The sequence below is a fragment of the Micromonospora sp. KC723 genome (assembly GCF_004348595.1).
GTDB lineage: Bacteria > Actinomycetota > Actinomycetes > Mycobacteriales > Micromonosporaceae > Micromonospora.
The window spans coordinates 1-43,860 of the sequence record NZ_SMKD01000037.1; the positions used below are offsets into that span (position 1 = coordinate 1).

The following is a 43,860-nucleotide window of genomic DNA, read 5'->3' on the forward strand; positions in this document are numbered from 1 at the left end:
GGTCACCGCCTCCCCGGTCACCCCGCCCACCGGCACACCGGTCCCCCGGGTGGCGGTGAGTGCCACACCGGGCGGCGGCGGCACCACGCCGTCGGCCACCGCCCCCCCGACAACCACTCCCGATGCCTCGGCCTCCGACGCCGTCCCGCCCGCCGTGGACCCGGCGGGCTGCCGGTCGCCCGAGTGAACGTCGGCTGAGATCCCGAGGACAGATTCGTGACCGCAGCGGCCACACCGGCAGCCTCGCCCGCCACGACGGGCGAGCAGCCCGGCGTACGCCTGGCCCGGTCCCGCCGCAACTCCGAGCTGTCCCTGCTGCTGCTGGCCATGGTGCTGGTGGCGGCGTACGGGGCGATCGTCGAGGCGAACATGCTCGACACGGTCACCCCCGACTTCTGGATGCCGGCCGCGGTGCTGACCGTGCTCTTCCTCGGCATGCACCTGGTTGTCCGCTTCCTCGCGCCGTTCGCCGACCCGGTGCTGCTGCCGGCGGTGGCGCTGCTCAACGGTCTCGGTGTGGGCTTCCTGCGCCGGCTCGACCTGGCCAAGGCGGCCCCGGCCGAACGGGAGACCCTGGCCATCTTTGCCGGCACCGGCGGTCGTCAGCTCGCCTGGACGCTCGCCTCGGTGGTGCTGGCCGCCGGGCTGCTCGCCCTGGTGCGCGACCACCGAGCCGTCTCCCGGTACGCGTACACCCTGGGCCTGGCCGGCATCGTGCTGGTGATGATCCCGGCGGTGCTGCCCGGCCGGTTCTCCGAACAGAACGGTGCCAAGCTGTGGATCAAGTTCGGCGACAGTTTCTCGATCCAGCCCGGTGAGTTCGCGAAGCTGGCGCTGCTGACCTTCTTCGCCTACTACCTGGTCCGCAAGCGCGAGGTGCTCTCGCTGGCCAGCCGCCGGATCCTCGGCATTGACTTCCCGCGTGGCCGGGATCTCGGCCCGGTGGTCGTGGTCTGGCTGATCAGCCTCCTGGTGCTGGTCTTCGAGAAGGACCTGGGCACCTCGCTGCTGTACTTCGGCATGTTCGTGGTGACCCTGTACATCGCCACCGAGCGGGTCAGTTGGCTGCTGATCGGTCTGGTCCTCTTCTTCGGCGGGGCCTACCTCGCCTACGTGCTCGGCAGCACGATCGGTGGACCGTTCGCGAACTTCTACGACCGGGCCGAGATCTGGCTGGACCCGTTCGCCGAGCCGCACGACCGGGGCTACCAGCTCGTGCAGGGGCTGCTCGCGCTCGGCACCGGGGGCCTGTTCGGCGCCGGGCCGGGCGACGGCCAGCCCGGCCTGCTGCCCGAGGTGTCGAACGACTTCATCTTCGCGGGCATCGGCGAGGAGATCGGGCTCTTCGGCCTCTCCGCGCTACTGGTGATCTACCTGCTGATCGTCGAGCGGGGGCTGCGGGCGGCCCTGGCGGTCCGGGACTCGTTCGGCAAGCTGCTGGCCGGCGGTCTCGCCTTCACCCTCGGGCTCCAGGTCTTCGTGATCGTCGGCGGGATCAGCAAGCTCATCCCGCTGACCGGGCAGACCACGCCGTTCCTCTCCGCCGGTGGCTCGTCGCTGATGGCCAACTGGCTGCTCATCGCCGTGCTGCTCCGGGTCTCCGACGCCGCGCGCCGCCCGGTGACGCAGGCCCGAGGCCCCGCGGCCCGCCCCGGCGGCGGCCCACCGGAGCAGCTGCACGGCGCCCCCACGGAGGTGATCCGCCCGTGAACGCGCCCCTGCGTCGCGTCGGCGTCGTCGTCATGGTCCTGTTCGGCCTGCTCTTCGCCAACCTGAACTGGATCCAGGCCTACAAGGCCGACGAGTACCGCAACAGCGACTACAACGGTCGCGTCCAGGTGGCCGAGTACGAGCGCCGGCGCGGCAACATCGAGGCCGGGGGCACCGCCTTCGCCACCAGCAAGGAGACCAGCGGCGAGCTGAAGTACCAGCGCACCTACCCCGGTGGGGCGAAGTACGCGCACGTGCTCGGCTACAAGCCGGTCAACCTCGCCGACACCGGCATCGAACGGATCGAGAACGACTTCCTCGCCGGCACCAGCGACGCGTTGATCGCCAACCGGATCAAGGACATGTTCACCGGGGACGAGACGGGTGGCGGCAACGTGCTGCTCACCCTCTCCAAGCGCGCCCAGGACACCGCGTACGACCAACTGCGGAACAACGAGCTCGGGGCGAAGAAGGGCGCGGCGATCGCCATCGACCCGCGTACCGGAGCGGTGCAGGCGCTCGTCTCGATGCCCAGCTTCGACCCGAACCCGTTGGCGAGCCACGACACCGGGGCGGCCAGCGCCGCGTACAACAAGCTGGAGGCCGACCCGGAACGGCCGCTGGCGAACCGGGCACTGGCGGAGACCCTGCCGCCCGGCTCCACCTTCAAGATCGTGGTGGCGGCGGCGGCCCTGGAGAACGGGATCACCAAGGACACGCAGATCCCGGCCGGCTCGAGCTGGACGCCACCGACCTCCGGCACCCCGATCCGCAACGCCGCCGCGTCGATCTGCCCCGAGTCCCAGGTCACTCTGATGGACGCGGTCACCGAGTCGTGCAACACCGGCTTCGCCCAGCTCGGCGTCCGGCTCGGCGCCGACAAGCTCAAGGAGAAGGCCCGCCAGTTCGGCTTCGAGCAGGAGGACCTGACCGTCGGCCAGCTCGGCGAGGACGGCCTGACCGTGGCGCCCAGCCGCACCGGCGCCATGCAGGCACCGGGCGGTGAGACGGACCCGGCGGCGCTGGCCCAGTCCTCGATCGGGCAGCGGGACGTCAAGATGACCCCGGTGGAGGGCGCGCTGATCGCCGCGACCGTTGCCAACGACGGTACGCAGATGCGTCCGTACCTGGTCAAGCAGCTCCTCGGCCCGGACCGCACCACCAGCTACTACAACGCCGATCCTCAGGAGCTGCGCCGGCCGGTCAGCGGCCAGGTCGCGTCGGACCTGCGGGACATGATGGTCTCCGTGGTGGAGAACGGCACCGGCCGGAAAGCGAAGTTCAACGGCTACACCGTCGGCGGCAAGACCGGCACCGCCCAGTCGGGGCCGAACACCCCCGACCACGGCTGGTTCATCGGCTTCGCGCTCGACCGCAACGGCACCCCAATCTCCGCGGTCTGCGTGATGCTGGAGGAGGCGGGCAGCGGCGGCAGCGCCGAGGCCGCCCGGATCGCCGGTCGGATCATGCAGGCCGCCGCCGCCGACTCCGGGAGCCGCTGACATGCTCTCTCCCGGCGTCCAGCTCGGCAACCGCTACCGTCTCGACGAGCGGATCGCCAGCGGTGGCATGGGTGACGTCTGGCGCGGCACCGACCAGGTGCTCGGCCGGACGGTGGCGGTGAAGAGCCTGCTCCCGGCGCTGCTGGACGAGCCGGGCTTCGCCGAGCGGTTCCGCGGCGAGGCGCGGACCATGGCCACCATCAACCACCCGGGAGTCGTCGACGTCTACGACTTCGGCAACGACCAGCACATCGCCTTCCTGGTGATGGAGTACGTCGAGGGCGATCCCCTCTCGGCGACGCTGAGCCGGCACGGCCGGCTCACCCCGGCCCGGACCATGGCCCTGGTCGCCCAGGCCGCCGACGCGCTGCACGCGGCCCACGAGAAGGGCATCGTGCACCGCGACGTGAAGCCCGGCAACCTGCTCGTCCGGCCGAACGGGACGCTGGTGCTGACCGACTTCGGCATCGCCCGCTCCGACCTTGTCGGCCAGCTCACCGCCGCCGGCTCGGTGCTCGGCACCGCCTCGTACATCTCGCCGGAGCAGGCCAGCGGCGCGGTGGCCACGCCCGCCTCCGACGTGTACGCCCTCGGCGTCGTCGCGTACCAGTGCCTGGCCGGTCGGCGCCCCTTCGAGGGGGACAACCCCCTGGAGATCGCCATGAAGCACGTCCGGGACACTCCCCGGCCGCTGCCCGGCGACATCCCACCCCAGGTGAAGGCGATCGTCGAGCGGGCGCTGGCGAAGGATCCGGCGCACCGCTGGCCGAGCGCCGCCGCGCTGGCCTCGGTGGCCCGGCAGGCGAAGGCCGCCCTCTCCCAGCAGGGGCGCAACGGCGGGTCCGCCCGTCCGGTCTCGGCCGTGCCGGCCTCTCCCGCCGGCCCGGTGGCGCGTGCCCAGGTGCCGGCCGCTTCCCGGCAGCAGGGGCAGCGTCCGCCCGCGCTGGCCCAGCAGCATGGCCCGCCGCCGGCCGGCCAGGCCCGCCCGGTGGTCACCGCCCGGCAGCCGCAGCCGCCCGCGGTGGCGCAGCGTCCGTCGGCCCCGGCCGGGTCGCCGATGGCCCCGCGCGGCGCCGCGGCGGTGCCGTCGGCCCCGATCCGCTCCGACCGTCCCGTCGGGTACGCCCGGCAGCCGGTCCCCAGCCCCGTTCCGGTACGCCGCTCCAGGTCCGGCACGGTGACCGTCGCCATTCTGCTGGCCGTACTGGTTCTGGTCTGCTCCGGCGTGGTTACCTACAGGGCGCGGATGGGCCTGCCGCTCGGTCAACCCGGCACGCCCGGCGTGACATCCGGCGCGCTGAGTGCCGACGGACGCGACGATGTGGCTGAGACGTCGTACCGTCGGATGGTATGGCTTCCACCGGGTGGCGGCGAGACGACGACGAGCGAAGGACGACGAACGCGATGACAGCCCAGGCCCGCCTGCTCGGTGGCAGGTACCAGGTCGGCGAGCTGCTCGGCTACGGCGGCATGGCGGAGGTGCACCGCGGACGTGACCTCCGGCTGGGCCGGGACGTCGCGATCAAGATGCTCCGGGCCGACCTGGCGCGAGACGCCACCTTCCAGATGCGGTTCCGCCGGGAGGCGCAGAACGCCGCGTCACTGAACCATCCGGCGATCGTCGCCGTCTACGACACGGGCGAGGAGACCGCGCCGACCGGCGAGACCCTCCCGTTCATCGTCATGGAGTTCGTCAACGGCCGGACGCTGAAGGAGGTCCTCGGCGTCGAGGGTCGGCTCCAGCCGCGTCGGGCGTTGGAGATCTGCGCCGACATGTGCGCGGCGCTGGAGTTCAGCCACCGGCACGGAATCATCCACCGGGACATCAAGCCCGGCAACGTGATGCTCACCCAGACCGGCCAGGTCAAGGTGATGGACTTCGGCATCGCCCGGGCCCTGGCCAGCGGCGCCACCACGATGACCCAGACCAGCGCGGTCATCGGCACCGCCCAGTACCTCTCCCCGGAGCAGGCGCGCGGTGAGTCCGTCGACGCCCGTTCCGACGTGTACGCCGCCGGCTGTGTGCTCTTCGAGTTGCTCTGCGGGCACCCGCCGTTCGTCGGTGACAGCCCGGTCAGCGTCGCGTACCAGCATGTGCGGGAGGCCCCGCCGACGCCGAGCGACATCAACCCGGACGTCAACCCGGCGGTCGACGCCATCGTGTTGAAGGCGCTGTCGAAGAACCCGTTGAACCGTTACCAGAGCGCCGGCGAGATGCGGGCGGACCTGCTCCGGGCCGCCGCCGGCCGTCCGGTGCTGGCCACCCCGGTACTGCCGCAGGACGAGACGGCGCAGCTGGCGCAGGCCGGCGCCGGGTACCCGACCCAGGTGGTCGGTGCCCCACCCACCCGGCAGATCCCGGCCCGGGTCGGTGACCCGCAGCGCCGGCGCCGCTCCTCGTGGGCGATCGCGGCGTTCGCGGCGCTGGGTGTGCTGGCGGTGATCGCGTTGGTGGCGGCCCTGCTGATGCAGCCCGACGACCCGAAGCGGGTCTCGGTGCCGGACCTCGCCGGCAAGGACCAGGCGACGGCCTTCGCGGAGATCCAGAAGGCCGGCCTGGTGCCGGTGGCCGGCGAGCAGGTGTTCAACTCCACCTGCAAGAAGGGCACCGTAGCCGACCAGAACCCGAAGCCGGGCGGTGCGATCGAGCCCAACAGCCAGGTGACGGTCAACGTCTGCGGCGGCAAGCCCGAGGTGACCATCCCGGACGGGCTGGAGGGCAGCAAGGTCGACAGCGCCGAGGCCCGGCTGAAGGCGGAGAAGTTCGACGTCAAGATCGTCGAGAAGGACAGCGACGAGCCTGAGGAGATCGTCATCGACGTCTCCCCGGCCGAGGGTCAGCGGGTGCCGGAGGGCACCCAGGTGACCCTGACCGTCTCCAGGGGCAACGTCCGCGAGGTGCCGAACGTCGTCGGCCTCAGCCAGGCGGAGGCGACCCGGACGTTGCAGAACGCCGGCTTCAAGGTGGCCGTCGACCTCGGTGACGAGGTGCCGGCGGCCGAGGCCGGGAAGGTTCTCAGCCAGGATCCGAGGGCCGGCAACAAGCGCACCCGGAACAGTACGGTCACGATCGTGGTGAGCGTTCCCGAGCCCACGCCGGATCCCTCCTCGCAGTCGCCGACCCCGACACCGACGTCTTCCCCGACTCCGGGCGAGGGCGGTGGCGGCGGGGTGCTCTTCCCCCCCGACTCTTCGGTCCGCCGCACCGGCGGCTGACCCATTCGGTCCAGTACGTGGCGACGAGGTCGGCGGCGGTGACGCGACTTGACGTGGGGGCGTCCCTCGATCGACGAATTGAGGCGCAGCCCGGACGGGACCACCGACCCTGCCCGCCTCGACAGGCCGCAGAGCCAGGATCCACCGACTACCGCACTTGAGTACACAAATGGATCACGCCCGAGACCACATCGAGCGACTCGTCTACGTACCCAAGAGCCGAAGCGAACCCACCAACCCCGGTCGGGCGGCATGTGGGCGGATGTCGGCCTCGACGTGGTCGCAGGCGTGCCCGTCGCCCCGGCGGTGCTCGTCACCGGGGGTGACGGGTGTCAGATGGCGGCGAAGGCGGCCCGCCGGCGGGCGTCCACCTCGGCAGCGAGCTCCGGGGCGCGTTCCAGCGCCTCCGGGTGACCGCACGTCGCCAGCCAGTTCGCCAGCATCAGGTGGCCGCCCTCGGTGAGCACCGACTCCGGGTGGAACTGCACGCCCTCGATCCGCAGCGTCCGGTGCCGCATCGCCATCACCACGCCCGAACCCGTCCAGCCGGTGACCTCCAGCTCGGCGGGGAGCGTCTCCGGAAGTACGGCGAGCGAGTGGTAGCGGGTCGCGGTGAACGGGTCGGGCAGGCCGGCGAGCACCCCGACGTCGTGGTGGCGGACCTCCGAGGTCTTGCCGTGCAGCAACTCGGGAGCTCGTGCCACGGTCGCCCCGAACGCCTCCCCGATGGCCTGGTGGCCGAGGCAGACGCCGAAGATCGGCAGCTCGCCGGCGTACCGCCGGATCACGTCCAGGCAGATGCCGGCCCGGTCCGGGCTGCCCGGTCCGGGGGAGAGCAGGATCCCGGCCACGTCGAGGTGGCCGACGTCGGCGACGTCGATCTCGTCGTTCCGGCGGACCTCGCAGTCGACCCCGAGTTGGCCGAGGTACTGCACGAGGTTGAACACGAACGAGTCGTAGTTGTCGATGACCAGGACACGCATGGGCTCACTCGTTCGGAGAGGGGGGTGGGGTGTTGTTCCGTTCCGTGTCGTACGGCAGCTCGTGCTCGTCGCCGGGGTTCTCCTCGCCGGCCGGGTTGGGTCCGCGGTCACTGCCGGGCACGCCCTGGTCGTTCTGGGTGACCTGGACGTCGTCGAAGGGCGTGACCAGCGGCTCCGCCCAGGGGAAGACGACGTACCAGAGCAGGGCGACCGTGGCGGCGGCGATCAGCAGCGAGCCGATGAGCTTGCCGGCCAGGCCGAAGGGCAACTTGCGCCAGATCCAGGCGTACACGGCCGTCAGCCCCCCAGCACCTTCGGCCGGCCCTTGGACTTGGCCATGGTCTCCGCCAGCTCGGCGTGCACGATCAGACGCTGGTAGTTGTCGAACTTCGGGTTGCAGGTGGTCAGGGTGAGCAGCCGCTTCGGCTTGCCGCCGTTGAGCGGCAACGGCTGCGCGGACACCACCTCGACCTGGTCCGGCCGGACGATGCGGCTCTCGACCACCTTGTAGACGTACCAGTTGCTCTTGGTCTCGACCACGATCTCGTCGCCGTCGGTCAGCTCGTCCAGCCGCCAGAAGGTGGCCCGGTTGCGGTGCCCGGCGACGGAGAAGTTGCCCACCTCGCCCGGCATGGCACTCTTCGGGTAGTGGCCCGGGGCGTACCGGATGTCCTTCTGGCTGACGCCCTCGACCACGACCCAGTTCTTGTCGAGTTTCGGGATGTAGAGCCCGGCCAGCGGTTTGCCCTCGACCGGCGGCTTCGGCTTGGGCGTCGGCCCACCGGTCGGCGGGGCCACCGTCGGGTCGCCGCCGGGCCCCCACTCCTGGGCGAGTTGGCTGCTCAGGTCGCCCTGGTGGGCGTCGACGATGGCCGACTTGCCCCAGATCTCGTACCCGGCGAAGAGGAGCACAACCAGGCCGAACGTGATCAGCAACTCGCCGGTGATCCTGGCCCCGGTGCGCAGCCGGGAGCCGAAGGAGGGCCGGGTCAGCTCGGAGTACACGCTGCGGTAGCCCTCGCCGGTCTGCTCCGGGCGGAGCCGCACCACCCGCTCGCCCCGGCGCGGTTGCGGCGGCTCGGCGGGGGTGTCGCCAGGTGTGCCCTCACGCGGAGGGGCCGAGGGTACCGCGCCCATCAGCGCTGTCGAGTCCAGCGGGGGACGGCCGGTCACCGCCGGGATGATGGCGGTGGCGGCCGGGTCGGGACGGTCGTCGGCCGGGACCGGCCGGGCGTGGCGCCCGTCGTCGGGGCCGGTGGTGGGCCGCTGGGGCGCGCGGTCGCCCAGGCGGGGGAGGAACGTGGTCGGCGCCTCCGTGGCGGACTGCGGGCGTACCCCGGGCGGGGGCGGTGGCACCGCCGGACCGGAACCCGGCCAGGCGGGTGGTGCCGGCCGGGCCGTCATGCCGTGCGTGGGCGCGTCGGTGGGGTGGCTGCCGGGGATTCCGTCAATGGGCGGCGCGGTGCGCGTCGGCGGCTGGTTGGCCGGCGAACGCGCCGGAGGCACCGGGTCGGGCCACGGGCCGGCGGCGCCGGGACGGGTCGGGTTCGACGACGCAGAGGTGTCGACCTTCGGGATGAACGCCGTCGCGTCGTCACCCCGGTCGTTGCGACGCGGATCCGGACCGTCGGAGGTCATCGCGGCACCGTCGCCGACCGCAACGCGGTCGAGTCCTCGAACGCGGGCACGGTGACCGTGGAGACCGTCTCGGTGTAACCGAGCTGCCAGTGGTCGACCGCCTGCTTGAACACCTGGACTCCCTGCGAGTCGGCGAGAGCCCGTTGGAGACTGGCGGGATCACCGATTGCTACGATCTTGAACGGTGGGGAGTACACCCGGCCGTGCAGCAGCAGGGTGTTACCGACGCAGCGTACCGCGCTGGTGGAAAGCACGCGGACGTTCATGATTGACATCGCCTCCGCACCGCCGGCCCACAGCGCGTTCACGACCGCCTGGACGTCACCCTGGTGGACGACCAGGTCGTCGTTGGTGGCACCTTTGGGCAGGGTGCCGTCGGAGCGGCCCGGGGCGTCGTTGAGTTCGACGGTCACGCCGGAACCGGTGAGGGCGGTGAAACCGGCGGCCTGTTCGGAGGCCCGGGCCCGGGCCCGCTCGGCGGAGATCGGGCCGTCGGTGTCGGCCAGGGCGGCCGTCCGGTCCTCCACCTCGGCGCGCAACCGGGCGGCACGCAGCTCGCTCGACGCGACCCGTTCGCGACGGTCCTCGATGAGCTGGGTCAGCTCCGGGCGCCGGTCCTCCCGCAGGGCGGTGCCGTCGGCGGTGGTGGCGCTGGTGGTGAACAGCAGCCCGGCCGCGACGGCGATCAACGGCACCCCGATCGACCAGCCGGGCCGCCGCTGACGCGGGCGCCGTGGCAGGAACGCGGCGACGGCCCGCCGCATGGCCTTCTGCCAGGACGCCGCGCCGGATGTGTACTCCACCGAGCGTTCCCTCCGACTCGTCTGGTTTGTGCCCCGCCGCGACGCGGGTCGGCCTGCCCTTCCGGAGCAATCCCGTGCTTTTCGGTCACTCCGCGCACCGGTCCGACCCCATTCGTGGATCAGACGGCCTGTCCGGACTACGCTAGCTGTCGAACATTATTGGCCATGGACCGTCGCCCCCGCGCCCGGTTGTCAGGCCGGACGAGGTCGTCACCCCTCTGGAGAGCGTCGTGCCCAAGTCTCAGGTCCGCAAGAAGAAGGTGTACACCCCGCCGACGGACGTGCGTCCGACGGCGACGGCGACGACGCGCAAGCCTAGCCCGGTGTGGCTGCCGGTCACGGCGGTCGCGTTGATCGTGGCCGGCATCGGCTGGCTGGTGGTCTACTACCTCTCCGAGCAGGAGTACCCGGTCGCCTCCTGGGGCTACTGGAACCTGGCCGTCGGCTTCGGCGGGATGGTCGCCTCGTTGATCCTGCTCTCCCGCTGGCGCTGACGGCGGCGTCCCGCCCGGCACGACCCCCGTCACTGTCCCGCAACCCCGTCCTGCGCCGGCAGGTCGGGCAGCCTATGGTGTGCGCAGGGCGGCGTGGCCAGGTGCGAGAAGTCTCACGTTACTGCTGGGTAACCTTGCGCGTAGGCTGCACTGCATGACCGAGCGGAGCGAGGTCATCGGCCGGTCCGGTCGAGGGTGCGGCAGCGGCGTCACGCCGTTTCCGCCCTGATCCGGTCCCGGTCGCCGAAGCCGCTCGACAGGCAGCAGACCGGGAGGCCAACTCGATGGGCAGCGTCCAGATCGTCACCACGATCCTCGCGGCCGCCATCACCGCCGTGGCGGTGTGGCTTGCGGTTCGCGCGGTCATGAAGATGGTGGCAGTCATCCGCCAGGGGCAACCCGCGCCGGAGCGGTTCACCGACAGGGGCGCCCGCACCAAGGCCATGCTGGTGGAGACCGCCGGTCACACCCGCATGCTGAAGTGGAGCGTGGTGGGCGCCGCGCACTGGTTCGTGATGGTCGGCTTCATCGTGCTGTCGCTGCTGGTGCTGGAGGCGTACTTCGAGGTCGTCTCCCCGACCGGCGGCCTCCCGCTGATCGGCGGCCTGACGGTCTACGGCCTGGTCACCGAGCTGATCGCGATCCTCGGCACGGTCGGCATCCTGGTGCTGATCGCCATTCGCGTCCGCAACCGGCCCACCCGGCCGGGTGGGCGCTCCCGGTTCACCGGCTCGACCATGTGGCAGGGCTACTTCGTCGAGGGTGTCGTGCTCTCGGTGCTGATCATGGGCTTCGTGATCCGGGGCTTCAAGGTCGCCACCGACCACTTCGAGTACCCGGTCTGGGCCACCCCGGTCAGCCACGCCGTGGGCGCGCTGCTGCCGGCCTCGGAGGCCGGTGTCAGCATCGCCGCCCTCGTCAAGATCGCCATCTCGATGACCTGGCTCATCGTGATCGCCCTGAACGTCACCATGGGTGTCGCCTGGCACCGCTTCCTGGCGTTCCCCAACATCTTCTTCAAGCGGGACCCGCAGAAGCCGGCCGGCTCCGGCCTCGGCGCGCTGCGGCCGATGACCAGCCAGGGCAAGCCGCTGGACTTCGAGGAGGCCGACCCGGAGAAGGACCAGTTCGGTGTCGCCCAGGTCGAGCAGTTCACCTGGAAGGGCCTGCTCGACTTCAGCACCTGCACCGAGTGCGGCCGCTGCCAGTCCCAGTGCCCCGCCTGGAACACCGGCAAGCCGCTGTCGCCGAAGCTGCTCGTGCTCAGCCTGCGCGACCACGCGTACGCCAAGGCGCCGTACCTGCTGGCCGGTGGCGGCAAGGACCTGACCGGCGAGGAGAAGGCCACCGCGGCGCAGCTCGCCCACGTGGACGTGCTGGCCCTCGCCGAGGCCGACAAGCCGCTGGTCGGCACCGCCGAGGAAGGCGGCGTCATCGACCCGGACGTGCTCTGGTCCTGCACCACCTGCGGCGCCTGCGTCGAGCAGTGCCCCGTCGACATCGAGCACGTCGACCACATCGTCGACATGCGGCGCTACCAGGTGCTGATCGAGTCGAGCTTCCCGTCCGAGGCCGGCGTGATGCTCCGCAACCTGGAGAACAAGGGCAACCCGTGGGGCGCCCCGCAGAACACCCGCGAGGACTGGACCAAGGGCCTCGACTTCGAGGTGCCGCGGGTCGGCGAGGTCGACGACTTCGAGTACCTCTTCTGGGTCGGCTGCGCCGGCGCGTTCGAGGACCGGGCCAAGAAGACCACCCGGGCGGTCGCCACCCTGCTCAACGAGGCCGGCGTCTCCTTCGCCATCCTCGGCGAGGGCGAGACCTGCTCGGGTGACCCGGCGCGCCGGATCGGCAACGAGTTCGTCTTCCAGATGCTCGCCCAGCAGAACGTCGAGACCCTCAACGAGGCGTTCGAGGGTCGGGAGAAGGCCAAGCGCAAGATCGTGGCCACCTGCCCGCACTGCTTCAACACCCTCGGCAACGAGTACGGGCAGCTCGGTGGCGAGTTCGAGGTAGTCCACCACACCCAACTCCTGGCCCATCTGGTGGCCACCGGCAAGCTCACCCCGGTCCAGCCGGTCGACGGCGGCGTCACCTACCACGACCCCTGCTACCTGGGCCGGCACAACCGGGTCTTCGCCCCGCCACGCGAGGTGCTGGGCGCCGCCGTCTCCGGCGAGCTGACCGAGATGCCGCGCAACAGCGAGCGCTCCTTCTGCTGCGGCGCCGGCGGCGCCCGGATGTGGATGGAGGAGAAGGTCGGCAAGCGGATCAACGTGGACCGGGTCGAGGAGGCCATGTCCACCGGCGTGAAGACCGTGGCGGTCGGCTGCCCGTTCTGCTCGACGATGCTCAACGACGGGGTCAACGGCAAGGGCGCCGGTGAGCAGGTCGAGGTCGTCGACGTGGCCAACGTGCTGCTCCGCTCGGTCAAGCCGGACAGCACGGCGGGCCACAAGGAGACCGAACCGGTCGCCGGCTGAGGTCGTACCGGAGAACACCGCAACCACGACGGCGGCGGCACCCACGGAGGGTGCCGCCGCCGTACTCGTGCCGGGGGCGGGCCCGTGGAACAATCGCGCACATCGACGGCCTGCTGATGACCACGCTGCTGCCCCTGGTCGGCTTCGTGCTGCTGACCGCCGGCAACGCGTTCTTCGTCGCGGCCGAGTTCGCCCTGGTCACCGTCGACCGCGCCGAGATCGACCGACGCGCCGACGCCGGGGACGCCAGCGCCGCCACCGTACGCCGGGCGCTGCGTGAACTCTCCTTCCAGCTCTCCGGCGCGCAGCTCGGCATCACCCTCACCGCGCTGCTCACCGGCTACCTCGCCGAGCCGGCGCTGGCCCGGCTCGTCGCCCCGCTGCTCGGCCCGTTGGGCGGGGCGGAGCGGTTCAGCCCGCTGCTCGCGCTGGCGCTGGCCACCCTGATCTCGATGCTCTTCGGCGAGCTGGTGCCGAAGAATCTCGCGCTGGCCCGGCCGATGCCGGCCGCGCTGGCCACCGCCGGGCCGATGCGCGCCTTTTCCCGCGCCTTCGGCTGGCTGATCGACACGTTGAACAACTCGGCGAACCGGCTGGTCCGCCAGCTCGGCGTCGAACCGCAGGAGGAACTGGCCAGCGCCCGTTCCCCGGAGGAACTGGGGCTGCTGGCGGCCATCTCGGCCCGCGCCGGAGCGTTGCCGCCGGACACCGCGATGCTGCTGCGGCGGACCATCCGCTTCGGCGACAAGCGGGCCGCGGAGGCGATGACACCGCGGGTCGACGTGATCGCCCTGCGGGCCACCGCCACGGTCGCCGAGCTGCTCGACCTGTCCCGACAGACCGGCCGGACCCGCTTCCCGGTCTACGAGGAGACCCTGGATGTGGTCACCGGCGTCGCCGGGGTGCCGGACGCGCTGGGCGTGCCGCTGGCCCGCCGGGCGTCGACCACCGTCGCGGCGGTCGCCCGGGAACCGGTGTACGTCCCGGAGAGCCTCGACCTCGACGGGGTGCTGGCCGCGCTGAAGGACGCCGGTGCCGACCTGGCCATCGTGGTCGACGAGTACGGCGGCACCGACGGTGTGGTGACCGTGGAGGACCTGGTCGAGGAACTGGTCGGGGAGATCGCCGACGAGTTCGACCCGGCCGCCGTGGACGACGCGCACGCGACCGGCCTGACCGTGCCGGGCGGCGAACGGACCGTCCTCGTCGACGGGGTGTTGCGGGCGGACGAGCTGGTCGAGCAGACCGGCTTCCGGCTGCCCGAGGGCCCGTACGAGACCCTTGCCGGGTTCCTGATGGCCCGGCTGGGACGCATCCCGGTGCCCGGCGAGACCGTCGACGAGACCGGCTACGAGTTCACCGTGGTCGAGGTCGAGCGGCACCGGATCGAGCAGGTCCGGGTGCTGCGTCCCGAGGAGCCGGAGGGTGATGACTGAGCTGCTGGTCGCCGTGGTGCTGCTGCTCGGCAACGCGTTCTTCGTGGGCAGCGAGTTCGCGCTGATCGCGTCCCGTCGTACGGTGGTCGAGCCGCTGGCCACGACCTCCCGACGGGCCCGCTGGGCGCTGGCGGCGATGAACCAGATCCCGCTGATGATCGCCGGGGCGCAGCTCGGCATCACGGTCTGCTCGCTGGGGCTCGGCGCGATCGCCGAGCCGGCGCTGGCGCACCTGCTGGAGCCGGCTTTCCACGGGGTGGGGCTGCCCGACGGGGCGGTGCACCCGGTCTCGTTCCTGATCGCGCTGGCCGTGGTGGTGTTCCTGCACACCGTGGTCGGCGAGATGGTCCCGAAGAACATCACCCTGGCCGGGCCGGAGCCGTGCGCGCTCTGGCTGGGACCGGCCATGCTGGCGTTCTGCCTGGCCACCAAGCCGCTGCTGCTGGCCATGAAGTGGGCGGCCCGGCAGGTGTTGTGGCTGTGGCGGATCGAGGCGATTGAGGCGGTGAAGACCGTCTTCACCGCGGAGGAGCTGGCCGGGCTGGTGTCGCAGGCGCGTACCGAGGGGTTGCTGGACGCCGAGGAGCACGCCCGGATCACCGGTGCGCTGGCCCTGCATGCCCGGACGGCCGCCGACGCGCTGCAACCCTGGTCGACGGTGACCACCGTGGCCGAGGACGTGTCACCGGCCTCACTGGAGGTGTTGGCCACCCGTACCGGCCGGTCGCGCTTTCCGGTGGTGCAGCGGACCACCCGGCGGGTGCTCGGTTTCGTACACGTCAAGGACGTGCTCGGCTGCTCCGGGGCGGCCCGTCGGGCCCCGGTTCCCGCCGGCGTCTACCGGCCGCTGGCCGTGGTGCCGCCGGACCGTACCCTGGCCGACCTGCTGCTGGCGATGCGGCGCGAGCGGCGGCACATGGTGCTGGTGAGCGATGGCCGCCGCCCCCTCGGCGTGGTGACATTGGACGATGTATTGACGGCCGTAGTTGGAAAATAGTGAACTACGGGTTGTGCGCGGGCGATCGCGTAGATGTGAAATGACCGAAGGCCGCCTTGATTCCGCTGCCCGCTTTCCCTAATGTTGCACCGGCCGCTGTGGGTCGTCTGCCTCCGTCTTCCCCTCAGTGAGGCGCCCGGCGGTCGGTTGCAAAGGAGTCGGTGCCGGTGGCAACCATGCCCCTCCATCGTCACGTCCAGGGTCGGCCGCCTGCTCGTCGGGCCGGTCTGCGCCGCGCTGTCCGCCGCCTGATCACCGTGGTCGCCGCGGTGGTCGTCGGCGCCGGGATGCTCGTCGCGCCGGCGCACGCCGCGCCCTCGCCCGAGGAGATCGAGGCGGCGATCGACAAGCAGTGGGAGCAGCTCGAACCGACCATCGAGCAGTACAACAAGGTCCGGGCGCAGCTCAAGCAGGACCGCAAGAAGGCGGAGGAACTACAGAAGAAGATCGAGCCGCTGGCCCTGCAGACCGAGCTGGCTCTCAACCGGGTCGGCGACATGGCCTCCCGTTACTACATGACCGGCCCCTCGCAGGAGATCGGCGCCCTGCTGGTCAGCGCGAAGCCGGACACCCTCACCGAGCAGCTGACCTACCTGGACCGGCTCGCCGCGCAGGAGCGCAGGGATCTCCAGGTCGTCATCGACGCGCGGGCGAAGTTCGACGCCGAGAAGCAGAAGCTCGACGCGCTGATCGCCTTGGAGGTCAAGCAGGAGAAGGAACTGGCCGCCAAGAAGAACCAGATCAACGCGGAGATCAAGCGGCTCCAGGCCGCCATGCCGAAGACCACCGTGAAGGTCGACGGCTGCCCGACCATCAACGGCGTGGTGAGCAGCGCCGCACGGACCGCGATCCGGGTGGCCTGCCAGCAGGTCGGTGACCCGTACGTCTGGGGTGCCACCGGCCCGAACTCGTTCGACTGCTCCGGCCTCACCCAGTTCGCCTACAGGGCCGCCGGCATCTCCCTGACCCACTTCACCGGTGCCCAGTGGAACGAGGGCAGGGCCATCCCGCGGTCCGAGGCACGCCCCGGTGACCTGGTCTTCTTCTTCAGTGACCTGCACCACGTCGGCCTCTTCCTGGGCGGCGACCTGATGGTGCACGCGCCACGCGCAGGCAAGCCGGTCCAGGTGGCCAACATCAACCACATGCCGGTCGCCGGTTTCCGCCGGCCGGGCTGACCCGCCCCCGCGCTGTAGCGGACCCCCGGCCGGCTCCGGTCGGGGGTTCGCCGTATCCGGCTCCGGCGTGTCCGGTCACGGATGGTTGCGAGGCGATTACTGGCGTCTCTAGGGTGGCCGGGTGGCACACCATGCCCCGCGCCCGCCGTCGCCCCGGTCGACCCCGGTCACCCGGTGTACGGTCGTGCCGCGCCCACGCTGGTCCCGCTTCACCACCGTCCTCGCCGCCCTCACCGGCGTCGCCGTCGTCCTGGCCGGTGGCACCACCGCGGCCCACGCCGATCCCACGGTCGCCGATCTCGAACGGCAGATCGACCGGGACTGGAACATCCTCGAACCGCTCATCGAGCAGCACAACGCGACCCGGCAGGAGTTGGCCGCCAGACGCCGGCAGGCCGACGCGCTGGCCCGGCGGATCGCGCCGCTGCAACGCCAGGTCGACCAGGCAGTGAACCAGATCTCCGGGCTCGCCGCCCAGGCGTACAAGGGGGAGAGCTTCGCCGTGGTCAACGCCCTGCTCGGCAGCGCGTCTCCCGGCGAACTGGTGGGCCAGCTCGAACTGCTCGATCGTTTCGCCCACCGGCGGCAGCGTGAGGTGCGCGCCGTGCGGGACCTGCGTGACGACCTCGCCGCGAAGAAGGCGACGCTGGAAGAGATGGTGGCCCAACTGGGCCGTGCCGAGGCCCGGCTCGCCGCCCGGAGAAAGCAGATCGACGCCGGGATCGACCGGCTCCAGCGGCTCCGGTCGCGGGCGTACGGCCGCGGTGGCGGCGGCCCGCTGCGTCCCGCCCCCTGCCCGGCTGCCTACCCGGGCGGTCCGGCCGGGGTGGCGGTGCGGTTCGCCTGCGCCCAGATCGGCAAGCCGTACGTCTGGGGCGCCGAGGGCCCGAACGCGTACGACTGCTCCGGTCTGACGCTCGCGGCCTGGGCGAAGGCGGGGATCCGGCTGCCGCACAACGCCCGGCAGCAGCGGCGACTCACGGCCGGGGTCAGCCGGGCCGGCCTGCGCCCCGGTGATCTGGTCTTCTACCACGCCGACCTGCACCACGTGGGGATGTACGTCGGTGGCGGCTGGGTGGTGCACGCCTCCCGGGCGGGGATGCCGGTGCGGATGAAGCGGATCGACGACGGCCCGGTCCACAGCTACGGACGGCCACGCTGACGCGGGTGCCGGGCGCCCCGCTCGCGGGGCCCGGCCTCAGCGGATCGGCCAGGTACGCCAGTTCTGCCAGGACCGGCTCGGGGTCGGCCCCCGCTGGCCCTGGTAGCGCGAACCGTAGACCTCCGACCCGTACGGATGTTCGGCCGGCGACGACAGGCGGAAGATGCAGAGTTGGCCGATCTTCATGCCCGGCCAGAGGGTGATCGGCAGGTTCGCCACGTTGGACAGCTCCAGCGTGACGTGGCCGGAGAAGCCCGGGTCGATGAAGCCGGCCGTGGAGTGGGTGAGCAGACCCAGCCGGCCCAGGCTCGACTTGCCCTCCAGCCGGCCGGCGAGCTGGTCGCCCAACGAGATCACCTCGAGCGTGGAGGCGAGCACGAACTCACCCGGGTGCAGCACGAAGGGCTGGCCCTCCGGCACCTCGACCATCGAGGTGAGGTCGTCCTGCTGCTCTGCGGGGTCGATGTGGGTGTAGAGGTGGTTGTTGAAGACCCGGAACAGCTTGTCCAGGCGGACGTCGATGCTGGACGGTTGCACCAGCGCGGGCTCGAACGGCTCCAGCGCGAGCGTGCCCGACTTGATCTCGGAGACCAGGTCGCGGTCGGAGAGCAGCATCGGCACACCATATCGAGCGGGTCGGGTGACCTGCGTGTCGGACTACGTGTTCGTACACGTGTTCGATAGAATGTCGGCATGGCTTCCTGGTCCGCATTCGCCACCGACGAGCCCCGACTCGCCGACGGGATCCGCCTTCTCCTCCAGCAGTACGGGCCAGGCTTCGGCTACCTGGCCACCGTCCGCGCCGACGGCGGTCCCCGGGTGCACCCGGTCTGTCCGGTGATCACCGACGAGGGGCTCTTCTGCTTCGTGGTCGACTCGCCCAAGCGACGCGACCTCGAACGCGACGGCCGCTATGCGCTGCACTCCTTCCCACCGGAGGAGAGCGACGACGAGGCGTACCTCGCCGGCCGGGCGCGTCCCGTCTCCGACCCGGCCCAGGTGGCCCGGATCGCCCGCGTGGGCCGGGCTGCCCCGCAGGTGGACTGGCGGCTCTTCGAGTTCGACGTCGACGTGGCGATGCTGACCCGGCGCGGGCCGGGCGGGCTCGTCCAGCCCGGCGAGGGCGCGGGGCGGCCGGCCGTGCAGGTCTGGCTCGACGCCCGGCCCGCCCACGGCGGCGACGCCGCAGGCGTACCGGACCAGCGGCCGGCCCGGCGCGGCGGCCGGCACGGCTTCGACACCCGGCGCACCGCGGCCTGACCGGAAACGCCGGTGCCGGCCCCGTCACGAGACGGAGCCGGCACCGGCCACTGCGGGGGTCAGGCCGCGCGGTACGCGTTCCACGCGGTCAGCATGCGGCTGGCCTGCCCAGCGGTGAACTGGTACATGCACGAGTCGTAGCTGTAGTCCATGAAGTTGGTGATCGGGTCGAGGCCCTCGGCCGGGCAGGTGTCCTGACCGGCCGGGCAGCCCTGCGCCGGGTCGCGCTCCGCCGGGGTGTCGGCGACGCCGTCGTTCGTGGTGGAGCAACCACCCTGGAAGGTGTGGTAGAGGTTCATCCAGTGACCCACCTCGTGGGTGCCGGTGTCGCCCAGGTTGTAGTTGGTGGCCGAACCACCCGGCAGCGACTCGTTCAGCACCACGACGCCGTCCATCGGGTCGAGGCTGCGCTTCGGGAAGGTGGCCCAGCCGAGCAGGTCGTTGCTCAGCTCGGCCAGGTAGATGTTGAGGGTGTTCTTGCCGCCGGTGCGCAGCTGGGTCTTCATCTGCCGCTCGGCGGAGGAACCCTGGATGATCGGGTACCACGCCGGCCGGGTCACCCGGTTGATCTTCTGAAGGGTGAAGCTGAAGGCGGTGGCCGCGCCGCCGGTGGTGCCGCTGAAGCTCTCGTTGAGCACCTTGATCTGAGAGTTGATCATCGAGTCCGGGATGTTGCCACCGGCCCGGGTGCTGTTCTCCTGGATGACGTGCACGACGACCGGGACGTTCACGGCGGCGAGCGTGGAGGCCTGGCTGGCGGACTGCGGGCCGAGCCGGAACCGGGCCCGCTCGCGCAGCGCGGTGGCGAGGTCGGCCTCGCGCTCCCGTACCTGGACGGCGGTCAGTTCGTTGGGCTCGTGCTTCGCAATGCCACCGGGCTTGAGCCGCGCGTCGGAGTGCGTGTCGGTCGGTTCCTCGCAGACGACGTCGGCGGCGGGGGCGGCGGAGAAGGCCGAAGCAGCGGGGACGACACCCACGGTGGCGGCGCTCAGCAGCAACGCGAGGGTCGTCGATGCGACACCGGTGGTACGCCGGGTCAGCAGGGCGGGACGGAGTCCCATGGGCCCACCTCTTTCTCGCGACGTGACAGGGGGTATGTCACGTCGTGGTCGAAACGTGAGGGGGACGTTACAACCGATTGAAAGGTTTGAGAATGGCCGCCTTGTTACCGCTGAGAAACTTTTACACATCTGCATACGTTCGGTGCTTGCGTCATCACGATGGGGTCCGATGGACGCGCCGGGGCACCTGGATGCACGACACCGGTGACCTCAGGTACAGTGGTGCCGCCTGCGGGTGTAGTTCAATGGCAGAACATCAGCTTCCCAAGCTGACAGTGCGGGTTCGATTCCCGTCACCCGCTCCAACGCGAAGGCCCCAGCTCAGGGCAGATTTCCTGGCTGGGGCCTTGATCGTTGCTACCGCTTCTTGCGCCGGGCGCTTGAGGGAGGTCGCAGGTCCCTCCCGTCTCTGCTCATGTGCTCGAAGGAACTAGCTACCTTGCTGCAGGAGCGGTACCCGAAGGAACCGGAGGCCGTCTCGTACCTGGACGAGGTGCGGGCCCTCGGCGCGAGCTGACTCCCTCGGCACTCTCGTCCGAGCCAGCGCGACTCGGGCGGCCACCGACACCAGGGCGAGGCCCGCTCTCATGCCAGGACACGACACGGTTCGGGCGTCACACGTGGGTGCGGCCGACCGTCGCATCCGGCTCTGCGTCTGGCCCCGCTTATAGCCCCGCATGCGGGTCGAGGCCGGCTACGGAGCTAGAGCCACCTGGTCAGGTTGAGCCTGTTGCCGTCGGGGTCGAGCACGTGCGCGACCCGCTGGCCCCACGGCATGTCGTTGGGCTGTCCCGGCACGGTGCCGCCGGCCGACTCGACGGTGGGCAGCAGTGCGTCGACGTCTGGGACGTCGGCGCTGAGGATGATTCGGACCGGTGCGTCGATCTGGGTGTCATCCACCTGCACGAGGCCGAGCACGGTCTCGCCGATCCGCAGCTCGACATAGAATTCCGGGCCCTCGTCGGGTACGCGGAGGGCCTGGGTCGCGCCGAGCACCGTCTCGTAGAAGGTGCGCAGGCGGGGCAGGTCGGGCGTGCAAACGATGGGTTGAATCGAGATCATCAGAAGTCTCCTGAGCGGTCGTCGGTCACGAGGTAAGACCAACGAGTGGCTTGGCCTGTAGCGAGCGGCAGGCCGCAGCCATCGTCAACGCATGGGACCAGGTAATCACAACGTCGCCCGACGAGGAGGACCCCAGTATGGACGGGATCGATGACCCGGAATGACGGGTGGCCCGCCAGGGACGTGCGGTCCGCATCTGGTCCGCGAGAGGCCAGGGACAGCGGGGGAGTGGGAGGGGTGCCGAGAGGTGATTCCGCTGCTAGGAGGCCATTGGGGCACCCCTCGTCGGGTCGCCCATCTTGATCTCGTAAGTGACCGGTCAGGCCCTAGCATCCACCTATGCACGACGACCCGAGCGGCCACATCTGGCGGGAGCAGGCAGCGGAAAGAACTCCCCTCGCCGCCGACGCGGCAACTCTCGGCCGCCTGATCGAGCAGGATCACGACCTCGCCGAGGTCTCGTACTACGAAGCCATGGCGGACCCAGAGGCGCAGGCGCTTGATGACGCCCAACGCTCATATGCCGGGCAGTACCGGCGTCGGGTACGACGGTTGCACGAACGTGAGAAGCACCGCCGGTCGGAACCACCTGCCGGGCCATCCACTGGCCATGAAGCTGTGTGACGCAGGGCCAAACCGGGCCAGTGAGGCCCTGCCAACGGTGCTCAGCGCAGTGCCCCCGGCCCGATCTGGTGCGGTCCCAAGCTGAGTGCGGGTTCGGTTCCCGTCACCCGCTCCACGATCGAGGCCCTGGACAGGACAGGCAGTCCCAGCAAGGGCCTTCGTCGGTCGACATCTCGGTGGGCCCGACGCAGGAGCCGTCGACCGCGTCATGATGCCAGAGGCGCCTTGCCCCGTGCAGGGCGCTGCGGCGTCGGTGGAACTGGTGGAAGACCTCCGGCGTGGTCGACGCACTCCCCCGGATAGCCTTCGATCATGTCCCTTCTGACCGTGCGGTCAGCGACCGCAGCAGACATCCCCGCCGTCCTTGCCTTCTGGCAGGTCGCCGCCGAGAACGCCCAACGGCCCTCCGACGACCGGTCGGCCGTCGCGGCGCTCATCGCCCGTGATTCCGATGCCCTGCTCCTGGCCGAGGAGGGGCCGGTGCTGGTCGGCAGTGTCATCGCCGGGTGGGATGGGTGGCGCTGCCACCTCTACCGGCTCGCCGTCGCGCCGTCACACCGACGCAAGGGCATCGGTCGTACGTTGATCGACGCGGCCGAGGAACGGTTCCGGCGGTTGGGTGGCGGCCGGGCCGACGCCATGGTGCTGGACGACAACGAGCCGGCGCACCGTGCCTGGCGGGCCTGTGGGTACGAACGGCAGGCCGAATGGTCGCGCTGGGTCAAGCCGCTGCACGGGTGAGATCACGGAACCGCACGCCGACACCGTGGGGACGTGCGCCACGGTTCCCGGCCACGGCACGTCGGACGGTCCTGACAGGATGCCCCGGTGCTGAGTGAGATCCGGGCGTTGGTCGAGTCGATCGCGCCGTCGGACGACGCGATCTGCGCGAAGTCACTTTGGTCGCCTACAGCAGCCGGCGGCGAGGGTGGGCACCGGGTCGGCGTCGGGTCGGGGCAGCAGGGCCAGGGCGAGACCGACCACCGCACTGACCGCGCCGACCAGGAAGAACAGCGAGTAGACCGGGTCGCCCAGCCACTCCCAGAACGGGTGCCACTGGGCGTGCCGCTCGTGGCGATGGTGGGCGGCCATCAGCGGAAGGGCAAGCAGGATGGGCGCCGACCAGAGGAAGAGTGTCACCCCGGTGAGGGTCTTCACCGGTGCGGCGGCCGGTTGGGCGATCGGCGGGTGGCGGATCAGGTGGTACGCGGACGGAGTGCGCGCAGTCGGGTCTCGGCGGCGTTGACGAGCTGATGCATCCGGGCGGCTTCGGTGGTCAGCGCGTGGTGCCCGGCGGTGGTCAGCCGGTAGTAGCGCCGGCGCCGCCCGTCCACTGTCTCCTCCCGGTCGGGCTCGACCAGCCCTTCGGCGGTGAGCCGGTCCAGCGCCGTGTAGAGGGTGCCGGGCCGCAGCGTGACCCGTTGCTCGGAGAGGGCGGCGACGTCTCGCACGATGCCGTAGCCGTGCCGGGGGCCACCGGCGAGCACGGTCAGGATGAGGAACGTCGGTTCGCGCATCGCGGCCACGCCGTCATATACAGATGATCGATGCATAGGGGACCGGGTACGCGCCGGAACCGTGCCGGCCATACCCTGGCGGCCATGCGGATTGGCATCGTGATCCTGCCCGACCAGCGCTGGACGGAGGCGCAGCGCCGGTGGCGGCAGGTGGAGCAGTGGGGCTTCGACCACGCCTGGACGTACGACCACCTCGGCTGGCGCGACCTGGTCGACGGCCCCTGGTTCGACTCCATGGCCACGCTGACCGCCGCCGCGACGGTGACCGCACGGATCCGGCTCGGCACCCTGGTCGCCTCACCCAACTTCCGGCACCCGGCCGCGTTCGCCCGGCAGATCACCACCCTCGACGACATCTCCGCCGGCCGGGTGCTGCTCGGGCTCGGCGCGGGCGGCATCGGGTTCGACTCCGCCGTGCTGGGCGGCGAGACCCTGCCGCCCCGGCAGCGGGTGGACCGCTTCGGCGAGTTCACCGAACTGCTCGACCTGATCCTGCGCGAGGACGGCACCACCTGGCGGGGCGACTGGTTCAGCGCGGTGGACGCCCGCAACAACCCCGGCTGCGTGCAGCAGCCCCGGGTGCCGTTCGTGGTGGCCGCGAACGGGCCGCGCTCGATGCGGCTGGCCGCCCGCTTCGGCCAGGGCTGGGTCACCACCGGCACCGGCGGGGACGACCTGACGAGCTGGTGGGACGGCGTCGGCGGACTCTGCGCCCGCCTCGACAGCATTCTGGTGGCGGCCGGTCGGGACCCGGCCACCCTCGACCGGTACCTCTCCCTGGACTCGGCGCCGGTCTTCTCACTGAGCAGCGCCGACCTCTTTGCCGAGCAGGTCGCCCGAGCGGCGGCCCTCGGCTTCACCGACGTGATCACCCACTGGCCCCGGGCCAGCAGTTGGTACGCCGGGGACGAGACGGTGCTGGCCGACGTCGCGACCCGACTGCTGCCGGAGCTGCGGGCGGCCTGAGCGGGGGCACGGCGGCTCAGGTGCCGAGGTCTCCGGTGGTGATGCCGCCATCGCCGGCGGAGACCAGCCGGAACCGCAGACAGACGACCGCGGTGTCGTCGGCGACGGGGGTGCCGATGCGCGCCCAGTAGGCGGCGTGCCCCTCCCGCCACTCCCCGATCGAGCGGTCGCCCTCTCCTTCGGCCCGGGCGAACTCCCATCCGACGTCGGCGAAGCCGACGATCTCGATTCCGGTGACCTCTACGACCCCGACCAGCCGGTCGTGGTCGTCGACCAGGGCCAGCCGCTCGCCGACGTGCTCCAGTTCCTCGCGCTCCTCGGCGTACTCGGTGAGCAGACCGGCGGTGGCCGTCTTCACCCCGGCCAGCACCAGCGTGTTGAGTCTGGCGCGCAACTCACCCGGAGTGCCGAGGGCGAGGGCGCGGAGTCCACCGATCCGAGGCCACATCCTGCCGAGATTACCGAACGGGCGGCATCGGGTCGTCGCTCCTCCGACGGCAGGTGCTCAGGTCAGGTGACCGGAGTCGAGCAGGCCGTGCAGGCCCAGCTCGTGGGCCACCTCGGGTGAGCAGTCCACGACGATCGCGGCGGCACCCACCCAGTGGGCACCCCGGCTGGCGCAGATCTGCCGTACGGCGTGCGCCTGCGCGCCGGTGGCCACCCAGTCGTCCACCATGAGCACCCGGTCGTCCGGGTTGATCAGGTGGTCCCGGACCATCAGGTCGACGCGACGGCCCCGGAAGTCCGGCGGACTCCGCGCCCAGGTGAGCGGCCCGCTCGGCAACCGGCCGTCACCCGGTTTGTGTACCGGGACGAAGCCGACGTCGAGCGCGCTGGCCGCGAGTGGACCGAGCATGAGTCCGGTGACCGCCGGCGCGACCACGACGGTCGGTCGTGCGTCCCGGAACGGCGCGACCAGGGCCGGCCCGAGCGCGGCCAGCACCTGCGGATCCCGCCACCAGCCGGAGGTGTCGCTGACCAGGTGGCTGCTGCCGGGCCCCGGGTCCACCCAACGAAACAGCTCGGCGAGACGTCCGGGCAGGTCAATGGCCATCGGCCCATCCTGGTTGGTGAATGCCATCGGTGGCATTATGGCCCGTCCGGCGGGGCGGACCTCGGATGATCGGCCAGACGTATCACTGCAATTGCCACCATAACGTCATGATCACGTTGACTTCGGAAGTGCTTCTCTCGTTACGGTCCGACCCGCTTTGTTCAGCTCAGGAAAGGACGGGCCGGTGGCTGGTAAACACTCCCGTACCCGAATGTTCTCCTCGCCGGCCGGCCTCGCGGCCACCGCGGCCGTCGGCGTCGTGCTCGCCGTCGGCGGCACCGTCGGCGCCGTCCAGCTGACCTCCGGTGAGGCCCCGGCCCCCGCCGTCGCCGACCCGGTGCCCAGCGTCGTCCACCCCAGCGCGACCACCACCTCGCCGAGCCCGAGCGCCAGCGCCTCGCCGAGCGCCAGTCCCTCGCCGACGGTGACCGCCAGCCCCAAGGCGTCCCGGGCCCAGGCGGCCTCCCGGAGCAGGCCCCGCACCGCCGCGCCCAGGCCGAGCGCGACGACGAGGAAGGCTGCTCCGAAGAGCACCGTCATCTCCAGCGGCACCTGTGGCGCGTCCTTCTACGACGAGGGGCAGATGACCGCCAACGGCGAGAGCTTCGACCCGAGCGCGATGACCGCCGCGCACAAGACCCTGCCGTTCAACACCAGGGTCCGGGTCACCAACCCCGCCAACGGCAGGTCGGTGACCGTCCGGATCAACGACCGCGGGCCGTTCGTCGAGGGCCGCTGCCTCGACCTGTCCAGGGCGGCCTTCGCGGCGATCGCCTCGGTCGACCTCGGTGAGCTGACCGTGCGGTACGAGGTGCTCGGCTGACGGCGGTCGGCTCACCGTGCCCGTCCGGACAGGCGGAACACTCTCGGACATGGGGTCAGGTTCATTCACCGGGCACCGTCCATCAGGCATGCTGTCTGTCGTACGCACGCATGTCCTCCAGTCGGGTCGTGGCCCGCTGAGCCCCGGAGCCCGCGCCGGTGTCGGCGCGGCCCTCGGCCTGCTCGCGATCGTCGCCGCGATGGAGATCGCCGACGGCCGGCAGGTGCGTTACCTCCCGCTGATGGTGGCCGCGCCCGTGCTGGCCGCCGCGTTCGCCTCCTGGCGGGCGGTGCTCGGGGTGGTGGTGGTGGCGCTGCTGATCGGTGGGAGCTTCGCGATGGCCGAGCCCGGCTCCTCGATGGTGACCGGGGCCGGTCTCGGCGGGATCGCCGTGTCCGGCGCCGTCGCGGCCGGCGTGGCTTCGCTGCGGCAGCGCCAGGCCGAGCAGATCGTCGAGTTGTCCCGGCTCGCGGCGGTGGCCCAGCAGGCGGTGCTGCGTCCCCTCGGCCCCCAGGTGGGCACGCTGGCGGTGGCAGCCCGCTACATCTCGTCGACCGCCACCGCCGCGATCGGTGGCGACCTGTACGAGGCGATCGACACCCCGTACGGCGTCCGGATGATCATCGGGGACGTTCGGGGCAAGGGGCTGGACGCGGTTCGGTTGGCGAGCATCGTGCTCGGCTCGTACCGGCACGTCGCGCACGAGCGGGCGGACCTGCGCGCGGTGGTGGCCGACCTGGACCGGGCGGTGGCGCGCAGCGTGGGCGACGAGGACTTCGTCACCGCGGCCGTGGTCGAGGAGCGCGGGGGGACGCTGACCATCGTCAACTGTGGTCACCCGTCGCCCCTGCTGCTGCGTCGCGGCGCGGTGATCCCGCTGGAGCCGCCCGCGCCCGCCCCGCCGCTCGGTTTCATGCCGATGGTGCGGCCCCGGGTGGAGCGGCTGGAACCCGGTGACCGGTTGCTGCTGTTCACCGACGGGCTCGGTGAGGCCCGCCGGGACGGCGAGTTCTTCCCGACCGCCGACCGGGCCTGGCGGCTGCTCGGGCACGGCACGGTCGGCGATGGCCTGGCCTCGCTGGAGACGGCCCTGGTGGAGTGGGTGCACGGCCGGCTGGACGACGACATCGCCCTGGTCCTCATGGAGTACACCGGTCCGCGTACCGGCGCCAGCGTGCCGGTACCCAGCTGGGAGGTGGGGGCCACCGAGTCCTGACCCGAGGACGTCAGGGGATGCTCGGCTGGATGGCGGACGAACGCCGGGTGTGTAATCGCTGTCACTTCCGGGATCGGCTTGTCGTTGCCTACCGGCGGGTAATACAGTCGGGGTTACTGATCGGTAACACCTGTCCGGAAGCGGGGGCCAGCGAGCATGACCCACTACAAGAGCAACCTTCGGGACCTCGAGTTCAACCTGTTCGAGGTCTTCGGGGCGGACCGGACGTTCGGCCAGGAACCGTACACGGACCTGGACGTCGACACCGCCCGCAGCTTCCTCTCCGAGGTCGACCGCCTGGCCCGCGAGGACCTCGCGGCCAGCTACACGGACAGCGACCGCAACCCGCCGGTCTTCGATCCCGCTACGCACACCGCGCCGCTGCCCGAGTCGTTCAAGAAGTCCTTCCGGGCGTTCATGGACTCCGAGTTCTGGCGGCTCGACCTGCCCGACTCCCTCGGCGGCACCAACGCGCCGCGCGCCCTGTGGTGGTCCCTCGCCGAGATGGTGCTCGGCGCCAACGCGCCGATCTGGATGTACGCCTCCGGCCCGTCCTTCGCGCACGTGCTGCACGTCGAGGGCACCGAGCAGCAGAAGAAGTGGGCCAGGCTCTTCATCGACAGGCAGTGGGGCTCCACCATGGTGCTCACCGAGCCGGACGCCGGCTCCGACGTGGGCGCCGGTCGTACCCGCGCGATCCCGCAGCCGGACGGATCCTGGCACATCGAGGGCGTGAAGCGCTTCATCACCTCCGGCGAGCACGACCTGAGCGACAACATCGTGCACTACGTGCTGGCCCGTCCGGTCGGCGTCGAGGGCGTCGGCGGCCCGGGCACCAAGGGCCTGTCGCTCTTCGTGGTGCCGAAGTACCACTTCGACGAGAACACCGGCGAGCTGGGCGAGCGGAACGGCGTCTACGCCACCAACGTCGAGCACAAGATGGGCCTGAAGGTCTCCAACACCTGCGAGGTGACCTTCGGCGAGCACGGCGTGCCGGCCAAGGGCTGGCTGCTGGGTGAGAAGCACGACGGCATCCGGCAGATGTTCATGATCATCGAGTACGCCCGGATGATGGTCGGCACCAAGGCGATCGCCACCCTCTCCACCGGCTACCTGAACGCCCTGGAGTACGCGAAGAACCGGGTGCAGGGCGCCGACCTGATCCAGCAGGCCGACAAGACCGCCCCGCGGGTCACCATCACCCACCACCCGGACGTACGCCGGTCGCTGATGCTGCAGAAGTCGTACGCCGAGGGCCTTCGGGCCCTGGTCTGCTACACCGCCAGTTGGCAGGACAAGGTCGCGATGGCCGAGGCGGCCGGCGACGAGAAGGCCCTCAAGCTGGCCAAGCGGGTCAACGACTTCCTATTGCCGCTGGTCAAGGGCGTCGGCTCGGAGCGTGCCTACGAGCTGCTGGGCCACGAGTCGCTGCAGACCTTCGGGGGTTCCGGCTTCCTCCAGGACTACCCGCTGGAGCAGTACGTCCGGGACGCTAAGATCGACACCCTGTACGAGGGCACCACGGCGATCCAGAGCCTCGACCTGATCTTCCGCAAGATCGTCCGGGACAACGGCAAGGCCCTGATGGCGGTCGCCGGGGAGATCCAGGAGCTCATCACCACCGAGGGCGGCAACGGCCAGCTCAAGGAGGAGCGGCAGGCGCTGGGCAAGGCGCTCGCCGAAGTCCAGAACATCCTCGGCGTGATGACCGGCTGGCTGGGCGAGGCCCAGGGTGGCGAGGTCCGCAGTCTCTACAAGGTGGGCCTGAGCAGCCGTCGCTTCCTGCTCGCCGTCGGTGACCTGATCGTCGGCTGGCTGCTGCAGAAGCAGGCCGACGTGGCGCTCAAGGCGCTGGCCGGCGACGTCTCCGCGGCCGACAAGGCGTTCTACACCGGCAAGGTGGCCGCCGCCAGGTTCTTCGCCCGCGAGGTGCTGCCCCGCATCGGCGCCGACCGGCGGATCATCGAGGGCACCGACCTGGACATCATGGACCTCCCGGAGGAGGCGTTCTGATCCCTTCCGGGTGATCAGTCTGATTCGACCCTGACAGCGGCGGCCGGCGCGCGTACTGCGCGCCGGCCGCTCGCGTCACCACATGCGGCATCTTGTGCTGTCCGGCCTCGGAGAGCACAAGATGCCGCGAAGTCGAATCCGTGGGCTGGGAAGCGTGGGCACCGGGCGGATTTGCCGGGTCGGAGTCGGTAGGTGGACCGTCTACGGGGTAACCACGCCAGACCACGGGAGGGGCCCGCGAGGCCCTCGGATCACGACACCGGCACGCCCAAGGGCCACCGCACGGGGGAGTGCAGCGCACATGGGCATTGGCAGCGCCATCTTTCTCATCGCGCTCGGCGCGATCATGACCTTCGCCATCCGGGCCAACGTCTGGTGGCTGGACCTGCGCGCGGTCGGCTGGGTGTTCATCCTGGCCGGGCTCGCCGTCCTGCTCACCACGCTGTGGTTCTGGCAGGACCGGCGCAAGCGGGCCCGCACGCTCATCGTGGAGGAGAATCGGCTGTCCCACCCGACCGCGATGATGCCCCCGCCACCGGACCCACCGCCTCCCACCGCGCCACCCTCCTGACGCCCGGCACGAGGAGGCTGGGCGGGCAGCGCGGTGGTCAGCCTCGGGCGGTGTGGCGGTGGGTGATCTCGGCGCCGTCGACGGCCAGATCGCGCCAGGAGGTGGCCGGGCGGTGCACCACGAGATCGGTGGTACGCAGACCGTCCGGATCGGCCCGCTGCGGGTCCAGCAGCGCGCTGAGTAGCGAGATGCCCGGATTGTGGGCCACCAGCAGCACCGTGGCGGCGGCCGGGTCGACCGACCGGATCAGCTCGACCAGGTCCTCCGGCTGTGCCTCGTACGCGGCGGTCTCGTAGCGCACCACCGGGAATGTCCCCGCCGGCCCACCCTCCGGCGGGGACCCGGTCATGCCCAGCGCCACGTCGTGCCAGGTCTGCCGGGTGCGTCGGGCCGCCGAGCAGAGCACCACGTCCGGCAGGAGCCGGTGCCGAGCCAGCCAGGCCCCGGCGGCGGCCGCGTCGGCGTGTCCGCGCGCGGTCAGCCGGCGATCCATGTCCGGGCCGGTTCCGGGATTCTCGGCCTTGGCATGCCTGAGCAGCACCAGCGACCGGGTTCCTCCCCTGCTGTCCGTCATGGGCACAGCTTGCCTGATTGGCGATCGAGCCGCCTGGGTAAGTCGATGGGTGCCGTCAGCTCGTACGAGTGCTCGCGGCGGGCGGAAACGCCAGTGGACAGCCAAGGAGGCGACGTCATGGGCATCGGTGCCGGCATCTTCCTCATCGCGATCGGCGCGATCTTCGCGTTCGCCGTCGACGCCAACCTGGGATGGCTCAACGTCAACGTGGTCGGCTGGGTGCTGATGCTCACCGGCGTGGTCGGCCTGCTGATCACCCTGCACTTCTGGAACCGCCGCCGCACCGTCGTCGCCACCCCGGTACGCCAGGGCCGCGTCGTGGCCGACCGGGTCGTCCCGGTGCAGGACGACCGGGTGGTCCGGGAGGAGTACCGCGAGGTCCGGCGTCCGGGCTACCCGGCCTGAGGCCGGCCGGGGCCGGCCTCGGCGGTCAGGCGAAGAGCGCGAAGTAGATCGCGATGTGGTGACAGACGGCGGCCAGCAGGGTGCAGGCGTGGAAGAACTCGTGGTGGCCGAAGACGGTGGGCCACGGGTTCGGCCTGCGTAGCGCGTAGAAGACCGCACCGACGCTGTAGATGGCTCCGCCGACCGCGAGCAGCACCAGGGCCGTCACCCCGCCCTCGTGGAGGATCTCCGGCAGCATCACCACCGAGACCCAGCCGAGAGCCAGGTAGAGCGGGGCGGACACCCAGCGCGGCGCGTGCGGCCAGACCGTCTTCAGCGCCACGCCGGCCAGCGCCCCGCCCCAGACCAGGCTCAGCATGAGGGTGGCCATCCGGCGGTCCAGCAGCAGCGCGCAGAACGGGGTGTAGGTGCCGGCGATGAACACGAAGATCATCGAGTGGTCCAGGCGGCGCATGATCTGGTAGCCCCGCTCCGACCACACCCGGCGGTGGTAGAGGGCGCTGGTGCCGAAGAGGCCGCAGACGGTCAGGCTGTAGATCAGGCAGCTCACCAGCGGTGCCCAGCCGGGGCGGACGGCCGCGACGGAGCAGAGCACGACCCCGCAGACGAGCGCGACGAAGAACGCGTACGTGTGCAGCCAGCCGCGCATCCGGGGCTTGCCGATGTCGACCGGCTTGAGGCGGATACGTGCGGAGGTGGTCACGAGAAAAGGTTACGACACCGTAGGTTACTTATGGGTAGTGCCGCTGGTCACCATCCGCCCCAGGTTAGCCGGTCCTGGACACCGCATCGATCGGGGAGTATGGCCACATGCGGATCCGACCCGTCGGCCGGCACGCCCTGCTGCTGGACTGCGCCGACCCCGGCCAGGTGGAGGCCTGGCGCGCCGAGCTGTGGCGCCGCCGGGAGGCCGGTGAACTGCACGCCGTGGAGATCGTCCCAGCCGCCGCGACAGTGCTCCTCGACGGCGTACCCGACACGGACGCCACCGCCGCCCGGATCGCCGGATGGACACCGCGTCCGGCCCCCACCACGGCCGCCGTCCGCACCGTCGAGGTGCCCGTGGTGTACGACGGGGAGGATCTGCCCCGCGTCGCCGCCCACTGGGCGGTGGACGTGCCGGAGGTCGTCGCCCGGCTGACGGACACCGCCTTCCGGGTGGCGTTCTGCGGCTTCGCGCCCGGGTTCGCGTACCTCACCGGCCTGCCGCAGCAGTGGTCGGTGCCCCGGCTGCCCAGCCCCCGCCCCCGGGTGCCCGCCGGGTCCGTGGCGCTCGCCGGGCCGTACGCCGGGATCTACCCCACCGCCTCACCCGGCGGTTGGCTGCTCGTCGGCCGCACCGGACTGACCCTGTTCGACGTCGCCGCCGACCCGCCCGCCACGCTCACCCCCGGCACCCGCGTCCGGTTGGTGCCGGCATGATCGAGGTGCTCCGGGCCGGTTCGGCCACCACCGTCCAGGACCTCGGCCGACCCGGGTACGCGCACCTCGGCGTACCCCGGTCGGGAGCCTTGGACCCGTCGGCGCTGGCGCTGGCGAACCGGCTGGTCGGCAACCCGCCCACCGCCGCCGGGCTGGAGATCACCCTCGGCGGTGCGGAACTGCGGTTCACCCGGGCCGCCACCGTCGCACTCACCGGAGCGGACACCGAGGTGCGGATCGACCGGCGACCGGGTGACGTCGGCCGGCCGCTGTCGGTGCCGGCCGGAGCGGTGCTGCGGATCGGCCCGCCCCGCACCGGGTTGCGCGACTGGCTCGCGGTCGGCGGCGGGATCGCCGTCACGCCGGTGCTCGGCAGTCGCGCCACCGACACCCTCTCCGGCCTCGGCCCGCCTCCGGTACGCGACGGCGACCGCCTCCCGATCGGCCCGTGGCCCGGCCATCCCCCACCGGTGGACCACACCGTCGTTCCGGCGGTGCCCGCGGAACTACGGCTGACCCTGCGCCCCGGGCCACGCGCCGACTGGTTCACCGCCGACGCCCTCGACCGGCTGCTGCACACGCCGTACACGGTCAGCCCGGTGGGGAACCGGGTCGGCGCCCGCCTGGCCGGCGCGCCGCTGCCCCGCGCGGTCGCCGGGGAACTGCCCAGCGAGGGTGTCGTGCTCGGCGCGGTGCAGGTGCCCGCCGACGGCCAACCGCTGATCTTCCTGGCCGACCACCCCACCACCGGTGGCTACCCCGTCATCGGGGTGGTGGACGACGTGACAGGGCTGGCCCAGGCCCGGCCAGGCACTACGGTGACGTTCCATGGACCTCAACGCTGACCTCGGCGAGGGATTCGGCATCTGGCGACTCGGCGACGACGAGGCGCTGCTGGACCTGGTCACCTCCGCCAACGTCGCCTGCGGCTTCCACGGCGGCGACCCGTCCACCATGCACCGGGTGTGCGCCGCCGCCGCCGAACGCGGCGTCGCGGTCGGCGCCCAGGTCGGGTACCGCGACCTCGCCGGCTTCGGCCGTCGCCGCATCGAGTACGCCTTCGCCGACCTGCGCGACGAGGTGACCTACCAGCTCGGGGCCCTCGACGCGTTCTGCCGGTTGTTCCGTACCCGGGTCCGCTACCTGAAGCCGCACGGCGCGCTCTACCACGCCGCCGCCGTGGACGAATCCCAGGCCGCCGCCCTCGTCGCCGCCGTCAGCGGATACGACCACGAACTGCCGATCCTCTGCGCGCCCGGCTCGACCCTCGCCCAACTCGCCGCCGGGGCCGGCCTGCCGGTGGTCGCGGAGGGCTTCGCCGACCGCAACTACCTGCCCAACGGCGCGCTGGTGCCCCGCACCGCGCCCGGCGCGCTGGTCACCGACCCGGAGCAGGTGGCCGCCCGGGCCGTCCGGATGGCCACCGAGCACACCATCGTCGCGGTCGACGGCAGCGTGATCCCCTGCCAGGTCGCCTCGATCTGCCTGCACGGCGACAGCCCGGGCGCGGTAGCCGCGGCGGCGCTGGTGCGCGGCGCGCTGGTCGACGCCGGGGTGACCCCGAAACCGTTCGCCTGACCGGACGTCCGGGTGATGCCCCACCGGCCGGCCGTCGCCGCCCCGGCCGGTGCGGGGTCAGACGTCCATGCCGCGCAGCACCAGGGGCACCCGCGCCGCGCCGCCCTCGACCACCCGCACCGGTACGCCCCAGTCCTGCCGGGTCAGGTGACAGGCGGCGTGCTCGACGTCCACGTCGCAGGTGGCCGCCTGGGCGGTCACCTGGAGCACACCCTGCGCCACCGCGCCGTTGACCACCAACCGGCGGGACAGGTCGGTGCTCGTCCCGGCCCCCTCCAGCAGCAGGTCCGGCGGGGACGCCGAGACCACCAGCCGGGTCGACGGGCCGTACGTGTCGTCCAGCTTCTGCCCGGGCGCGGGCGTGAACACCACATCGAGGACGACCTCACCGGCCGCCACGTCGGTCGGCCGGCGTTCCAGCCGGTGCCGGGGACCGTCCACCGTGTTCGCCCCGGCCGCGGAGAGCGCCCCCGGGGCCAGCCGGGTCAGCCGGTGCGCGGCCGACTCGACCACCAGTACGCCGCCCTCGGCGGTCAGCACCAGGTCGCTCGGCTCGGCCAGCCCGTCGGCCACCGTGGTGACCTGACCGGTCGCCGGGTCGAAGCGGCGTACCGCGCCGTTGTAGGTGTCCGCGACCAGCACCGAGTCGTCCGGCAGCGCGAGCACCCCGAGCGGGTGCTGGAGCAGCGCCCGGCCCGCCGGACCGTCGACGTGGCCGAAGTCGAACAGCCCCTGCCCCACCGCCGTGCCCATCACCCCGTTCTGTACGTACCGCAGTGCGCTGGTCTCGCTGTCGGCGATCCACAGCCGGCTGCCGTCGGCCGAGACCGACAGCCCCGAGGGCTGCGCCAGCCACGCCTCGGTTAGCGGACCGTCCCGCAGCGCCTCCACCGTGGTGCCGGCGTACACGCCGGCGGTGCGCTTCACCGGATCGAACCACCAGAGCTGGTGGATCCCGGCCATCGCGACCACCACCCGGTCGTCGTACCAGGCCAGGTCCCAGGGGGAGGAGAGGTCGACGGAGAGCGCGTCGTGGGAGTGGTCGTCGACCGTGCCGCGCCACTGCCGGCCGGTACCGGCGACGGTCACCACCTCGCCGGTCGCCAGCCGTAGGCCGCGCAGCAGGTGGTTGACGGTGTCCGCGACGAGCAGGTCGTACCCGGCGATCTCGGCGGTGTGCGCCGGGAGCAGGCAGATTCCCTGCGGCTCGGCGAAGGACGCGGTACCGGCCGGCCCGTCGGCGCGGCCCCGGGCGCCGGAGCCGATCCGTCGCAGCACCTGCTCGCCGTCGGGGGCCAACTCCACCAGCGAGTGCCGGGCCGAGTCGGAGACCAGCAGGTTGCCGCCGTCGAGCACCACCGCCTTGCCGGGGAACCGCAGTGTCGTCTCCGGCTCCGCCGGCGGCACGTACGGGCCGTCGCCGCGGTGCAGGGTGCCCTTCACCTCGTGGGTGGCGATCAGGTCGTCGATCAGCCGGGCCAGGCCCTCGGCGTGCCCCTCGCCGGCCATGGTGGCCACCACGTACCCCTCCGGGTCGACCACCGCGAGAGTCGGCCAGGCCTTCGCCGCGTACTGCTGCCACATGTCCAGCTCGGGGTCGTCCAGCACGGGGTGGTGCACCCCGTACCGCTCGACGGCGGCGGCCAGCGCGGCGGCGTCCTTCTCGTGCTCGAACTTCGGCGAGTGCACGCCGATCACGACGAGCACGTCGGCGTACTTCTCCTCCAGCGGGCGCAACTCGTCGAGCACGTGCAGGCAGTTGATGCAGCAGAAGGTCCAGAAGTCGAGAATCGCTATCCGTCCCCGCAGGTCGGCCAGTTGGAGGGATCTCCCGCCAGTGTTCAGCCAGGCCCGGCCGCGCAGTTCTGGTGCCCGTACTCGTGCGCTCATGACCCCATCGTGCCGCATCAGTGGTTCCCCGTCGCCGCGACCGGGCGGACGCAGCGGTGTGCGCGCCATCGCCGCACAGGCGACTTCCGAAGCTCACCACGGCACCCCGGTCCTGACTCCTCGCAGAAACGTCGGCGGGGCCACGGATCATCCGTGGCCCCGCCGTTCGTCGCGTGGTGTCAGGAGGCCTTCTTGAGGCAGAGCACCGGGTTCGTCGCGTTGCCCTTCAGCACCACGTGCGGCTGGGTCGGGTCGGTGCACTTGTCCTTGTTGTCGACCCTCGACACCACGGTGAACGCGTCCGGTTCGCCGCAGTTCGCCGCCGTCGCGCCGCTGCCCGACCTCTTCACGCAGGAACCGACGGCCGGGTTGAAGCCGACCGGCTTGGCGCCGTTCCCGCCGATCTTGCCGAGCAGCATGAGCAGACCCAGCGGCACCGCCAGGATCAGTATTGCCGCGATCAGCACGATGGCCAGCACCCTGCCGTTGCGGACTTTCGGCGCCGGCTGCTCCGCCTTGGGCTCCGCCTCCGGCTTGAAGGCGTTGAAGCGCCCCTGATCCGGCTCCGGGTCCTGCGGCCAACCGCCCGGGCCGGACTGGCCAGCCGGCGGGAAGGGCTGCTGCCCCGCTGGCGGGAACTGCTGGCCGGCGGGCGGGAACGGCGACTGGCCGGCCTGGGGGAACTGCTGGGTCGCCGGGGCGAACGGCGACGGCGCGCCGCCGTGCGCCGGATCGTGCGCGGGGTGGCCGTACCCGGGCACCGGCGCCGGACCTGTGACGGCCGGGTCGGACGGTGCGCCGAACGGCTCCACCGGGCGCTCACCCGGACCGTGCGGCCGGGTTCCGTTCATCGGCCGGGTGTTGCTGCTCGGGTCCGGGAACGCCGGGATGGCGCCCGGGAACGCTGGCGGCGCGGCCGGGGAGGTGGGCGGGGCCGACGAGGGCGCCTCACCGCCGAAGGCGTACGGGCCGCCCGGCCGCTCCGGCTCGTCGAAGTGCGACTGGCCGTCGAAGCGCGTCCGGTCCTGGTCGTCGAAGCGCGGCTCGGGCGCGGGCTGGTGGCCGCCGGGCTCCTCCGCCTGTGCGTCGGTGTGCTCTGGGCGGGTCGGCCGGCCGTACACCCTGGGCTGCGGGGCGGCGGTGCCACTCGCGGGCAGGGCCTGGTCGGTCGGGGGCACCACCCGGCTGGCCATCGGCACCGAGGCGCTCGCCGACGCGCGACCGACGGCGCCGCCGTCCGCGCCGTCGGCTGCCGGTACGGCGGCCCGCCCGGCCCCCTCGGCCTCCGGAGAGGTCCGCGGGGCGGGCACCGCCGGACCGGCCGGTGACTGCGGGGGGTCCGCTGCCCAGCCGCCGGAGGAGGCCGGTGACTGCGGAGGGTTCACTGCCCAGCCGCCAGGGGAGCCCTCCCGTCCGGGCATCCCGAAGGACGGCTGCTCGGCAGGGCCACCGAACGGGGTCGGCGGCACGTAGTCGGCGGGCGGCGCGGCGGCCAGGCTCGCCCCGGGAACCCGCTGCTCCTGCGGGGGCAGCGGCACCTTGTTCGCCGGCGAGATGCCGGGCGCCGGGCCCGGCTGGTAGATCGGGCCACTGTCGGCGCGCTGCGGCTCCCAGGCATCCTCGGCCGGCGGCTGCGCGGCCCCCGCCTCGGCGCGGCCCCACGCCTCGCCCGGGGCCCACGGGTCGGCGTCCGGCACCACCGGCAGGTCGGCGCCCCAGGCGGGCGGGCCGTCCGGAGCCGCCATCGAGGCGGTCGCCCGGGCGGGCTGTTCCGGCGGCGTCCAGCCACCCGGCTGCGGCCGGTCGTCCTGCTGCGGCACGGAGGGAGCACCCCATGAGCCGGTACGCGCCGGCTCGTCCGGCGTGGGTCGGGCGTCCTGGGGCTGGTCATCCGGGCCGGGGACGGCAGCGGTGCCCCAGCTGTTGGCCTGCTGCTGCGCCTCACCCGCGTCCCAACGGGCCGGTGCCGGCTCCTCGGCCGGCGCCCACGGCTGCGGTGCCCGTTCGGCCTGCTGCGGCGTGCTGCTCCAGCTGTTGTTCGTGCCCTGGTCCTGCTGCGCCCCGGCGTTCCAGCCGCCGGAACGGGCCGGGTCGTCCTCGCCCCAGCCGGCGGCGGCCGGCGAATCGGCCTGTTGCGCCTGGGCCACGCCGCGGGTGCCGTTGTCGGCCTGGGCCCACGCGGGAGCGTCCTGTTGGGGCGGTACGGGCACTGAGGCCCGCCCGGTGGTCCGGGGAGCGTCTTCGGGAGTGGGAGGGGGGTTCCACTGTGCGGAGTCGCCCGCGTCGCTCTGCTGCGGGGCGTTCCAGCCACCGGAGTTGCTGACGTCGCTCTGCTGCGGGTCGTTCCAGCCACCGGAGTTGCTGACGTCGCTCTGCTGCGGCGGGTCGTTCCAGTCGGCGGGGCCGTTCTGCTCCCGGCCGCCGGCCTGCCAACCGCCGGAGTGGCCGGGATCGTCCTGGGTGGATGGCGCGGGCCAGCCGCCGGAGCGGGCCGGGTCGTCCTGCGGCGCGGCGGCGGGCCAGCCGTTGGTGGCCGGCTGCTGTGGGGCCGGCGCGGTGTTCCAGCCGGCCGAGCCGTTCGGATCGGCCTGCGCCGGCCAGCCGTCGTTCGGCTGCCCGGCGGGCTGCGGCACCCGGGCGGCGCCACGGGCGCCGCTCTCGGGCGGCGTCCACGCCGGGGCGGCCTGCTCGTGCTGTGCCCGCCCGACCGAAGCGGGTGTGGCCTGGCCGGCGGCGGGCGCGGCGGCCCAGGCGTTCTGCTGCTCGGCCTGGACGGCCCAGGCGGGCTGCGGTGCCGCGTTCGGGGCTGCCGGCTGCTCCGGTTGGGCCCCCCAGACGGGCTGCGGGCCGCCGTTCGGCGCCCAGCCGCCGGGCTGCCCGGGGTCGCCCGATGCCGGCACCGGGGCGGCCCAGGTCGGGGGCTGGTCCGGTGGGGCGGCCCAGGTCGGGGGCTGCTCCGGCCGACCGGTGGGTGGCGGTGGGGCCCAGCCCAGATCCGGTGCGGCGGGGTTGCCGTATGCCGGCTGTGCTTGTCGGTCGCCGTACGGCGCCGGTCCAGCGGCGCCCGGTGGCACCTCGTCCGGCTCCTGGCCGGGGCGGTGCTGGCCCTCGGACGTCATGGGTGCGCCTCCTCCATCACATGTCGGCCCGCCGATGCCGTCCGGGTCCGGACGGCTGACTCGCCGGTGTCGCCGGCGGATCGGCCGTGCGGGCTCCCCGCACCGTATCCGGTGGCCGCGCGGAGCGCCCGGGGAGCACCGGCCGTCACCCACCGTCGCCGGACGATGGCGATCGGCTCTGCTCCGGATCCGTCTCGTCTGGGGGAGTCGGCGGGCGGCGACCGTGCCCCACCGTACCGGTCGTCCGGTCGAGGTGGAATCCCGGTCTCGGGGGCCTGGAACGCCGACGACCCGCCCGGGGCCCGGGCGGGTCGTCGATCTGGAGGAGGTGAGGAAAGTCGGTGCCGGCGTCAGCTCATGTGACGCTGGGCGATCGCGAGGATCTCCTCGCGCACCGCGGGCGAGTTGGCGGAACGAAGCGCGTGCTCGATCGCGCGGGCGCGGCGGTGGGCGTCGCGGCGGGTTCGGATGCGCTCGATCATGCTCATGGTGACTCTCTCCTCCGGCTATTCGGTTGTCAGCCCCTGATGTCTCCATTGAAGCGCAGATTGCGGCCGACTTCCATCGATTATTAGGTGAGCTGAGCCACCTGATTAAGGATCGTAGGTTCGCGGGGCGGCTCACCAGAGGTTTCTTTCGGCAAACGGTCACGGCCGGTGTGCCGGGCGTTCACCCTGCGCACACCGGCCGTGGCCGTGGTGAACCGTCAGGTCCAGGCGAGCAACGCCGCCTCCGGATCGGTGAGGAAGTCCCCGACGTCACGGAGGAACTTCGAACCCAACTCGCCGTCGATGATCCGGTGGTCGAAGGAGAGACCGAGCGTGGTGACCTGGCGCGGCTTCACCTTGCCCTTGTGCACCCACGGCATCTCGCGGACCGCGCCGAAGGCGAGGATCGCCGACTCACCCGGGGGCAGGATCGGCGTACCGGTGTCCACTCCGAACACGCCGACGTTGGTGATCGTCAACGTGCCGCCGGACATGTCCGCCGGGGAGGTCCTCCCCGCCTTGGCCGTCTGCACCAGGTCGGTCAGCGCGTCCGCCAACTCGCGCAACGAGAGCCGGCCGGCGTCCTTGATGTTCGGCACGATCAGCCCCCGCTGGGTCGCCGCCGCGATGCCGAGGTTGACGTAGTCCTTCACCACGATCTCGTCGCCGGCCCAGGACGAGTTGACCATCGGATGGCGCCCGACCCCCAGCAGCACCGCCTTGGCGACCAGCAGCAGCGGCGAGACACGGACGTCCCGCCACTCCCGTCGGGCCCGGAGTCGGTCCAGGGCCTTCATCGCCCGCGTCACGTCGACGGTCAGGAACTCCGTGACGTGCGGTGCGGTGAACGCCGAACGGGACATGTTCTCGGCGGTGAGCTTGCGCACCCCCTTGACCGGGATGCGCCGCTCGCGGTCCGGGCCGAAACTCGCGCCGGCGGTGACCGGCGCGGTGACCATCAGCGGCTCGGCCACCGCCGGGGCCGACGCCGCCCGCTGTACGTCCTCCCGGGTGATCGACCCCAGCGGCCCCGACCCGGTCAGCCCGGCCAGGTCGACGCCGAGATCCTTGGCGAGCTTACGTACCGGTGGCTTGGCCAGCACCAGCCCACCGGCGCGACCGTTGCCGTCGGCCGCCGGAGCCGCTGTGGCCGCCGGAACCCGTGAGGCCGGAGCCGCTGTGGCCGGAGCCGCTGTGGCCGGGGCGACCGGTGCGGGAGCCGCGACCGGGGCCGACGCCTGGGCCGGGACCGCGCCCTTGCGCGGACGCCGCTTGGCCGCGGTGGTCCGCGGGCCGTAGCCGACCAGCACGGCGGTACGCCCACCCGGGGCGGGGCCACCGGTCAGACCGGCCTCAATCGCGTCCTCCGCCGGGGCCGCCTCGACCGCTGTCGGCGGGGCCGGGACGGCCGCCTCGACCGGGCCGGCCCCCGGGTCGGTGTCGATCGCGATGATCGGCGTGCCGACCTCGACCGTGGCGCCCTCCGGGTGGAAGATCGCCTGCACCTGGCCGGCCCACTTCGCCGGGATCTCGACGGCTGCCTTGGCCGTCTCCACCTCGACGATCGGCTGGTTCAGTTCGATGACGTCGCCCACCTTGACCAGCCAGGCGAGAATCTCGCCCTCGGTCAGGCCCTCACCCAGGTCGGGGAGGCTGAACTCCTTGATCCGCGACATGCCGCTCACCAGCCGTGGGCGCGGTCGACGGCGTCGAGCACCCGGTCGAGGTCGGGCAGGTACTCCTCCTCCACCCGGGCGGCCGGGTAGGGGGTGTCGTAGCCGGTGACACGCAGCACCGGGGACTCCAGGGAGTAGAAGCACTCCTCGGTGATCCGGGCCGCGACCTCCGAGCCCAGACCCAGGTTGCCCGGGGCCTCGTGGACGACCACGCAGCGGCCGGTGCGCCGCACCGACTCGTACGCCGGGCCCAGGTCGAGCGGGGAGAGCGAACGCAGGTCGATGACCTCCAGCTCCCGGCCGTCCTCGGCGGCGGCGGTCGCCGCGTCCAGGCAGGTCCGCACCATCGGGCCGTACGCCAGCACGGTGGCGTCGGTGCCCGGCCGGACGACCCGGGAGGCGTGCAGCGGGTACGCCGCCGACAGCGGGGCGTCCAGGTCGACCGGCCCCTTCTCCCAGTAGCGCCGTTTCGGCTCCAGGAAGACCACCGGGTCGTCCGAGGCGATGGCCTGCTGGATCATCACGTACGCGTCCTGCGGGTTGGCGCAGGTCACCACCTTGAGGCCAGCGGTGTGCGCGAAGTACGCCTCCGGCGACTCCGAGTGGTGCTCGACCGCGCCGATGCCCCCGCCGTAGGGGATGCGGATCACCATCGGGATCCGGACCTTGCCCTGCGAGCGGTAGTGCATCTTCGCCACCTGCGACACGATCTGGTCGTATGCCGGGTAGACGAAGCCGTCGAACTGGATCTCGCAGACCGGCCGGAAGCCCCGGATGGCCAGGCCGACCGCGGTGCCGATGATCCCGGACTCGGCCAGCGGTGTGTCGATCACCCGCTGGTCGCCGAAGTCCTTCTGGAGCCCGTCGGTGATCCGGAAGACACCGCCGAGCTTGCCGACGTCCTCGCCCATGATGACGACCTTCGGGTCGTTCTCCAGGGCCTTGCGCAGGCCGGTGTTGAGGGCCTTGCCGAGGGTGAGGGTCTCCGTGGCCATCAGTGCGCGCTCCCCTCGAACGACTCCAGGTACGTCGTGAACTGCGCCCGCTGGGCGTCGAGTTCCGGTGACCCGTGCGGGTAGACGTGGTCGAACATGGTCACCGGCTCCGGGTCGGGCATGGCGAGCACCCGCTCGCGCAGGTGCACCGACTCGGCGCGGGCCTGCTCGTCGACCTCGGCGAAGAACGACTCGTCGGCGATCTGCTGCCTGGTCAGGAACGCCTTCATCCGGGCGATCGGGTCCTTGGCCTGCCAGGCCTCGACCTCGCTGGCGATCCGGTAGCGGGTCGGGTCGTCGGAGGTGGTGTGCGCCCCCATCCGGTAGGTGTACGCCTCGATCAGGCTGGGGCCCTGGCCGAGCCGGGCGTTGTCCAGCGCGTGCCGGGTCACCGCGTACGACGCGAGCACGTCGTTGCCGTCGACCCGTACGCCGGGAAAGCCGAAGCCGCCGGCACGCTGGTAGAGCGGGACGCGGGTCTGCCGCTCCAGCGGCTCGGAGATGGCGTACTGGTTGTTCTGGCAGAAGAAGACCAGTGGGGCGTTGAAGACGCTGGCCCAGACGAACGCCTCGTTGACGTCACCCTGGCTGGTGGCGCCGTCGCCGAAGTAGGCGATCACCGCCTCGCCGTCCTCGGTGCCGGTCTTGCCGTCCATGTGGACGCCCATGGCGTACCCGGTCGCGTGCAGGGTCTGTGCCCCGATCACGATCGTGTACATGTTGAACTTGAACTCGTTCGGGTCCCAACCGCCCTGGTCGACGCCGCGGAACAGGCCGAGCGGCATGATCGGGTCGATGCCCCGGCAGTAGAGCACGCCGTGCTCTCGGTAGGTCGGGAAGGCCATGTCCTGGGCGCGCAGCGCGCGGCCGGAGCCCACCTGGGCCGCCTCCTGGCCGAGCAGGCTGGCCCACAGGCCCAGTTCGCCCTGCCGCTGGAGCGCGGTGGCCTCGGCGTCGAGCCTGCGGACCAGGACGAGGTCGCGGTAGAGCCCGCGGTACTGCTCGTCGGTGAAGTCGACGCGGTACTCGGTCCCGTCCGGGCCGGTCGCGCTCTCGATCCGCTCACCGTCGGGGGTGAGCAGCTGTACGAGTTCCGGCCCGTCGGTGCGGGTGGCTCGCTTGGAGCGGGGTGCGGCCCGCCGGCCGCGGGTGGTGACCCCGGGGTCGCCCTTTGCCATCCGTCTCTCCCTGTCGTGTCTGCGTCGGCGCCGGGGGTGACCCGTCCGCGCAAATCGTGCGCCGGCCCGGCCGGTGCCGGGCTGGTCCTGGCGGCCGCGCCTAGCCCCGGTGAGGGTTGCCGCGCGGCGGTGAGCCGGATTCGGGGAGGAACCCGGTTCGGGAGCGCCGGCGCCGAGCCGCGCCTACCGCGGGGTGCGCGGAGGTCGCGGCTGCGTTGCCGTCGTGCCTGAATGATGTCAGAGGAGGTGAGCGGGCCCACAGTATGGCCCTCTCGGCCAGTCGGCTTCCGTCTGGTTGGCGACGAATGAGCGTTTTTTCCGATGGAAGATTCACGGCGACGGACAATTTGTGTGTCGACACGCTGTGGCGGCTGGTGAACTGACCGTCACTGGTCCAAGCTGACTGGTGCCGGTTGAGGTTTTTGTAGGGCTTTGTCCGTTTAGCGCCCTCCGGCGTCCACAGCTCACTGGTCGACGAAGGAGCGCACCGTGTCCGAGCCAGGTGACGGTCCACCCGCCCCGCTCCTCGGGCGGCACAGGGCCGGCGGCGGCGGTTACCGCCGGATGGTCGGCGCCCACCGCGCCCCCGCCGCGGGCAAGCCCGGCCGGGGTTACCTCTTCACCGTCGCCCTACTCGCCGGCGTCGCCTCGATGCCCATCCTCGCCGCGCTCAGCACCGGCTCCGCCACCGTGGGCAGTAGCGCAGGACCCGACGGCAGCATCCCCTTCCTGCCCACCCCCTCCGAAGGCCCGGTGGTGGTCCCAC

Annotated in this window: 42 protein-coding genes and 1 tRNA gene; 24 read left to right on the top strand and 19 right to left on the bottom strand. The window is 71.9% G+C overall.

Annotated features, from left to right (window positions below; genetic code table 11):
* Positions 1–216: 216 nt before the first annotated feature.
* Genes E1165_RS11215 through pknB form a run of 4 tightly spaced genes read left to right on the top strand, consistent with a single transcriptional unit; the run spans position 217 to position 6,428 of the window.
* Positions 217–1,710, top strand: a complete 1,494-nt coding sequence (locus E1165_RS11215; protein ID WP_132390485.1) for an FtsW/RodA/SpoVE family cell cycle protein — start codon at positions 217–219, stop codon at positions 1,708–1,710.
* A complete protein-coding gene (locus tag E1165_RS11220) occupies positions 1,707–3,212 on the top strand; it encodes a penicillin-binding protein 2 (protein ID WP_132390487.1) in 1,506 nt (501 codons plus the stop codon). The genes E1165_RS11215 and E1165_RS11220 overlap by 4 nt, the downstream gene beginning before the upstream one ends.
* Position 3,213: 1 nt before the next feature.
* On the top strand, positions 3,214–4,620 hold the full coding sequence (locus E1165_RS11225; RefSeq protein WP_132390489.1) for a serine/threonine-protein kinase: 1,407 nt from the start codon (positions 3,214–3,216) through the stop codon (positions 4,618–4,620).
* On the top strand, positions 4,617–6,428 hold the full coding sequence (gene pknB / locus E1165_RS11230; RefSeq protein WP_132390491.1) for a Stk1 family PASTA domain-containing Ser/Thr kinase: 1,812 nt from the start codon (positions 4,617–4,619) through the stop codon (positions 6,426–6,428). The genes E1165_RS11225 and pknB overlap by 4 nt, the downstream gene beginning before the upstream one ends.
* A gap of 332 nt (positions 6,429–6,760) precedes the next feature.
* Here pknB and E1165_RS11235 read toward each other — a convergent pair whose 3' ends face one another.
* The 4 genes from E1165_RS11235 to E1165_RS11250 are packed head-to-tail and all read right to left on the bottom strand — an operon-like array spanning position 6,761 to position 9,852.
* Positions 6,761–7,411: an aminodeoxychorismate/anthranilate synthase component II gene (locus E1165_RS11235; RefSeq protein ID WP_132390493.1), complete on the bottom strand. Its 651-nt coding sequence runs from the start codon at positions 7,409–7,411 to the stop codon at positions 6,761–6,763.
* Between the two features lie 4 nt (positions 7,412–7,415).
* Complete coding sequence (locus E1165_RS11240) at positions 7,416–7,703, bottom strand: hypothetical protein (RefSeq protein ID WP_132390495.1); 288 nt, start codon at positions 7,701–7,703, stop codon at positions 7,416–7,418.
* 5 nt (positions 7,704–7,708) lie between these two features.
* Positions 7,709–9,049 carry a class E sortase gene (locus tag E1165_RS11245; protein WP_132390497.1) on the bottom strand — a complete coding sequence of 447 codons (1,341 nt, stop codon included), beginning with the start codon at positions 9,047–9,049 and terminating at the stop codon, positions 7,709–7,711.
* The gene (locus E1165_RS11250; RefSeq protein WP_132390499.1) at positions 9,046–9,852 is read right to left on the bottom strand and encodes a DUF881 domain-containing protein; all 807 of its coding nucleotides are present in this window, start codon (positions 9,850–9,852) and stop codon (positions 9,046–9,048) included. The genes E1165_RS11245 and E1165_RS11250 overlap by 4 nt, the downstream gene beginning before the upstream one ends.
* Positions 9,853–10,082: 230 nt before the next feature.
* On the opposite strand from E1165_RS11250, the gene E1165_RS11255 reads away from it, so the two are divergent.
* The 6 genes from E1165_RS11255 to E1165_RS11280 all read left to right on the top strand — a co-directional run bounded on the left by E1165_RS11255 (position 10,083) and on the right by E1165_RS11280 (position 17,602).
* Entirely contained in the window at positions 10,083–10,346 is a 264-nt protein-coding gene (locus tag E1165_RS11255; RefSeq protein ID WP_132390501.1) for a cell division protein CrgA, read from the top strand.
* A 284-nt stretch (positions 10,347–10,630) separates the two neighbouring features.
* Positions 10,631–12,829: a (Fe-S)-binding protein gene (locus tag E1165_RS11260; RefSeq protein WP_132390503.1), complete on the top strand. Its 2,199-nt coding sequence runs from the start codon at positions 10,631–10,633 to the stop codon at positions 12,827–12,829.
* Between the two features lie 116 nt (positions 12,830–12,945).
* Positions 12,946–14,265, top strand: a complete 1,320-nt coding sequence (locus tag E1165_RS11265; RefSeq protein ID WP_207916834.1) for a hemolysin family protein — start codon at positions 12,946–12,948, stop codon at positions 14,263–14,265.
* Positions 14,258–15,262, top strand: coding sequence for a hemolysin family protein (locus E1165_RS11270; protein WP_132390505.1), 1,005 nt, complete (start codon positions 14,258–14,260; stop codon positions 15,260–15,262). The genes E1165_RS11265 and E1165_RS11270 overlap by 8 nt, the downstream gene beginning before the upstream one ends.
* A gap of 161 nt (positions 15,263–15,423) precedes the next feature.
* Positions 15,424–16,440, top strand: coding sequence for an NlpC/P60 family protein (locus E1165_RS11275; RefSeq protein WP_371687330.1), 1,017 nt, complete (start codon positions 15,424–15,426; stop codon positions 16,438–16,440).
* A gap of 184 nt (positions 16,441–16,624) precedes the next feature.
* Complete coding sequence (locus E1165_RS11280) at positions 16,625–17,602, top strand: NlpC/P60 family protein (protein ID WP_243704712.1); 978 nt, start codon at positions 16,625–16,627, stop codon at positions 17,600–17,602.
* Between the two features lie 36 nt (positions 17,603–17,638).
* Here E1165_RS11280 and dcd read toward each other — a convergent pair whose 3' ends face one another.
* Positions 17,639–18,217, bottom strand: coding sequence for a dCTP deaminase (gene dcd / locus E1165_RS11285; RefSeq protein ID WP_132390511.1), 579 nt, complete (start codon positions 18,215–18,217; stop codon positions 17,639–17,641).
* A gap of 78 nt (positions 18,218–18,295) precedes the next feature.
* Here dcd and E1165_RS11290 point away from each other — a divergent pair, with 78 nt between their 5' ends.
* Positions 18,296–18,862 (top strand): pyridoxamine 5'-phosphate oxidase family protein, encoded by a 567-nt coding sequence (locus E1165_RS11290; RefSeq protein WP_132390513.1) that lies wholly within the window; start codon positions 18,296–18,298, stop codon positions 18,860–18,862.
* Positions 18,863–18,921: 59 nt separating this feature from the next.
* Here the strand turns inward: E1165_RS11290 and E1165_RS11295 are convergent, their stop codons facing one another.
* Positions 18,922–19,923 carry a zinc metalloprotease gene (locus E1165_RS11295; protein WP_132390515.1) on the bottom strand — a complete coding sequence of 334 codons (1,002 nt, stop codon included), beginning with the start codon at positions 19,921–19,923 and terminating at the stop codon, positions 18,922–18,924.
* A 231-nt stretch (positions 19,924–20,154) separates the two neighbouring features.
* On the opposite strand from E1165_RS11295, the gene E1165_RS11300 reads away from it, so the two are divergent.
* Positions 20,155–20,228: transfer RNA gene (locus E1165_RS11300), tRNA-Gly, on the top strand.
* A gap of 397 nt (positions 20,229–20,625) precedes the next feature.
* Here E1165_RS11300 and E1165_RS11310 read toward each other — a convergent pair.
* On the bottom strand, positions 20,626–20,985 hold the full coding sequence (locus E1165_RS11310; protein ID WP_132390517.1) for a VOC family protein: 360 nt from the start codon (positions 20,983–20,985) through the stop codon (positions 20,626–20,628).
* Between the two features lie 339 nt (positions 20,986–21,324).
* Between E1165_RS11310 and E1165_RS11315 the strand changes: the two genes are divergently transcribed.
* Both E1165_RS11315 and E1165_RS11320 read left to right on the top strand, forming a co-directional pair.
* Complete coding sequence (locus E1165_RS11315; protein ID WP_207916836.1) at positions 21,325–21,609, top strand: hypothetical protein; 285 nt, start codon at positions 21,325–21,327, stop codon at positions 21,607–21,609.
* A 312-nt stretch (positions 21,610–21,921) separates the two neighbouring features.
* Positions 21,922–22,350: a GNAT family N-acetyltransferase gene (locus E1165_RS11320; RefSeq protein ID WP_132390519.1), complete on the top strand. Its 429-nt coding sequence runs from the start codon at positions 21,922–21,924 to the stop codon at positions 22,348–22,350.
* A gap of 153 nt (positions 22,351–22,503) precedes the next feature.
* Here the strand turns inward: E1165_RS11320 and E1165_RS11325 are convergent, their stop codons facing one another.
* Both E1165_RS11325 and E1165_RS11330 read right to left on the bottom strand, forming a co-directional pair.
* Complete coding sequence (locus tag E1165_RS11325; RefSeq protein WP_132390521.1) at positions 22,504–22,749, bottom strand: hypothetical protein; 246 nt, start codon at positions 22,747–22,749, stop codon at positions 22,504–22,506.
* 56 nt (positions 22,750–22,805) lie between these two features.
* Positions 22,806–23,126 (bottom strand): PadR family transcriptional regulator, encoded by a 321-nt coding sequence (locus tag E1165_RS11330; protein WP_132390523.1) that lies wholly within the window; start codon positions 23,124–23,126, stop codon positions 22,806–22,808.
* 84 nt (positions 23,127–23,210) lie between these two features.
* Here E1165_RS11330 and E1165_RS11335 point away from each other — a divergent pair, with 84 nt between their 5' ends.
* On the top strand, positions 23,211–24,092 hold the full coding sequence (locus E1165_RS11335; protein WP_132390525.1) for an LLM class flavin-dependent oxidoreductase: 882 nt from the start codon (positions 23,211–23,213) through the stop codon (positions 24,090–24,092).
* A gap of 16 nt (positions 24,093–24,108) precedes the next feature.
* Here E1165_RS11335 and E1165_RS11340 read toward each other — a convergent pair whose 3' ends face one another.
* Positions 24,109–24,540: an ASCH domain-containing protein gene (locus E1165_RS11340; protein ID WP_132390527.1), complete on the bottom strand. Its 432-nt coding sequence runs from the start codon at positions 24,538–24,540 to the stop codon at positions 24,109–24,111.
* Between the two features lie 57 nt (positions 24,541–24,597).
* Positions 24,598–25,146, bottom strand: coding sequence for a phosphoribosyltransferase (locus tag E1165_RS11345; RefSeq protein WP_132390561.1), 549 nt, complete (start codon positions 25,144–25,146; stop codon positions 24,598–24,600).
* A gap of 184 nt (positions 25,147–25,330) precedes the next feature.
* On the opposite strand from E1165_RS11345, the gene E1165_RS11350 reads away from it, so the two are divergent.
* The 4 genes from E1165_RS11350 to E1165_RS11365 all read left to right on the top strand — a co-directional run bounded on the left by E1165_RS11350 (position 25,331) and on the right by E1165_RS11365 (position 29,769).
* Positions 25,331–25,969 carry a septal ring lytic transglycosylase RlpA family protein gene (locus E1165_RS11350; RefSeq protein ID WP_132390529.1) on the top strand — a complete coding sequence of 213 codons (639 nt, stop codon included), beginning with the start codon at positions 25,331–25,333 and terminating at the stop codon, positions 25,967–25,969.
* A gap of 88 nt (positions 25,970–26,057) precedes the next feature.
* Entirely contained in the window at positions 26,058–27,185 is a 1,128-nt protein-coding gene (locus tag E1165_RS11355; protein WP_132390531.1) for a PP2C family protein-serine/threonine phosphatase, read from the top strand.
* Between the two features lie 156 nt (positions 27,186–27,341).
* Positions 27,342–29,198 (top strand): acyl-CoA dehydrogenase, encoded by a 1,857-nt coding sequence (locus E1165_RS11360; protein WP_132390533.1) that lies wholly within the window; start codon positions 27,342–27,344, stop codon positions 29,196–29,198.
* A 301-nt stretch (positions 29,199–29,499) separates the two neighbouring features.
* Positions 29,500–29,769: a DUF6458 family protein gene (locus E1165_RS11365; protein WP_132390535.1), complete on the top strand. Its 270-nt coding sequence runs from the start codon at positions 29,500–29,502 to the stop codon at positions 29,767–29,769.
* Positions 29,770–29,806: 37 nt separating this feature from the next.
* Here E1165_RS11365 and E1165_RS11370 read toward each other — a convergent pair whose 3' ends face one another.
* Positions 29,807–30,343 carry a histidine phosphatase family protein gene (locus tag E1165_RS11370; RefSeq protein ID WP_132390537.1) on the bottom strand — a complete coding sequence of 179 codons (537 nt, stop codon included), beginning with the start codon at positions 30,341–30,343 and terminating at the stop codon, positions 29,807–29,809.
* Positions 30,344–30,460: 117 nt separating this feature from the next.
* Here E1165_RS11370 and E1165_RS11375 point away from each other — a divergent pair, with 117 nt between their 5' ends.
* Positions 30,461–30,748 carry a DUF6458 family protein gene (locus E1165_RS11375; protein WP_132390539.1) on the top strand — a complete coding sequence of 96 codons (288 nt, stop codon included), beginning with the start codon at positions 30,461–30,463 and terminating at the stop codon, positions 30,746–30,748.
* Positions 30,749–30,773: 25 nt separating this feature from the next.
* Here E1165_RS11375 and E1165_RS11380 read toward each other — a convergent pair whose 3' ends face one another.
* A complete protein-coding gene (locus tag E1165_RS11380) occupies positions 30,774–31,451 on the bottom strand; it encodes a hemolysin III family protein (protein WP_132390541.1) in 678 nt (225 codons plus the stop codon).
* A 107-nt stretch (positions 31,452–31,558) separates the two neighbouring features.
* Between E1165_RS11380 and E1165_RS11385 the strand changes: the two genes are divergently transcribed.
* The 3 genes from E1165_RS11385 to E1165_RS11395 are packed head-to-tail and all read left to right on the top strand — an operon-like array spanning position 31,559 to position 33,748.
* Positions 31,559–32,170, top strand: coding sequence for an allophanate hydrolase subunit 1 (locus E1165_RS11385; RefSeq protein ID WP_132390543.1), 612 nt, complete (start codon positions 31,559–31,561; stop codon positions 32,168–32,170).
* Entirely contained in the window at positions 32,167–33,015 is an 849-nt protein-coding gene (locus E1165_RS11390) for a biotin-dependent carboxyltransferase family protein (protein WP_132390545.1), read from the top strand. The genes E1165_RS11385 and E1165_RS11390 overlap by 4 nt, the downstream gene beginning before the upstream one ends.
* Positions 32,999–33,748 carry a LamB/YcsF family protein gene (locus tag E1165_RS11395; RefSeq protein WP_132390547.1) on the top strand — a complete coding sequence of 250 codons (750 nt, stop codon included), beginning with the start codon at positions 32,999–33,001 and terminating at the stop codon, positions 33,746–33,748. Before E1165_RS11390 ends, E1165_RS11395 begins: the two co-directional genes overlap by 17 nt.
* A 57-nt stretch (positions 33,749–33,805) precedes the next feature.
* Here the strand turns inward: E1165_RS11395 and E1165_RS11400 are convergent, their stop codons facing one another.
* From E1165_RS11400 to pdhA, 6 genes are all read right to left on the bottom strand, one after another.
* Positions 33,806–35,638: an NHL domain-containing thioredoxin family protein gene (locus E1165_RS11400; protein ID WP_132390549.1), complete on the bottom strand. Its 1,833-nt coding sequence runs from the start codon at positions 35,636–35,638 to the stop codon at positions 33,806–33,808.
* A gap of 179 nt (positions 35,639–35,817) precedes the next feature.
* Positions 35,818–38,757 carry a hypothetical protein gene (locus E1165_RS11405; protein ID WP_132390551.1) on the bottom strand — a complete coding sequence of 980 codons (2,940 nt, stop codon included), beginning with the start codon at positions 38,755–38,757 and terminating at the stop codon, positions 35,818–35,820.
* Positions 38,758–39,107: 350 nt separating this feature from the next.
* Entirely contained in the window at positions 39,108–39,245 is a 138-nt protein-coding gene (locus tag E1165_RS28915; protein WP_165945193.1) for a hypothetical protein, read from the bottom strand.
* 218 nt (positions 39,246–39,463) lie between these two features.
* Positions 39,464–40,921 carry a dihydrolipoamide acetyltransferase family protein gene (locus E1165_RS11410; RefSeq protein WP_132390553.1) on the bottom strand — a complete coding sequence of 486 codons (1,458 nt, stop codon included), beginning with the start codon at positions 40,919–40,921 and terminating at the stop codon, positions 39,464–39,466.
* 5 nt (positions 40,922–40,926) lie between these two features.
* Positions 40,927–41,916: an alpha-ketoacid dehydrogenase subunit beta gene (locus tag E1165_RS11415; protein WP_132390555.1), complete on the bottom strand. Its 990-nt coding sequence runs from the start codon at positions 41,914–41,916 to the stop codon at positions 40,927–40,929.
* Positions 41,916–43,094 carry a pyruvate dehydrogenase (acetyl-transferring) E1 component subunit alpha gene (gene pdhA / locus E1165_RS11420; protein WP_132390557.1) on the bottom strand — a complete coding sequence of 393 codons (1,179 nt, stop codon included), beginning with the start codon at positions 43,092–43,094 and terminating at the stop codon, positions 41,916–41,918. Before pdhA ends, E1165_RS11415 begins: the two co-directional genes overlap by 1 nt.
* Positions 43,095–43,583: 489 nt before the next feature.
* On the opposite strand from pdhA, the gene E1165_RS28920 reads away from it, so the two are divergent.
* Positions 43,584–43,860, top strand: a 277-nt coding sequence (locus tag E1165_RS28920; RefSeq protein WP_165945194.1) for a hypothetical protein, incomplete at its 3' end; no start/stop codon positions are given.

Bases quoted from the DNA above. Each gene is read 5' to 3' on its own strand.
- E1165_RS11225 (WP_132390489.1), top strand. From the start codon at position 3,214: ATGCTCTCTCCCGGCGTCCAGCTCGGCAACCGCTACCGTCTCGACGAG.
- pknB (WP_132390491.1), top strand. From the start codon at position 4,617: ATGACAGCCCAGGCCCGCCTGCTCGGTGGCAGGTACCAGGTCGGCGAG.
- E1165_RS11235 (WP_132390493.1), bottom strand. From the start codon at position 7,411: ATGCGTGTCCTGGTCATCGACAACTACGACTCGTTCGTGTTCAACCTC.
- E1165_RS11245 (WP_132390497.1), bottom strand. From the start codon at position 9,049: ATGACCTCCGACGGTCCGGATCCGCGTCGCAACGACCGGGGTGACGAC.
- E1165_RS11260 (WP_132390503.1), top strand. From the start codon at position 10,631: ATGGGCAGCGTCCAGATCGTCACCACGATCCTCGCGGCCGCCATCACC.
- E1165_RS11265 (WP_207916834.1), top strand. From the start codon at position 12,946: ATGACCACGCTGCTGCCCCTGGTCGGCTTCGTGCTGCTGACCGCCGGC.
- E1165_RS11270 (WP_132390505.1), top strand. From the start codon at position 14,258: ATGACTGAGCTGCTGGTCGCCGTGGTGCTGCTGCTCGGCAACGCGTTC.
- dcd (WP_132390511.1), bottom strand. From the start codon at position 18,217: ATGCTGCTCTCCGACCGCGACCTGGTCTCCGAGATCAAGTCGGGCACG.
- E1165_RS11290 (WP_132390513.1), top strand. From the start codon at position 18,296: ATGGCTTCCTGGTCCGCATTCGCCACCGACGAGCCCCGACTCGCCGAC.
- E1165_RS11295 (WP_132390515.1), bottom strand. From the start codon at position 19,923: ATGGGACTCCGTCCCGCCCTGCTGACCCGGCGTACCACCGGTGTCGCA.
- E1165_RS11310 (WP_132390517.1), bottom strand. From the start codon at position 20,985: ATGATCTCGATTCAACCCATCGTTTGCACGCCCGACCTGCCCCGCCTG.
- E1165_RS11315 (WP_207916836.1), top strand. From the start codon at position 21,325: ATGCACGACGACCCGAGCGGCCACATCTGGCGGGAGCAGGCAGCGGAA.
- E1165_RS11320 (WP_132390519.1), top strand. From the start codon at position 21,922: ATGTCCCTTCTGACCGTGCGGTCAGCGACCGCAGCAGACATCCCCGCC.
- E1165_RS11330 (WP_132390523.1), bottom strand. From the start codon at position 23,126: ATGCGCGAACCGACGTTCCTCATCCTGACCGTGCTCGCCGGTGGCCCC.
- E1165_RS11335 (WP_132390525.1), top strand. From the start codon at position 23,211: ATGCGGATTGGCATCGTGATCCTGCCCGACCAGCGCTGGACGGAGGCG.
- E1165_RS11340 (WP_132390527.1), bottom strand. From the start codon at position 24,540: ATGTGGCCTCGGATCGGTGGACTCCGCGCCCTCGCCCTCGGCACTCCG.
- E1165_RS11345 (WP_132390561.1), bottom strand. From the start codon at position 25,146: ATGGCCATTGACCTGCCCGGACGTCTCGCCGAGCTGTTTCGTTGGGTG.
- E1165_RS11355 (WP_132390531.1), top strand. From the start codon at position 26,058: ATGCTGTCTGTCGTACGCACGCATGTCCTCCAGTCGGGTCGTGGCCCG.
- E1165_RS11360 (WP_132390533.1), top strand. From the start codon at position 27,342: ATGACCCACTACAAGAGCAACCTTCGGGACCTCGAGTTCAACCTGTTC.
- E1165_RS11365 (WP_132390535.1), top strand. From the start codon at position 29,500: ATGGGCATTGGCAGCGCCATCTTTCTCATCGCGCTCGGCGCGATCATG.
- E1165_RS11370 (WP_132390537.1), bottom strand. From the start codon at position 30,343: ATGACGGACAGCAGGGGAGGAACCCGGTCGCTGGTGCTGCTCAGGCAT.
- E1165_RS11375 (WP_132390539.1), top strand. From the start codon at position 30,461: ATGGGCATCGGTGCCGGCATCTTCCTCATCGCGATCGGCGCGATCTTC.
- E1165_RS11385 (WP_132390543.1), top strand. From the start codon at position 31,559: ATGCGGATCCGACCCGTCGGCCGGCACGCCCTGCTGCTGGACTGCGCC.
- E1165_RS11390 (WP_132390545.1), top strand. From the start codon at position 32,167: ATGATCGAGGTGCTCCGGGCCGGTTCGGCCACCACCGTCCAGGACCTC.
- E1165_RS11395 (WP_132390547.1), top strand. From the start codon at position 32,999: ATGGACCTCAACGCTGACCTCGGCGAGGGATTCGGCATCTGGCGACTC.
- E1165_RS11400 (WP_132390549.1), bottom strand. From the start codon at position 35,638: ATGAGCGCACGAGTACGGGCACCAGAACTGCGCGGCCGGGCCTGGCTG.
- E1165_RS11405 (WP_132390551.1), bottom strand. From the start codon at position 38,757: ATGACGTCCGAGGGCCAGCACCGCCCCGGCCAGGAGCCGGACGAGGTG.
- E1165_RS28915 (WP_165945193.1), bottom strand. From the start codon at position 39,245: ATGAGCATGATCGAGCGCATCCGAACCCGCCGCGACGCCCACCGCCGC.
- E1165_RS11410 (WP_132390553.1), bottom strand. From the start codon at position 40,921: ATGTCGCGGATCAAGGAGTTCAGCCTCCCCGACCTGGGTGAGGGCCTG.
- E1165_RS11415 (WP_132390555.1), bottom strand. From the start codon at position 41,916: ATGGCCACGGAGACCCTCACCCTCGGCAAGGCCCTCAACACCGGCCTG.
- pdhA (WP_132390557.1), bottom strand. From the start codon at position 43,094: ATGGCAAAGGGCGACCCCGGGGTCACCACCCGCGGCCGGCGGGCCGCA.